54 protein-coding genes and 1 tRNA gene (1 of these 55 cut by a window edge) are annotated in these 56,995 nt (G+C 69.4%); 18 read left to right on the top strand and 37 right to left on the bottom strand.

What is annotated here, in order from left to right; all coding sequences use genetic code 11:
• The 12 genes from L6E12_RS19240 to L6E12_RS19185 form a co-directional block, all read right to left on the bottom strand.
• Nucleotides 1-152, bottom strand: partial view of an SRPBCC family protein gene (locus L6E12_RS19240; RefSeq protein ID WP_110080817.1) — the 5' portion only. 322 nt of this gene lie to the left of the window's left edge; the window shows 152 of its 474 coding nt (coding positions 1-152); the start codon lies at nt 150-152; its stop codon lies off the left edge, out of view.
• An 82-nt stretch (nt 153-234) separates the two neighbouring features.
• Complete coding sequence (locus tag L6E12_RS19235) at nt 235-408, bottom strand: hypothetical protein (protein WP_200873381.1); 174 nt, start codon at nt 406-408, stop codon at nt 235-237.
• 91 nt (nt 409-499) lie between these two features.
• The gene (locus L6E12_RS35470; RefSeq protein ID WP_308075025.1) at nt 500-727 is read right to left on the bottom strand and encodes an SDR family oxidoreductase; all 228 of its coding nucleotides are present in this window, start codon (nt 725-727) and stop codon (nt 500-502) included.
• Nucleotides 728-1,107: 380 nt separating this feature from the next.
• On the bottom strand, nt 1,108-2,220 hold the full coding sequence (locus L6E12_RS19225) for a glycoside hydrolase family 76 protein (RefSeq protein WP_236229309.1): 1,113 nt from the start codon (nt 2,218-2,220) through the stop codon (nt 1,108-1,110).
• A gap of 85 nt (nt 2,221-2,305) precedes the next feature.
• A complete protein-coding gene (locus L6E12_RS19220; protein WP_236229308.1) occupies nt 2,306-2,953 on the bottom strand; it encodes an RNA methyltransferase in 648 nt (215 codons plus the stop codon).
• Nucleotides 2,950-3,327, bottom strand: coding sequence for a DUF2784 domain-containing protein (locus tag L6E12_RS19215; protein WP_236229307.1), 378 nt, complete (start codon nt 3,325-3,327; stop codon nt 2,950-2,952). Before L6E12_RS19215 ends, L6E12_RS19220 begins: the two co-directional genes overlap by 4 nt.
• An 85-nt stretch (nt 3,328-3,412) precedes the next feature.
• Entirely contained in the window at nt 3,413-4,000 is a 588-nt protein-coding gene (pyrE, locus tag L6E12_RS19210) for an orotate phosphoribosyltransferase (protein WP_236229306.1), read from the bottom strand.
• Between the two features lie 14 nt (nt 4,001-4,014).
• Nucleotides 4,015-4,992 (bottom strand): phospholipid scramblase-related protein, encoded by a 978-nt coding sequence (locus L6E12_RS19205; protein WP_236229305.1) that lies wholly within the window; start codon nt 4,990-4,992, stop codon nt 4,015-4,017.
• A gap of 78 nt (nt 4,993-5,070) precedes the next feature.
• Complete coding sequence (locus L6E12_RS19200) at nt 5,071-5,850, bottom strand: SDR family oxidoreductase (protein WP_236229304.1); 780 nt, start codon at nt 5,848-5,850, stop codon at nt 5,071-5,073.
• A gap of 40 nt (nt 5,851-5,890) precedes the next feature.
• Entirely contained in the window at nt 5,891-6,667 is a 777-nt protein-coding gene (locus L6E12_RS19195; RefSeq protein WP_236229303.1) for a hypothetical protein, read from the bottom strand.
• Between the two features lie 153 nt (nt 6,668-6,820).
• A complete protein-coding gene (gene clpB / locus L6E12_RS19190; RefSeq protein WP_236229302.1) occupies nt 6,821-9,406 on the bottom strand; it encodes an ATP-dependent chaperone ClpB in 2,586 nt (861 codons plus the stop codon).
• A 273-nt stretch (nt 9,407-9,679) separates the two neighbouring features.
• Complete coding sequence (locus tag L6E12_RS19185) at nt 9,680-10,132, bottom strand: MarR family winged helix-turn-helix transcriptional regulator (RefSeq protein WP_236229301.1); 453 nt, start codon at nt 10,130-10,132, stop codon at nt 9,680-9,682.
• A gap of 179 nt (nt 10,133-10,311) precedes the next feature.
• Between L6E12_RS19185 and L6E12_RS19180 the strand changes: the two genes are divergently transcribed.
• Nucleotides 10,312-11,493 (top strand): FAD-binding oxidoreductase, encoded by a 1,182-nt coding sequence (locus L6E12_RS19180; protein WP_236229300.1) that lies wholly within the window; start codon nt 10,312-10,314, stop codon nt 11,491-11,493.
• A 142-nt stretch (nt 11,494-11,635) separates the two neighbouring features.
• On the opposite strand, the gene L6E12_RS19175 is transcribed toward L6E12_RS19180, so the two are convergent.
• The 6 genes from L6E12_RS19175 to L6E12_RS19150 form a co-directional block, all read right to left on the bottom strand.
• Nucleotides 11,636-12,061: a heat shock protein transcriptional repressor HspR gene (locus tag L6E12_RS19175; RefSeq protein ID WP_236229299.1), complete on the bottom strand. Its 426-nt coding sequence runs from the start codon at nt 12,059-12,061 to the stop codon at nt 11,636-11,638.
• Nucleotides 12,061-13,230, bottom strand: a complete 1,170-nt coding sequence (gene dnaJ, locus L6E12_RS19170; protein ID WP_236229298.1) for a molecular chaperone DnaJ — start codon at nt 13,228-13,230, stop codon at nt 12,061-12,063. Before dnaJ ends, L6E12_RS19175 begins: the two co-directional genes overlap by 1 nt.
• A 20-nt stretch (nt 13,231-13,250) precedes the next feature.
• Nucleotides 13,251-13,868 (bottom strand): nucleotide exchange factor GrpE, encoded by a 618-nt coding sequence (grpE, locus tag L6E12_RS19165; RefSeq protein ID WP_236229297.1) that lies wholly within the window; start codon nt 13,866-13,868, stop codon nt 13,251-13,253.
• Nucleotides 13,865-15,712, bottom strand: a complete 1,848-nt coding sequence (gene dnaK, locus L6E12_RS19160; protein ID WP_236229296.1) for a molecular chaperone DnaK — start codon at nt 15,710-15,712, stop codon at nt 13,865-13,867. The genes grpE and dnaK overlap by 4 nt, the downstream gene beginning before the upstream one ends.
• Nucleotides 15,713-15,868: 156 nt before the next feature.
• Nucleotides 15,869-16,594 (bottom strand): DUF4097 family beta strand repeat-containing protein, encoded by a 726-nt coding sequence (locus L6E12_RS19155; protein WP_236229295.1) that lies wholly within the window; start codon nt 16,592-16,594, stop codon nt 15,869-15,871.
• 184 nt (nt 16,595-16,778) lie between these two features.
• On the bottom strand, nt 16,779-17,351 hold the full coding sequence (locus L6E12_RS19150; protein ID WP_236229294.1) for a TetR/AcrR family transcriptional regulator: 573 nt from the start codon (nt 17,349-17,351) through the stop codon (nt 16,779-16,781).
• A gap of 276 nt (nt 17,352-17,627) precedes the next feature.
• On the opposite strand from L6E12_RS19150, the gene L6E12_RS19145 reads away from it, so the two are divergent.
• The 4 genes from L6E12_RS19145 to L6E12_RS19130 all read left to right on the top strand — a co-directional run bounded on the left by L6E12_RS19145 (nt 17,628) and on the right by L6E12_RS19130 (nt 22,428).
• Nucleotides 17,628-19,889: a (Fe-S)-binding protein gene (locus L6E12_RS19145; RefSeq protein WP_236229293.1), complete on the top strand. Its 2,262-nt coding sequence runs from the start codon at nt 17,628-17,630 to the stop codon at nt 19,887-19,889.
• Nucleotides 19,890-20,003: 114 nt separating this feature from the next.
• A complete protein-coding gene (locus tag L6E12_RS19140) occupies nt 20,004-21,182 on the top strand; it encodes an MFS transporter (protein WP_236229292.1) in 1,179 nt (392 codons plus the stop codon).
• 184 nt (nt 21,183-21,366) lie between these two features.
• The gene (locus L6E12_RS19135; RefSeq protein WP_236229291.1) at nt 21,367-22,290 is read left to right on the top strand and encodes an NADP-dependent oxidoreductase; all 924 of its coding nucleotides are present in this window, start codon (nt 21,367-21,369) and stop codon (nt 22,288-22,290) included.
• Between the two features lie 64 nt (nt 22,291-22,354).
• Nucleotides 22,355-22,428, top strand: a tRNA-Gly gene (locus L6E12_RS19130).
• A gap of 92 nt (nt 22,429-22,520) precedes the next feature.
• Here the strand turns inward: L6E12_RS19130 and L6E12_RS34815 are convergent.
• From L6E12_RS34815 to L6E12_RS19090, 9 genes are all read right to left on the bottom strand, one after another.
• The gene (locus L6E12_RS34815) at nt 22,521-22,649 is read right to left on the bottom strand and encodes a hypothetical protein (protein WP_255683273.1); all 129 of its coding nucleotides are present in this window, start codon (nt 22,647-22,649) and stop codon (nt 22,521-22,523) included.
• Between the two features lie 1,073 nt (nt 22,650-23,722).
• Nucleotides 23,723-24,859 carry a site-specific integrase gene (locus tag L6E12_RS19125; protein ID WP_236229290.1) on the bottom strand — a complete coding sequence of 379 codons (1,137 nt, stop codon included), beginning with the start codon at nt 24,857-24,859 and terminating at the stop codon, nt 23,723-23,725.
• Complete coding sequence (locus tag L6E12_RS19120; protein WP_236229289.1) at nt 24,859-25,077, bottom strand: excisionase family DNA-binding protein; 219 nt, start codon at nt 25,075-25,077, stop codon at nt 24,859-24,861. The genes L6E12_RS19125 and L6E12_RS19120 overlap by 1 nt, the downstream gene beginning before the upstream one ends.
• 12 nt (nt 25,078-25,089) lie before the next feature.
• Nucleotides 25,090-26,694 carry a replication initiator gene (locus L6E12_RS19115; protein WP_236229288.1) on the bottom strand — a complete coding sequence of 535 codons (1,605 nt, stop codon included), beginning with the start codon at nt 26,692-26,694 and terminating at the stop codon, nt 25,090-25,092.
• Nucleotides 26,691-28,118, bottom strand: coding sequence for an FtsK/SpoIIIE domain-containing protein (locus L6E12_RS19110; RefSeq protein WP_308075019.1), 1,428 nt, complete (start codon nt 28,116-28,118; stop codon nt 26,691-26,693). Before L6E12_RS19110 ends, L6E12_RS19115 begins: the two co-directional genes overlap by 4 nt.
• A gap of 382 nt (nt 28,119-28,500) precedes the next feature.
• Nucleotides 28,501-29,319, bottom strand: coding sequence for a Scr1 family TA system antitoxin-like transcriptional regulator (locus tag L6E12_RS19105; protein WP_236229286.1), 819 nt, complete (start codon nt 29,317-29,319; stop codon nt 28,501-28,503).
• Nucleotides 29,300-29,557: an AMED_5909 family protein gene (locus L6E12_RS19100; RefSeq protein ID WP_240013229.1), complete on the bottom strand. Its 258-nt coding sequence runs from the start codon at nt 29,555-29,557 to the stop codon at nt 29,300-29,302. The genes L6E12_RS19105 and L6E12_RS19100 overlap by 20 nt, the downstream gene beginning before the upstream one ends.
• A 328-nt stretch (nt 29,558-29,885) precedes the next feature.
• On the bottom strand, nt 29,886-30,086 hold the full coding sequence (locus L6E12_RS19095; RefSeq protein WP_236229284.1) for a hypothetical protein: 201 nt from the start codon (nt 30,084-30,086) through the stop codon (nt 29,886-29,888).
• Nucleotides 30,087-30,103: 17 nt separating this feature from the next.
• Entirely contained in the window at nt 30,104-30,517 is a 414-nt protein-coding gene (locus L6E12_RS19090; protein WP_236229283.1) for a plasmid replication, integration and excision activator, read from the bottom strand.
• A gap of 153 nt (nt 30,518-30,670) precedes the next feature.
• Here L6E12_RS19090 and L6E12_RS19085 point away from each other — a divergent pair, with 153 nt between their 5' ends.
• The 4 genes from L6E12_RS19085 to L6E12_RS19070 all read left to right on the top strand — a co-directional run bounded on the left by L6E12_RS19085 (nt 30,671) and on the right by L6E12_RS19070 (nt 35,075).
• The gene (locus tag L6E12_RS19085) at nt 30,671-31,414 is read left to right on the top strand and encodes an XRE family transcriptional regulator (RefSeq protein WP_236229282.1); all 744 of its coding nucleotides are present in this window, start codon (nt 30,671-30,673) and stop codon (nt 31,412-31,414) included.
• A gap of 9 nt (nt 31,415-31,423) precedes the next feature.
• Nucleotides 31,424-31,894 (top strand): NUDIX hydrolase, encoded by a 471-nt coding sequence (locus L6E12_RS19080; protein ID WP_236229281.1) that lies wholly within the window; start codon nt 31,424-31,426, stop codon nt 31,892-31,894.
• Between the two features lie 583 nt (nt 31,895-32,477).
• On the top strand, nt 32,478-33,692 hold the full coding sequence (locus L6E12_RS19075) for a DNA cytosine methyltransferase (RefSeq protein WP_236229280.1): 1,215 nt from the start codon (nt 32,478-32,480) through the stop codon (nt 33,690-33,692).
• Entirely contained in the window at nt 33,693-35,075 is a 1,383-nt protein-coding gene (locus L6E12_RS19070; RefSeq protein WP_236229279.1) for a hypothetical protein, read from the top strand.
• A gap of 804 nt (nt 35,076-35,879) precedes the next feature.
• Here L6E12_RS19070 and L6E12_RS19065 read toward each other — a convergent pair.
• Both L6E12_RS19065 and L6E12_RS19060 read right to left on the bottom strand, forming a co-directional pair.
• Nucleotides 35,880-36,602, bottom strand: a complete 723-nt coding sequence (locus L6E12_RS19065; protein ID WP_236229278.1) for a Crp/Fnr family transcriptional regulator — start codon at nt 36,600-36,602, stop codon at nt 35,880-35,882.
• Entirely contained in the window at nt 36,586-37,038 is a 453-nt protein-coding gene (locus L6E12_RS19060; RefSeq protein ID WP_236229277.1) for a DUF4304 domain-containing protein, read from the bottom strand. The genes L6E12_RS19065 and L6E12_RS19060 overlap by 17 nt, the downstream gene beginning before the upstream one ends.
• Before the next feature lie 443 nt (nt 37,039-37,481).
• Between L6E12_RS19060 and L6E12_RS19055 the strand changes: the two genes are divergently transcribed.
• A complete protein-coding gene (locus tag L6E12_RS19055; RefSeq protein ID WP_236229276.1) occupies nt 37,482-38,201 on the top strand; it encodes a response regulator transcription factor in 720 nt (239 codons plus the stop codon).
• Nucleotides 38,202-38,348: 147 nt separating this feature from the next.
• Nucleotides 38,349-40,181 (top strand): acyl-CoA dehydrogenase, encoded by a 1,833-nt coding sequence (locus L6E12_RS19050; protein WP_236229275.1) that lies wholly within the window; start codon nt 38,349-38,351, stop codon nt 40,179-40,181.
• Nucleotides 40,182-40,383: 202 nt separating this feature from the next.
• Here L6E12_RS19050 and L6E12_RS19045 read toward each other — a convergent pair whose 3' ends face one another.
• Nucleotides 40,384-40,635, bottom strand: coding sequence for a type II toxin-antitoxin system Phd/YefM family antitoxin (locus L6E12_RS19045; protein ID WP_236229274.1), 252 nt, complete (start codon nt 40,633-40,635; stop codon nt 40,384-40,386).
• A gap of 137 nt (nt 40,636-40,772) precedes the next feature.
• On the opposite strand from L6E12_RS19045, the gene L6E12_RS19040 reads away from it, so the two are divergent.
• From L6E12_RS19040 to L6E12_RS19025, 4 genes are all read left to right on the top strand, one after another.
• Complete coding sequence (locus tag L6E12_RS19040; protein WP_236229273.1) at nt 40,773-42,596, top strand: NHL domain-containing thioredoxin family protein; 1,824 nt, start codon at nt 40,773-40,775, stop codon at nt 42,594-42,596.
• A 71-nt stretch (nt 42,597-42,667) separates the two neighbouring features.
• Nucleotides 42,668-42,961, top strand: a complete 294-nt coding sequence (locus L6E12_RS19035; RefSeq protein WP_084176032.1) for a co-chaperone GroES — start codon at nt 42,668-42,670, stop codon at nt 42,959-42,961.
• Between the two features lie 14 nt (nt 42,962-42,975).
• A complete protein-coding gene (locus L6E12_RS19030) occupies nt 42,976-44,856 on the top strand; it encodes a VanW family protein (RefSeq protein ID WP_236229272.1) in 1,881 nt (626 codons plus the stop codon).
• A 96-nt stretch (nt 44,857-44,952) separates the two neighbouring features.
• Entirely contained in the window at nt 44,953-45,771 is an 819-nt protein-coding gene (locus L6E12_RS19025) for a DUF1206 domain-containing protein (protein WP_374201907.1), read from the top strand.
• Between the two features lie 55 nt (nt 45,772-45,826).
• Here L6E12_RS19025 and L6E12_RS19020 read toward each other — a convergent pair whose 3' ends face one another.
• The 7 genes from L6E12_RS19020 to L6E12_RS18990 all read right to left on the bottom strand — a co-directional run bounded on the left by L6E12_RS19020 (nt 45,827) and on the right by L6E12_RS18990 (nt 54,738).
• Nucleotides 45,827-46,285: an SRPBCC family protein gene (locus tag L6E12_RS19020; protein WP_236229271.1), complete on the bottom strand. Its 459-nt coding sequence runs from the start codon at nt 46,283-46,285 to the stop codon at nt 45,827-45,829.
• On the bottom strand, nt 46,286-47,017 hold the full coding sequence (locus L6E12_RS19015) for a class I SAM-dependent methyltransferase (RefSeq protein WP_236229270.1): 732 nt from the start codon (nt 47,015-47,017) through the stop codon (nt 46,286-46,288).
• A gap of 71 nt (nt 47,018-47,088) precedes the next feature.
• Complete coding sequence (locus L6E12_RS19010; RefSeq protein ID WP_236229269.1) at nt 47,089-49,311, bottom strand: hypothetical protein; 2,223 nt, start codon at nt 49,309-49,311, stop codon at nt 47,089-47,091.
• 100 nt (nt 49,312-49,411) lie between these two features.
• Nucleotides 49,412-50,173, bottom strand: a complete 762-nt coding sequence (locus tag L6E12_RS19005) for an amino acid ABC transporter ATP-binding protein (protein WP_308075014.1) — start codon at nt 50,171-50,173, stop codon at nt 49,412-49,414.
• On the bottom strand, nt 50,170-51,003 hold the full coding sequence (locus L6E12_RS19000; protein WP_236229268.1) for an amino acid ABC transporter permease: 834 nt from the start codon (nt 51,001-51,003) through the stop codon (nt 50,170-50,172). Before L6E12_RS19000 ends, L6E12_RS19005 begins: the two co-directional genes overlap by 4 nt.
• Nucleotides 51,004-51,078: 75 nt before the next feature.
• Nucleotides 51,079-51,894, bottom strand: a complete 816-nt coding sequence (locus L6E12_RS18995) for a basic amino acid ABC transporter substrate-binding protein (protein WP_236229267.1) — start codon at nt 51,892-51,894, stop codon at nt 51,079-51,081.
• Between the two features lie 177 nt (nt 51,895-52,071).
• The gene (locus L6E12_RS18990; protein ID WP_236229266.1) at nt 52,072-54,738 is read right to left on the bottom strand and encodes a glucosidase; all 2,667 of its coding nucleotides are present in this window, start codon (nt 54,736-54,738) and stop codon (nt 52,072-52,074) included.
• 140 nt (nt 54,739-54,878) lie between these two features.
• Here L6E12_RS18990 and L6E12_RS18985 point away from each other — a divergent pair, with 140 nt between their 5' ends.
• From L6E12_RS18985 to L6E12_RS18975, 3 genes are all read left to right on the top strand, one after another.
• Entirely contained in the window at nt 54,879-55,304 is a 426-nt protein-coding gene (locus tag L6E12_RS18985; RefSeq protein ID WP_236229265.1) for a hypothetical protein, read from the top strand.
• Between the two features lies 1 nt (nt 55,305).
• The gene (locus L6E12_RS18980; RefSeq protein WP_236229264.1) at nt 55,306-55,929 is read left to right on the top strand and encodes a DUF3558 domain-containing protein; all 624 of its coding nucleotides are present in this window, start codon (nt 55,306-55,308) and stop codon (nt 55,927-55,929) included.
• Between the two features lie 10 nt (nt 55,930-55,939).
• Nucleotides 55,940-56,995, top strand: a 1,056-nt coding sequence (locus L6E12_RS18975; protein ID WP_236229263.1) for a hypothetical protein, incomplete at its 3' end; no start/stop codon positions are given.

Genomic DNA, 56,995 nt, shown 5'->3' with positions numbered 1-56,995 from the left:
ATCTTGGTCACCCAGTGGGTGTGGCGGTCGTCGAGCTGGTCGATGCGCTCGACGCCCTCCATGAAGTGCGGGAAGGACTCGAACTGGGTCCACTGGTTGTACGCCGTGGTCACCGGAACGGTTACATCGACGGATTCGGTGATCGTGCTCAACGCGAACATCTCCTCGGTCTGCCGGTTCAAACGGTCTACTGGGACTTACCCGGTCATCCGGGACCTAACCATCCACGGCCACTCACGCCGCGCGCTCGGCCGCGCCCTCGTCCGGGGCGAGCCCGAGCATGGAGAGGAGTTCGGCGCACTCGCGCGCGTCGGTGGCCACCGACGCGACCGTCCGCGCCGCGCGCCTGCGCACCTCCGCCGACAGGTCCGTCTCGATCTCGCCCTGCAGCACCAGCCCGTCCGCCATGGCGTTTCTCCTCTCCGCTGGTCGTCCTCGACTCCGTTGTCCCGCGATGTACCCCGCCACCGCACCGGTCACACACCACCGATCGGGTCATTCAGAACCCACCGGACACCGGGACGACGGCCCCGGTCACGAAGGACGCCCCGGGTCCGAGCAACCACGACACCGCGTCGGCCACCTCCTCGGGCTGACCGGCACGACCGAGCGGCACCCTGCCCGCGAGCCGCTCCGGCCGGTCGGCCATGCCCGCCGCCGCGTGCAGTTCGGAGTGGACGATCCCGGGCGCGACGCAGTTGACCCGCACCCCTCGGGTCCGAGCCACCGTAGCGAGTGGACATCCGGAGCATGGCTTCCCTGAAACAGGGAATCTCGACCGCCACCGGCGCAGCCGCCGACCACCCCATCGACCGCCTGCCTGGCGGCGGGCCACGCCGAACCCCAGCGGCGCAGCGAAAGCCGACCACCCTGCCAACCGCCGGCCCGGCTAAGCAGAGGCCCGGGTGGGTGGATGTGCTTGGGTGGGGGTGCCGATCATGTGCGAGCCTGCCTGGGCTGTGGGGCATCTCTTCAGCCCCACTCGGTCACACTGGGCGCATGATCGGCGTAGGGGCCCCGCCCAAGCGGATCCACCCACCCGGGCACCAGCGACAAATCCCGGACTTGAAAGCACAGCCACCCGAAACCCCGGCTCGCGGACGGACCCTAGGCGGGCCTTTCCAGGCGGGCGGCGGCTTCCAGCACCATCCAGCCGGAGAGCTGGACCGACAGCGCACGCTCCGGCCGGTGCGGGTCGGGCTGGTCAGCGGGCCGCGCCCAGTCGGCCGGGAACACCGGGCCGCCGGGAGCAACGGTCCGATTGCGCCACGCGGCGTCGGCGGAGGCGAGCACGAGACCGCGGGCCACGTCCGCCGCGTCCGTGGGCAGGTGGGGGACGGCGAGGGCGAGGTAGCGGGTGAGGATGCCCGCGAACAGGCCGCCGTCGCCCCCCGCGGTGGCGGCGGCGACCCCGGCGGGGGCGAGGTGCCCCGCTGTGGCGTACACGACGTCGACGGCCCGTTCGAGCCAGCCGCCGCCCGGGTCGTTGGCGCCGAGTTCGACGCAGGCGCCCAGGTAGACGCCCTGGCAGTAGGTGTAGAAGATGCGGGTGACGTCGGTGATCGAGCCGTCGGGGGCCACGTGCAGGCCGTCGAAGAGCAGGCCGGTGCGGGGGTCGCGCAGGGCGCGGGTCATCCAGTTGGTCATCGAGCGGGCGCGCTGCCGGTCGGCGCGGTCGCCCACCCCGGGGACGTGCTGGGCGCGGGCGAGCAGGATCGCGGCCGGGCCGTTGGCCGGGACGTTCTTGAACGTGTCGCCGCGGCGCCACCAGATGCCGCCGCCTCCGTGGTCGGTCCAGCCCGCGCGCAGTTGCTCGGTGATCCGGGCGACGGCGGCCCCGGTGTCGAGGCCGAGGTGGTCGGAGGCGCGCAGCAGCGCCAGGCCGAGCCAGGCCACGTCGTCGTAGTAGGAGTTGGTCCAGCTCCCCAGGTTGCGCACCCGGATGCCGCGGACCAACTGCCGCACGACCCGGGCCCGGTCCGGCACCGGGTCCCTTAGCTGCGCGTCGACCAGGCAGTCCAGCAGGTGCGCCTGCCACCAGTAGTTCCACTCGGCGAACAGCCGCTGCCCCGGTCCGGGCGGCCAGGCGGCGCGGCCGAGGGCGGTGCCGGGCAGGCCCCAGACCCGGCGCAGGTGCCGCTCTCGGACGGCGCGCTCGGCGACCCCGGCGCGCGCGGCCCACAGGGTGGGCGCCACCGCGCCCCGGGCGTACCGGCTCATCCCCCGATGGTCGCCGCTGCGGCGGCGGGTCCGCCCGGCCGACCGGCCGGATTCACCCTGTCGGGGTCGACCGGCGGTCGTGGGGTCACCAGGCGGCGTCGAGGTCGGCGTGCTCGCGGACCCAGGAGTGCATGACGATGCCCGCCGCGACACCGGCGTTGATGGACCGGGTGGAGCCGAACTGGGCGATGGAGACCAGCACGTCGGCGCCCTTGCGGGCGTCCTCGCTGAGGCCGGGTCCCTCCTGGCCGAAGACCAGCACGCAGCGCCGGGGCAGCGGGGTGCGCTCGATCGGCGTGGACCCGGGGGTGTTGTCCACCCCGACCACGGCCAGGCCCTCGGCGTCGGCGAAGGCCAGCAGCGATTCCACCGTGGGGTGGTGTTCGACGTGCTGGTAGCGGTCGGTCACCATGGCGCCGCGCCGGTTCCACCGCCTGCGGCCGACGATGTGCACGGCCTTCGCGGTGAACGCGTTGGCGGTGCGCACGACGGTGCCGATGTTGTGGTCGTGCTGGAAGTTCTCGATGGCCACGTGGAAGTCGTGCCTGCGCCGGTCGAGGTCGGCGACCACGGCGTCGCGCCGCCAGTACCGGTAGGCGTCGACGACGTTGCGCCGGTCGCCCTCGGCCAGCAGCACCGGGTCGTAGCGGGGGTCGTCCGGGGGGTCACCCGGCCACGGCCCCACGCCGACCGGTTCGCCGAACACCCACTCGGTGGGGCCCTGCTCGCTCACTTCGCGGCGGGGACCAGCGGGCTCCGCCCGCTCCGCCAGCGCGTGAACGCGCCCGCGTAGGACACCACCAGCACCGCCACCGCCACGAAAGCCACGTACTGACCATAGCCGTCGGGGATGATCGGCCCGAAGACGTAGTACTCGTTGAACCCGCCGGGCAGGTCGCCCAGGCCCTGCCGGTGGCGGAGGTGGTTCTCCAGGGTCGTCAGCGGGCAGGGCAGCGGGGTCACGTTGACGATGACGCCCCAGGCCGCGAAGAACACGTGCACGAAGATCGCCTTGGGCCAGCGCCAGGCCAGGAAGCCGCCGAACCCGATGAAGACCAGGGCAGCGAAGTGCACGACCACGGTGACGTCGACGAGCAGCCCGACCATGCGGCACCTCCCCGGCCGCCGGGTGTCCGGCGGAGGTCTCCACCGTATCCCGGGGCCGGGGTCTTCTCACCGTGATTCGTACTGGTCAGTCACCTTTGACCAAACCGAGATCCGCCAGGTCCAGCAGGTACCGGTACGGCAGCCCGCGCGCCTCGACCGCCTCCTTGGCCCCGGTGCCCCGGTCGACGACCGTGACCACGCCGACGACCGTCGCCCCCGCCTCGGTCAGCGCGTCCACCGCGGTCAGCACGCTGTTGCCGGTGGTCGAGGTGTCCTCGACGGCGAGGACCCGCTGGCCCGCGACCTCGATGCCCTCGATCCGCCTGCGCATGCCGTGGGACTTGGCGTCCTTGCGCACCACGAACGCGTCGAGCACCTCACCGGCGGCTGCGGCGGCGTGCATCATCGCCACCGCCACCGGGTCGGCGCCGAGGGTCAGGCCGCCCGCGGCGACGTAGTCCCAGTCGGCGGTGAGGCCGCGCAGCAGCTTCCCGATGAGGGGGGCGGCGGCGTGGTGCAGGGTCGCCCGGCGCAGGTCGACGTAGTAGTCGGCCTCCTCGCCGGAGGACAGGGTCACCCGGCCGTGCACCACGGCCAGCTCACCCACGAGTCTCGCCAGCTCGGACCGGGCCGGGGCGTCAACAGGAGTTCGCACGGGTCCACACCCTCTCATGCCGCCCGGCCGGATCAGCCGAAGCCTCGGCTGTCCTGCTTGAGGGCGGTGTCGACGGTGAGCGCGGACGCCACGACCAGGCTGAGCAGCGGGTCGGGGAGCTGCCGGTGGATCTGCAGCACGTAGTTGTCCGCCGTGGTGAACATGGTCTTGGCGAAGCCCTCCCAGGTCTTGGTGATCCTGGCGACCTCCTGGCCGGTGTTGTCGGTGATGGAGAAGTTCCAGGCACGCCAGTTCTCGGCCTGGATGCCGCCGATCTTCTGCCCGTCGACGAGGAACCCGAACCGGATCTTGCCGATCGCGTTCTCCTGGGCGATCTCGCCCACCGGTGCGCCGTCCGGCCTGGTCACGATCATCTTCGACTTGATGAACTTCGCCGGGCGGGTCAGCAGGAGCTGGTTGTTCCCGTGCACGTCGCGGACCTCGAAGCGGTGGGTCAGGAACTGGTCGTAGCTGGAGAGGAACCGCACGGCCTTGCGGAACGCGCTCTGCCCCACCTGCGCCACCGAGCCGACCTGCGTCCCGTGCTGGTCGAACACGGAGTACTCGTTGGACATCTCGATCAGCTTGACCTTCTGGTTCACCACCAGCACCGGCTCGGTGAACAGCGTCCCGCCACCCTGCCCGGTCTGCCCGACCCCGGCCCGGCGCTGCTGGTCGCGGATCTTGTTCGGGTCGTGCGCGCCGTCGAGCGACAGCTCCCACGCGGAGGCGTCGCTGCGCGGCTGCTGCTGCCCGGGGGCGTACTGCTGACCCGGCTGCCCCGGCTGCCCCGCGTACTGCCTGCCGGGGTGCTGCTGGCCCGCGTACTGCTGGCCCGGTTGCTGCTGGTGCGGCTGCCCGCCGAACTGCTGACCCGGGTGCTGCTGCGGTTGGCCGGGGGCCTGCTGCGGGGCGGGCTGGGTGTGGCTGGTCCACTGGGCGCCGTCCCAGTAGCGGAGGGTCGGGCTGCCGGGGCGATCCGGGTACCACCCGGGCTGCGGGTTCGTCATGCGCGGCAGCCTAACCCCGCCGCGCCCGCTCGGACCTGGGAATCCACGCCTTCGCCGTGGGTGAGCGGGCCGCTACCGCTACCCCCGGTTGCGGCCCGCGGCGGCGCGCTTCTCGATCAGCCGGAGCAGGCCCGCGGGCAGGAGCTTGCCGATGGCGACGATGGCCTTGTACTGCCTGCCCGGGACCGACCGGCTGCGGCCGACGGCCAGGTCGGCGAGGCAGTCGGCGACCACCCGGTCGGCGTCGAGCCACAGGAAGTCCGGCAGGTCGGTCATGTCGTCGCCCGCGCGGTCGTGGAACTCGGTGTGGGTGAAGCCGGGGACCAGGGCGACGACGCGGACGCCGGTGCCCGCCAGGTTCGTGGCCAGGCCCTCCGACAGCGCCGTGACGTAGGCCTTGGTGGCCCCGTAGGAGGGGCCGGTGCCGGGGAAGAAGCCCGCGACGCTGGAGACGTTGATGATGCCGCCGTGGGCGCGGGCCAGCATCCCGGGCAGCGCGGCCCGGGTGAGGCGCATCACGGTGGTGACGTTGAGGTCGAGCTGGTTCTGCAACCAGTCCGGGTCTGCCTCGGCGAAGGCACCCCGGGTGCCGAACCCGGCGTTGTTGACCAGCAGGTCGACCGGCTTGTCCTGGTCGGCGAGCCGGGCCTCCACGCGCTTGCGGGCGCGGGTGGTGGTCAGGTCGGCGGTCATGGCCTGCACCCGCACGCCGTGGGCCTCGGCCAGCTCCTGCGCGACGGCCTTCAGCCGGTCGGCGGTGCGGGCGACGATGACCAGGTCGTAGCCGTCTGCGGCGAGCCTGCGGGCGAAGGCGGCACCGATGCCAGCGGTGGCACCGGTGATGAGCGCGGTGGGCATGGGGCCACGCTACTCACTGGTAACCGGGACCGGAAGAAGATCAGGCGTCCTTGGCGTCCGCGACGGGCTCCGGCGCGGCCTTCACCTGCTCACCCCTGACCTGCTCGCCCCGGCCCTGCTCGGCCTCGACCCGCTCGGCCCCGGCCTGCTCCGGCCGCGCCTCGCTCGCGGGCTCGGCCTCGGCGTCGAACGGGTCGACCACGTCGGCGATCTCGCCGATGCCGCGCAGCAGCCGCTCCAGCCGCGACGGGCTGGAGTTCGGCGGGGCGGCGGCGAGCACCCACCCGTCCTCGATCCAGGCCACGGCGATGTCGCGGCCGATCTCCTCGGTGGCGTCGACCAGGTCCGGGGTGATCAGCGCGCGGGCGCCGGAGATGTCGGAGACGAACGCGTAGCGCTGCCCGACCGGGCCCAGCAGCTCCGGCATGTGCTCGCGCTGGAACGGCGTGCTCGGCACCCACAGCTCGACCACCACCGGGTGCACCTTGCGGGTCTGCACGGCGGCGATCACCGTGTTGACCCGCCCACCGGCCTCCAGGTCGAAGACGAACACCTTGCGCCTGCCGTCCGCGGTGAACGTCGACCCGGCCACCACGTCGCGGGCCACGCCGTCGCCGTAGTAGGCGACCGCGCCACCGGACCACTTCTTCGGCAGCAGCGGGTCGGTCTCGGCGAACTGCCAGCCGCGCAGACCCGCCCACCTCCGGCGTTCCCGGTTTCTGGACGTCAGCAGCGCCCGGTCGCGCAGCAGGAAGCCGCCGCCTGCGATGAACGCGACGACCGCGATGACGAACCACACCCAAGCGGGGATACCCACAGGGGCAGAGTAGTCGCCACAGCGCCGGGTTCAAGATCACGGCCCCGCGCCGCGCCCCCCGATCTCACGAACTTCCCCTGCGACGGGCGCAGACGCGCCCGGGACACGCCCGGGACCGGGCGGAGTCCACCGCCCGGTCCCCGGTCGCCGCCACTACGCCCGGGACACCACCAGCCCGGACGAGTCGTCGTTGAGGTCCACCACGACCGTGTCGCCGTCGCGGACCTCGCCCGCGAGCAGTTGCTTGGCGAGCTGGTCGCCGATCGCCGAGGACACCAGCCGCCGCAGCGGGCGGGCGCCGTAGACGGGGTCGAACCCGTTCAGCGCGAGCCAGTCGCGGGCCGCCGGGGTCACCGACAGCGTCAGCCTGCGCTGGGCCAGCCTGCGGCCGAGCTTGGCCACCTGGATGTCGACGATCGAGGTCAGCTCCTCAGTCGTCAGCGCGTGGAACACCACCACGTCGTCGAGGCGGTTGAGGAACTCCGGCTTGAAGTGCCGCTGCACCACGGCCATCACCGCGTCGTGGCGGCCGCGGTCGTCCAGCGCCGGGTCGGTGATCGCCTGCGAGCCGAGGTTGGAGGTGAGCACCAGGATGGTGTTGCGGAAGTCCACCGTGCGGCCCTGCCCGTCGGTGAGCCTGCCGTCGTCGAGCACCTGGAGCAGCACGTCGAAGACGTCCGGGTGGGCCTTCTCCACCTCGTCGAGCAGCACCACGCTGTACGGGCGGCGGCGCACCGACTCGGTGAGCTGCCCGCCCTGGTCGTAGCCGACGTACCCGGGGGGCGCCCCGACGAGCCGGGCCACCGAGTGCTTCTCGGAGTACTCGCTCATGTCGATGCGGACCATCGCCCGCTCGTCGTCGAACAGGAACTCCGCCAGCGCCTTGGCCAGCTCGGTCTTGCCGACCCCGGTCGGGCCGAGGAACAGGAACGAGCCGGTGGGGCGGTCCGGGTCGGCCACCCCGGCGCGGGTGCGGCGGACGGCGTCGGAGACCACCCGCACGGCCTCGGCCTGCCCGACCACCCGGCCCGCCAGCGCCTCCTCCATCCGCAGCAGCTTCTGCGTCTCGCCCTCCAGCATCCGACCCGCCGGGATGCCGGTCCACGCCGCCACCACCTCGGCGACGTCGTCGGAGCCGACCTCCTCCTTGAGCATCACGCCCTCGGTGACCGAGGTGCTCGCGGTCGCGGCGTCGAGGTCCTTCTCCAGCGCCGGGATGCGGCCGTAGCGCAGCTCCGCGGCGCGGCCCAGGTCGCCGTCGCGCTCGGCCCGCTCGGACTCCCCGCGCAGCGACTCCAACTGCTCCTTGAGCTCGCGGACCTTGTCGATCGAGCCCTTCTCGTTCTGCCAGCGGGCGGTCAGCCCGGCCAGCGACTCGCGCTTCTCGGCCAGCTCGGCGCGCAGCGCGGCCAGCCGGTCCCTGGAGGCGGCGTCGGCCTCCTTGGCCAGCGCCATCTCCTCGATCTCCAGGCGGCGCACGGCGCGCTCCACCTCGTCGATCTCCACCGGCCGCGAGTCGATCTCCATCCGCAGCCGGGACGCGGCCTCGTCGACCAGGTCGATGGCCTTGTCCGGCAGGAACCGGGCGGTGATGTAGCGGTCGGACAGGGTGGCGGCGGCGACCAGGGCGCTGTCGGTGATGCGCACGCCGTGGTGCACCTCGTAGCGCTCCTTGAGCCCGCGCAGGATGCCGATGGTGTCCTCCACCGTGGGCTCGCCGACCAGCACCTGCTGGAAGCGGCGCTCCAGGGCGGCGTCCTTCTCGATGTGCCCGCGGTACTCGTCGAGCGTGGTCGCGCCGACCATCCGCAGCTCGCCGCGGGCCAGCATCGGCTTGATCATGTTGCCCGCGTCCATGGCGCCCTCGCCGGTGGCGCCCGCGCCGACGATGGTGTGCAGCTCGTCGATGAAGGTCACGACCTGGCCCGCGGAGTCGGTGATCTCCTTGAGCACGGCCTTGAGCCGCTCCTCGAACTCGCCGCGGAACTTCGCCCCGGCCACCATCGACCCCAGGTCGAGGGAGACGACGCGCTTGCCGCGCAGCGACTCGGGCACGTCCCCGGCGACGATCCGCTGGGCCAGGCCCTCGACGATGGCGGTCTTGCCGACGCCGGGCTCACCGATGAGCACCGGGTTGTTCTTGGTGCGCCGCGAGAGCACCTGCACCACCCGGCGGATCTCGGCGTCGCGGCCGATCACCGGGTCCAGCTCGCCCTTGCGGGCCCGCTCGGTGAGGTCGACGCCGTACTTCTCCAGCGCCTGGTAGGTGCCCTCGGGGTCCGGGCTGGTGACCCTGGCGGAGCCGCGGACCTTGGTGAACGCCTCGGTCAGCGCCTCCGCGGTGGCGCCGTGGCGGCGCAGCAGGTCGGCGACGTCCCCGCCCTCGGCGGCCAGGCCGACCAGCACGTGCTCGGTGGAGACGTACTCGTCGCCGCGGTCGGTCGCCAGCTTCTGCGCGTGCGTGATCGCGCGCAGCGCCTCCTGGGAGAGCTGCGGCTGCGACACGGTGGCGCCGGTGGCCGCGGGCAGCGCCCGGGCGATCGGCTCCAGTTCCTTGCCGACCACGTCCGGGTCCACGCCGACGGCGGTCAGCAGCGGTGCGGTCAGCCCGTCGGCCTGCGCGAGCAGGGCGCCGAGCAGGTGCACCGGCCGGATGTCGGGGTTGCCCGCGGTCGCGGCGGCCTGGGCGGCCGTCGAGATCGCCTGCTGGGTCTTGGTCGTCGGGTTGAACGCGTCCATCTCCACCTCGGTCTCACGTCGCGTTGTCGACCGGTACAACGTCAGAAAAGTTGAGCGTGTTCCGCTCAACTCCGAAAAAGTTGGGGAAGCGCTCTCCCGACACTCACACAGCGTGGCGCGACTGCGCTCCGAAACCACTCGTCCGAGTGGTCACCCACATGTCGTAAGGAGTTTGTCCACAGCGGTAATCCACTTGTCCACAATCCCCAGGTGGTTGTCCACAGGGCTGTGCGCAACTGTCCACAACCCGGCCGTGTGGGTGGTGACCAGCCGCTAGAGGTCGAGGTTGAGCTTGCCGAGCAGCCGGGAGAACTCGCGGATGTCCCCGGTCGACCACTGGCCCAACTGGGCGCGCAACTGCGCCCGCCGGTGCGAGCGGATCTCGTCGAGCCGGGACGCGCCGGTCACCGTGAGCTGCACCAGCCGGGCCCGCCCGTCGGACGGGTCGGCCACCCGCTCCACCAGGTCCAGCTCCTCCAGCCGGGCGATCTGCCTGCTGACGGTCGACTTGTCCAGCCCGGTGCGCTCCACCACGTCGGCCGCGCGGACCGGGCCGATGTCGCTCAGGTGCAGCAGCAGCGCGTACGAGGCGCCGTCGAGGCCGGGGTGCACCCGGGCGGCCAGGGACAGCGACACGCTGCGGGCGCGGCCGAACAGCTTCGACAGCTCCCGCTCAAGATCCTGGGCGGCGTCCTCGCGCCCGCCCGCAGGTCCCTCGGTCACCATGTCCCTTTCGTCGCGCTTGGGGGAAACCTAACCGCAGCGGCGGGCCGTCCCACCCGCCGGGCGGACCGGGCCGCCCCCGAGAGGCCCAACCAGTGGTTCACCGGCCTCCGGGGGGTGACACCTCCAGTAGCCTGGTGCCGCCCCAGGGACCGCCCGAGAGGTGGAGTGCGCCCCCGACCATGCCAGCCGACGGCGATCTGAGCCCCATCCCGACCTCCCGCCCGCGGGCGGAGTCCCCGACCGCGGTCAGCACCATGGTGCGCCTGGTCCGGGAGAGCTTCGCGCTGGTCGAGGCGCACCTGGACGAGGTCACCCGGTCCTTCCACGCCAACCTGTTCACCATCTCGCCCGGCGCCAGGGAGATGTTCCCGATCAACATGGAGGTGCACCGCTCCCCACTGCTGCTCGTCCTCGTGCGCACCATGCAGATGGTCGACCGCCCCGACGACCTGGTCCCGTACCTGCGCGACCTCGGTCGCGACCACCGCAAGTTCGGCGCGGGCAGCGACCACTACGAGGCTGTCGGCACGGCCCTCATCCACGCCGTCCGCGAGTACTCCGGCCCCGCCTGGACCGACGACGTGGAACGGGCCTGGGCCGAGGCGTACACCATCGTGGCCCGCGCCATGCTCGAAGCGGCGGCGGAGGACGCCGACGAACCCGGCTACCGCACCGCGGAGGTCGTCGAGCACGAGCGGATCGGCTGGGACCTGGCGGTGATCCGGGTCCTGCCGTCCTCACCGATGCCCTACCGCCCGGGCCAGTACGTCAGCGTGGAGGTCCCGCAGCGCCCCCGGCTCTGGCGCAACCTCTCCCCGGCCAACGCCCCCGACGACGAGGGCGTGCTGGAGTTCCACGTCCGCGCCGTCGACGGCGGCTGGGTCAGCCGCTCCCTGGTCGCCCACGCCCAACTCGGCGACGAGTGGAAGATCGGCGCCCCGATGGGCCACCTCGCGGTGGACCGCACGTCTGACCGCGACGTGCTCATGATCGCGGGCGGCACCGGCATCGCCCCACTGCGCGCGATCATCGAGGAACTGGCCCAGTGGGGCCAGAACCCGCACGTCCACCTGTTCACCGGCGGCCGCGTCCGCGAGGACCTCTACGACCTCGCCCACCTGCAGAACATCGCGGTCACCAACCCCTGGCTGACGGTCATCCCGGTCCTGGAGAACGAACCGGACGTCGAAGCCGCCGAACACGGCACCCTCGCCGACGTCGTCACCCACTACGGCACCTGGGACGACTGCGACATCCTGGTCTCCGGCAGCCCCGCGATGATCCGGGCCACGGTCTCCCGCCTCCTGATCAACGGCGCCCCCCAGGACCACATCACCTACGACCCCTTCGACTGGGACTGACCCCCGCCGCCACCGAGTTGTCAGCGTAGTCAACCACCTCCGCATGACCGATCGGGATACGCGGAGGGGGAGCGGGCCGGGTGGGGACAGCGGAACGGGCAGGTCCGGTGTGGACCTGCCCGTTCCGGGGTGCGTCGAGCGGTCAGCGGCGCGACTGGGGGCGCCAGACGACCAGGGCGGTTTCCTGGCGGACCGGGACGAGGTCGTGGCGGTAGGACTTGTGGATGGCGGCCGCGGCCTGCTCGGCGACCGCGTGCACGTGGGCCAGTTCCTCCGTCAGCTCGGCCACCCTGGTGCGCAGGGCGTCGACCTCGTTCTCCAGTTCGATGATGCGCTTGATGCCCGCGAGGTTGACCCCCGCCTCCTGGGAGAGGCGTTGGACCTCGCGGAGGAGGGCGATGTCGCGGACCGAGTACCGGCGGCCGCCCCCGGAGGTGCGGCCGGGGGAGACCAGGCCCATGCGGTCGTAGCTGCGCAGGGTTTGCGCGTGCAGGCCAGAGAGCTGGGCGGCGACCGAGATGACGAAGACGGGGGTGTCCTCGTCGGCTCCCGGTGGGAACGGGTTCACTACTGCCTCGCCTTCTCCACCATGGCGGTCAGCTCGGGACGGGGGTCGTGCTGCTTGGTGGCCTCCGCGTACGACTGCAGGGCCGCGGTGGCCGCGTCGTCCAGCTTGGCCGGGACGGAGACCTGGAGGGTGACCAGGAGGTCGCCGGTGTTGCCGTCGCGCTTGGCGACGCCCTTGCCGCGGACCCGTAACACCCGGCCCGAGGGGGTGCCCGGGGCGACGCGGGCGGTGACGACGCCCTCCAGGGTGGGCACCGTGAGGGTGGTGCCCAGGGCCAGTTCGGCGAAGGTCACCGGGACCTTGAGGGTGAGGTTGTTGCCGTCGCGGCCGAAGACCGGGTGCGGGGTGACGTGGACGCGGACGTACAGGTCGCCCGCCGCCGCCCCGTTGGAGCCGGGTTCGCCCTGGCCGGACAGGCGGATGCGCTGGTCGTCCTCGACGCCCGCGGGGATGCGGACGGTGAGGGTGCGGGTCTTGGTGCTGACGCCGTCGCCTGCGCACTCCGGGCAGGGGTCGTCGACGATGCGGCCGGTGCCCCGGCAGTCGCGGCAGGGCTCGCTGAAGGCGAAGGCGCCCTGGCTGCGGCTGAGCAGGCCCACGCCGCCGCAGGTGGCGCAGGTTCGCGGGGTGGTGCCCGGGCGGGCACCGGAACCGGCGCAGGTCTCGCAGGTCGTCGGGCTGGACAGGCGCAGCGGCACCGTCGCGCCCTTGACCGCCTCCAGGAAGTCGATGCGGACCTCGGTCTCCACGTCCGCGCCGCGGCGGGCGCGGGGTGTGGCGGCGGCACCGCGACCGCGGCCGAACAGGTTGCCCAGCATGTCGCCGAACCCGCCGCCCGCACCGGCGCCGCCCGCGGCCTGGCCGAAGATGTCGCTGAACGACCCCGGGCCACCGGGCGCACCGCCGCCGAAGCCGCCGCGGAAACCGCCCGCGCCGAACATGGAGCGGGCCTCGTCGTACTGCTTGCGCTTCTCCGCGTCGCCGAGCACGCCGTAGGCCTCGGACACGGCCTTGAACCGCGCCTCGGCCTTGTCGTTGCCCGGGTTGGCGTCGGGGTGCAGTTCGCGGGCGAGCTTGCGGTACGCCTTCTTGATCTCGGCGTCCCCGGCGTCGGAGGAGACGCCCAGCTCGCGATAGAAGTCCTTGTCGATCCAGTCCCTGGCACTCACCGGACGTCCCCTCCTTCCGTTCAGTCCGCCGAGGCGGTGGTCGGCTCGGCGTCGGTCACCGCGACGAGCGCGGCGCGCACGACCCGGTCGCCGAAGCGGTAACCCCGGCGGAGCACACCGGTGACCGTCGGCCCGTCGACGTCCGGGGAGGTGCTGTGCTGCACCGCCTCGTGCACGGACGGGTCGAACGGCTCGCCCTCGTGCCCGAATGCCTCCAGCCCGGTCTTGGTGAGGACCGCGCTGAACTTGTCGGCCACCGCCTTGAACGCGCCGGTCAGGTCGCCGTGCGCCTCGGCCCGCTCGACGTCGTCGAGCACCGAGAGGAACTCGACCACGACCTGGGCCTTGGCGCCCGCGACGACCGACTCCCGGTCGCGCTCGACGCGCTTGCGGTAGTTGGCGTACTCGGCCTGCAGGCGCTGCAGGTCGGCGGTGCGCTCGTCGAGCTGGGCCTTGACCTCGGCGGCCGGGTCGATCTCCGCCGCCGGTTCCTCGATGACGACCTCGCCCGAGATGACCTCGGCGCCGCCCTCGGGTTCGGACGGGGCGTGGGTGGTCGAGGACTCCTCGACCACCTCGCCCTCGCGCACAACCTGAGGCTCCTCGGCGGAGGTCTCGTCGCTGTGCTTGTCGGTCACTTCTTGTCCTTGTCCTCGTCGACGATCTCGGCGTCCACCACGTCGTCCTCGGGCTTGGCGCCTGCCTGGGCGCCCTCGGCACCCGCGGCGGCGTCGGCCCCGGTGTTGGCGTAGAGCGCGGAGCCCATGGCCTGCGACTCGGTGCTGAGCTTCTCCATCGCCGACTTGATCGCGGCGATGTCGGTGCCCTTGAGCGCCTCGGTGGCCTCGGCGATCGCGGCGTTGACCTTGTCCTTGGCCTCGGCCGGGAGCTTGTCGTCGTTGTCCTTGACGAACTTCTCCGTCTGGTAGACGAGGGTCTCGGCCTGGTTGCGGACGTCGGCTTCCTCGCGGCGCTTCTGGTCCTCCTCGGCGTGCGCCTCGGCGTCCTTGACCATCCGGTCGATGTCCTCCTTGGGCAGCGCCGAGCCGCCGGTGATGGTCATCGACTGCTCCTTGCCTGTGCCCAGGTCCTTCGCGTTGACGTGCACGATGCCGTTCGCGTCGATGTCGAAGGTGACCTCGATCTGCGGCACGCCCCGGGGGGCGGGCGGCAGGCCGGTCAGGTCGAAGGTGCCCAGCTTCTTGTTGTCCGCGGCGAAGTCGCGCTCGCCCTGGAACACCTGGATGCCCACGGTGGTCTGGTTGTCGTCGGCGGTGGAGAAGATCTCCGAGCGCTTGGTCGGGATGGTGGTGTTGCGCTCGATGAGCTTGGTGAACACCCCGCCCTTGGTCTCGATGCCCAGCGACAGCGGGGTCACGTCGAGCAGCAGGACGTCCTTGACCTCGCCCTTGAGCACACCGGCCTGGAGTGCGGCGCCGATGGCCACGACCTCGTCCGGGTTCACGCCCTTGTTGGCCTCGCGGCCGCCGGTCAGCTCCTTGACCAGCTCGGCGACGGCGGGCATGCGGGTGGAACCACCCACGAGCACCACGTGGTCGATCTCGCCGATGGACACGCCCGCGTCCTTCACCACGTTGTTGAACGGGGTGCGGGTGCGGTCGAGCAGGTCGGAGGTGATGCGCTGGAACTCGGCCCTGGTCAGGTTCTCGTCGAGGAACAGCGGGTTCTTGTCCGCGTCGACGGTGATGTAGGGCAGGTTGATGTTGGCGCTGTTCGAGCTGGACAGCTCGATCTTCGCCTTCTCGGCGGCCTCGCGGATGCGCTGCAGCGCCATCTTGTCCTTGGTGAGGTCGATGCCGCTGGAGGACTTGAACTTGTCCACCAGCCAGTCGACGATCCGCTGGTCCCAGTCGTCGCCGCCGAGGTGGTTGTCACCGGAGGTCGAGCGGACCTCCACGACGCCGTCGCCGATCTCCAGCAGCGACACGTCGAAGGTGCCGCCGCCGAGGTCGAAGACCAGGATGGTCTGCTCCTTGGCGCCGCCCTTGTCCAGCCCGTAGGCCAGCGCGGCCGCGGTCGGCTCGTTCACGATCCGCAGCACGTTGAGGCCCGCGATCTGCCCGGCCTCCTTGGTGGCCTGGCGCTGGGCGTCCTCGAAGTAGGCGGGGACGGTGATCACCGCGTCGGTGATGGTCTCGCCCAGGTACGCCTCGGCGTCGCGCTTGAGCTTCATGAGCACCCGCGCGGAGATCTCCTGCGCGGTGTAGTCCTTGCCGTCGAGCTCGGTCTTCCAGTCCGTGCCGATGTGCCGCTTGACCGAGCGGACCGTGCGGTCCACGTTGGTCACGGCCTGGTTCTTCGCGGGCTGTCCGACCAGCACCTCGCCGTTCTTGGCGAACGCCACGATGGACGGGGTCGTCCGCGAGCCCTCCGAGTTGGCGATGACCGTCGGTTCACCGCCCTCGAGGACGGCGACGACGGAGTTGGTCGTCCCCAGGTCGATGCCGACCGCACGCGCCATGATTTCCTCCTGCTTGACCCTGTGGTGTCCTGTCGGGTTGAGCTTACCGGACTCAAGTTCGAGACTTGAGTCGAACCCGCTCAACCTTCCTGACTCCCACAACGAGGCACCCCGGGAAGTTGTTCCCGGGGTGACCTGGCTCTCACCGCTGTTCCCTCAGGCGAAGCCGATGGTGATGTCCCCGGAGTTCGCGTCGAGGTCGAGGTGGTTCGCCGCCCCCGGGTCGTCACCGACCCGGTTGTCCACCTCGCCGCTGTCGCTCTTGGCCGACACCCGGTACGCCCCGCGCGGCACGGTGACCTGGATCGACCCGCTGGAGGCGTGCGCGGCGACCCCGGCCGCCCTGGCCGCCCGGATGGTGATGTCCCCCGAGTCGGCCTCGACCGCCACGGTGTCCCCGGTGTCGACCAGCTCGACCGAGCCGGAACTCGCGGCCACCCGGACCGGCCCCCCGACCTCCCGCACGGTCACCGACCCGGACGCGGACCGCACGTCGACCGCCGCGGCCCCCCGGACCTCGACGTCCCCCGACGACGACTCCCCGAGCACCCGCACCCCCTCGGGCACCACGACGGTGTAGTCGACCCAGCAGTTGCGCTCCCCGCACCCCGAGAGCACCAGCTCGTCCCCCTCGACCCGGAACGTCGCCCCCGGCCGGGAGCCGCCGTAGCCGATGTCGCGGTGCACGCTCGCGGTCTCCCCGACGCTGATCCGGACCGACCCGGAGTCGGTGTCCAGGCGGACCCCGCGCACCGCCTGCTCCACCTCCGCGTCGTCGGAGAACCGCTCCTGCTGCTGGAACGCCCCGCACCCGGTGAGCACCCCGCTGAGCACGCCACCCACCCCGACGGCCAAGAGCACCGCCACCACCCGCCGACCCATTTCGTCCCCCTCCTGCGGCAACCCGACAGCCGGAACGCTATTGACCACGGGCGGCGCGAACCATCAGGGAGACCCCCGACCCACCCCTGAGGTTGCCCCTACCTCCGGTTGGCGGCGAACCTCCATCCCACCTGCTCCGTTCGGGGTGGAGCGTCCCCTGTGGACCGGGACGGCCCGAACCCGGTCAGCGCAGCGGTTCCAGCAGGTGCTCGACCACCGGGAGCAGCTCGGCCGCGGTCGGCGGGTCGTCGTCGATCAGGCCCTGGAGCAGGATGCCGTCGACCCCGGCGAGGAAGGCCCGGAACCCGACCTCGTCGGGCTGGCGGCCGAGGCTGGTGAGCACGTCGAGCCACTGGCGGGCGGCCGGGCGCAGGGCCGGGCGGCGGGCGGCCAGCAGGTACAGCTCGTACTCGGCCATGGTGCGGCCGCGCTGCGGCCCGAGCGCTTCGGCGAGCGTCTCGGCGACCGCGCCCGCCTGGCTGCGGCCCTTGATCCGGCTGGACTCGATCCGGTCCCGGATCAGGGTGGCCAGCCGCTCGGCCGACCAGGTGAGGGTGCCGACGACCAGGTCGTCCAGGGAGGCGAAGTGGTAGGTGAGCGATGCGGGCGGCACCCCGGCCTCGGCGGCGACGGTGCGGTGGGTGACGCCCGCGACCCCGTCGCGCTCGATCACCCGGAGCGCGGCCTCGACGATCTCGGTCCGCCTGCGGTCGCCGCGGGCGCGGCGGCCGTCGACGCGGCGGTAGGCGGTGCTCACCCGCGGCCGGGTTCGACGCCGCTGACCAGTGCGGGGAGCACAATTGCGCCGCACCGGGGTGACAATTTCCGGCTTGATCCGCTCGCCGCCTCGCCGACCGGGGTGAGGACCAGCAAAATGAACGCCAACATGACCGCCAAGTTACCTGGACGATCGTCCAGGTAGTCCGGAGGTCTGCGCCACACTTGTCCGACTTAGGCTTCGCTTACCTGGTTACTGGCGAGTAAGAAGGCGTAGGGTCTCGCCCCAAACCGACTGACGGAAGGTCACCACAGCATGGGTGCCGTGCAGCTAATCCTCGGTCTGATCGCCGTCGCGGTCAGTCTCGTGGCCTGGAGCATGTTCGTTCGCACGATCCTGCGAATGGTGAAGGTCGTCCAGCTCGGGCAGCCCGACCCGACCCGCAACGGCCCGTTCGTGCCCAGGATGAAGACGCTGATCACCGAGTTCGCCGCGCACACGCGGATGAACAAGTTCCGGCACGTCGGCTGGGCGCACTGGCTGGTCATGTGGGGCTTCCTGGTCGGCTCCGCGGCGCTGTTCGAGGCCTACGGCGAGGTGTTCGTCCCCACCTGGGGCTGGCCGGTCCTCGACCACTGGAACCTGTGGCACCTGCTGATGGAGCTGCTCGGCGTGGCCACCATCATCGGCGGCGTCGCGCTGGTGATCATCCGCCAGCGCAACCACCCGCGCCGGGCCGACCGCCAGTCGCGCTTCCAGGGCTCGAACTTCTGGCAGGCGTACTTCGTCGAGGCCGTGGTGATCTTCGAGGGCATCGGCATCCTCGGCGTCCGCGCGGGCAAGGCCGCGCTCGGCGCGCACGAGCTGCCCACCTGGGCCGCGTTCGTGTCCAACCCGCTCGGCGAGATCCTGCCCGCCAGCCCGAACCTGGTCTCCGCACTGGCGTTCATCAAGCTCATGGGCGCGATGGTCTGGGTCTACGTCGTCGCCAAGTACATGACGATGGGCGTGGCCTGGCACCGGTTCAGCGCGTTCTTCAACATCTACTTCAAGCGCGAGGCCGACGGCGGGGTGGCGCTGGGCGCCCTCAAGCCGATGATGTCCGACGGCAAGCCGCTCGACTTCGAGGAGGCCGACCCCGAGAAGGACGTCTTCGGCGCGGGCAAGGTCGAGGACTTCACCTGGAAGGGCTGGCTGGACTTCACCACCTGCACCGAGTGCGGCCGCTGCCAGTCGCAGTGCCCCGCGTGGAACACCGGCAAGCCGCTGTCGCCGAAGCTGGTCATCACCCAGCTCCGCGACCACGCCTACGCCAAGGCGCCCTACCTCCTCGCCGGGGGCAAGAAGGACATGATGGGCGAGGAGATCGGCCTCACCGGCGACAACCCGCACGCGGGCATCGACGTGCTGGCACTGGCCGAGGCCGAGCGCCCGCTGATCGGCGGCGTGGACGAGCTGGGCGTCATCGACCCCGAGGTGCTGTGGTCGTGCACCACCTGCGGCGCCTGCGTCGAGCAGTGCCCGGTGGACATCGAGCACGTCGACCACATCGTCGACATGCGCCGCTACCAGGTGCTGATCGAGTCGAACTTCCCGTCCGAGCTGGGCGGCATGTTCAAGAACCTGGAGAACAAGGGCAACCCCTGGGGCCAGAACGCCAAGGACCGGCTCGCCTGGACCGAGGAACTGGACTTCGAGGTGCCGGTGTTCGACGGTGAACTGGCCGCCGACACCGAGTACCTGTTCTGGGTCGGCTGCGCGGGCGCGTTCGAGGACCGGGCGAAGAAGACCACCCGGGCCGTCGCCGAGCTGCTGCACACCGCGGACGTGAAGTACGTGGTCCTCGGCTCCGAGGAGACCTGCACCGGTGACCCGGCGCGGCGCGCGGGCAACGAGTTCCTGTTCCAGATGCTGGCGCAGCAGAACGTCGAGGTCATCAACAGCGTCTTCGAGGGTCGCGAGGCTGGCAAGCGCAAGGTCGTCGTGACCTGCGCGCACTGCTTCAACACGCTGGCGAACGAATACCCGCAGCTCGGCGGCAAGTACGAGGTCGTGCACCACACGCAGCTGCTGAACAAGCTGGTGCGCGAGCGGCGCCTGGTGCCGGTGGCCAAGGTCGCCGAGGACGTCACCTACCACGACCCGTGCTACCTGGGCCGCCACAACAAGATCTACGAGGCGCCGCGCGAGCTGGTCGGCGCGTCCGGGGCGAAGCTGCGGGAAATGCCGCGGCACGAGGAGCGCTCGATGTGCTGCGGCGCCGGTGGCGCCCGGATGTGGATGGAGGAGCGGATCGGCAAGCGGATCAACCTGGACCGGGTCGACGAGGCGCTGAGCACGGCGCCGTCGAAGATCGCCACGGGTTGCCCGTTCTGCCGCGTGATGCTGACCGACGGCGTCACCGCCCGCCAGGCCGACGGCGCGGCGGGCGAGCACGTCGAGGTGGTGGACGTGGCGCAACTGCTGCTCGCCGCGGTCAAGCGGGGCCAGACCGAGCCCGCCGACACCCCGACCGACGAGGTGGGCACCGGCACGCCGCTGCCGGACGAGGACAAGTCGCCCACCGCGGGCAACTGACCTGACCCGAGAAGGGGCCGCGACCTGCTGGTCGCGGCCCCTTCCGCATTTCCAGGTGTTCGCGATGTGGGATAGTGGTTCCGCAATGCAGGATCACTTAGCTACGTTAACGATATGACCGAGACCGCTGACCGCACCCGGAGGCGGTGGCTGATCCTCGCCGTCGCCGTCGCGGGCCAGGCCGCCACCAGCACCCTCGTCTACGGGCTGCCGTTCCTGATCCCCGCCCTGCGCGCGGCCGAGGACCTCGACCTCGCCCAAGCGGGCGGCATCACCGTCGCCCCGGTGCTGGGCGTGCTGGTGGCGCTGATCGCCTGGGGCGCGGCGGCCGACCGGTTCGGCGAGCGGGTCGTGATGACCATCGGCATGACCGGCACCGGCGTGGGCGCCCTGGCCGCGGCGCTGCTGCCCGGCATCCCGGCGCTGGCGGCGTCGCTGGTCGTCGCCGGGGTGTTCTCCGCGTCGATCAGCGCGGCCAGCGGGCGGGCGGTGCTGGGCTGGTTCGGCCCCACCGAGCGCGGGCTGGCCATGGGCATCCGCCAGACCTGCCAACCGATCGGCGTCGGCATCGCGGCGCTGGCGCTGCCCCCGGCGGCCGGGGCGTTCGGCTACCGGGCGGCGCTGCTGGTGCCCGCCGCGCTGTGCCTGGTGTGCGCGGTACTGGTGGCGCTGGCACTGCTGGACCCACCGCGCCAACCCGCGAAGTCCGTGGCGGCCACCCGCTCGCCCTACCGCGGCGGGCGGCTGGTGCGGGTGCACCTGGCCAGCGCGCTGCTGGTGGTGCCGCAGTTCGTGGCGGGCACGTTCGCGCTGACCTACCTGGTGTCCGAACAGGACTGGAACCCGGTGGCCGCAGGCGCGCTGCTGGCGGCGGTGCAGGCCCTCGGCGCAGCGGGCCGGATCGGCGCGGGCGTGTGGTCCGACCGCGTCGCCAGCCGGATGCGGCCGATGCGCGCCATCGCCGCCGGGGCGGCGCTGGCCCTGGTGCTGTGGGCGGTCGGCGACCAGGTGGCGCCCTGGCTGGCGGCGGTCGGCCTGGTCGCCACGATGGTCATCTCGGTCACCGACAACGGCCTCGGCTTCACCGCGACCGCGGAGCTGGCGGGCCCGTTCTGGGCGGGGCGGGCGCTGGGCATCCAGAACACCGGGCAGAACGCGGTGGCCCTCGCCGTCGCCCCGGTCTTCGGCGCGCTGGTGCCCGCCGCGGGGTGGGTGTGGGCACTGCTGATCGCGGCGGTCGCCCCGGTGGCGGCGATGGCGCTCACACCGGTGAAGGGTGAGGAGATCGGCTAGCGGCACCGGAGCGGGCCGACAGCCTGCACCGGGCGGAGCTGTCCACGGCCCCGGAACCGGGGGCACCCACGGGCGTGATGCCGTGACCCGCGCCACAGCCGATTGCCCCTGACACCGGTGTGAGCGGTGAGGATGACCGCGGAGCCCGGAACCACCGGGCCGATCACACCGGAGGCGGCAGAAGATGGGACAGGCGTGGGGTTTCAGCAGGCATGGCGGGCCCGAGGTGCAGGAGTTCTTCGACCGCCCCGACCCCGCCCCCGGTCGCGGTGAGGTGCTGATCCGGGTCGACGTCGCGGGCGTGAACCCCCTCGACCACCTCCTGCGCGCGGGTCTGGTCCCCGGGCTCGACGGCGGGCGCCCGTTCCCCCGCGTCCTGGGCGTGGAGGCAGCGGGAACCGTTCTCGCCCTGGGCGAGGGCGTCGACGGGCTCGAGGTGGGCGACGCGGTCTTCGGCTTGGCACTCACCGGTGGCGGCACCTACGCCGAGACGACGGTGCTGTCCGCGCAGAACACCGCTCGCACCCCGGTGGGCCTGTCCGCGACCGTGGCGGCAACGCTGCCGGTGGCCGGGACGACCGCGGTGGACGCGCTCGACCAGCTCGACCTCCCGGCAGGCGCCACGGTCCTGGTCAACGGGGTCGGGGGCGGGGTCGGACTCGCAGTCGCCCGGCTGGCCGCCGGGCGCGAGCTGCGCGTGATCGGCACCGGGAGCACCGCCAAGCGCGAGTCCGCCGAGGCCGTCGGGGTGCGGTTCATCGACTACACCGCCGAGGACGTCGTCGCCGCGGCACGCGAGCTGGTTCCGCACGGCGTCGACGGGATCGTCGACCTGGTCGGCGGCACCTCGCTGCGGGCGGTCGCCCCACTGGCGGGCGACCCCCGCAACGTCATCGCCGTGGGTGACGTGTCCGTGCCCGACCTCGGCGGGCGCCTGGTCGAGCGCCGCATCGACCGCGAGGACCTGGAGCGATCCGCCCGGCTGGCCCTCGACGGAGTCCTCACACCCGTGATCACCACGGTCCACCCGCTCTCCGACGCACCGGCCGCCCTCGCCACCGTCGAGAACGGCCACAGCTCGGGCAAAGTTGTCATCAAGGTGGCATGAGAACCGCCTCGACCCACCCCGGCCACCGACCGCGGGACAGGATCGTGTACCCTTTGATCGTCTTGCGGATGTAGTTCAATGGTAGAACATCAGCTTCCCAAGCTGAATACGCGGGTTCGATTCCCGTCATCCGCTCCAAGCTTGTTTTAGCAGCTCAGAGGCCCTGTAACCGGATCTTCGGTCACAGGGCCTCTGCTGTTGGGGCACCCCCTCGTGCAACGAGCGTGCAACTAGCTCTCGGTGGGTTTCTCCCGGTGCCGGTCGACCAGCGCGGACAGCCGGTCAGCGATCGTGAGGTCCGCCTCACTGGTCGCCCGCTGGTAGATCAGCGCGGCCCGCATGTCGTCGTGCCCCGGCATCGACCTTCACGTCATGAAGCGCTGGATCGCCCAAGCCTGCATCCCTAGCGCAGCCTCCGCCGCAGTGGTCCACGAAAGCCATCTCCGGCCCGGCACAGTCGCCCCGCCAGACGATCCGGGCCCGATACCTCCGAGGTCATCAAGGTCTATCCTGCCAACACTTTGTGTTCAGTGGTTTCTGAAACACCTCTCGGCCGGAGCCAGCCGCCAAATCAAATTTTCATCTACGCAGTACTATTTTATGACTCTCGAACAATTGCAACAAAAGAGACCCTTCCAGAGGACCGCTGCTCAGCAATCACCTTCCCCGCATCAAAGTCAGTCAGGGTGGTGGTGCAAGTTCCACGCGTGGGTGTCGTGGTGATCGTCAGAGTGCCGTCTCCATAGCCTGGCGCCGTTCCATAATTCTCCGAGAAACTGGATTGGCCACCTACTCCGGCCGTCGTGGGGTTTCGACCTACCAAAGCTTTCCGAGGTTCCCCGGATCCATACTGCGCGGTGACATTCGCAACCCCGTCGTCGCCGCAGTCAACCGTCGCAGCAATAGAACTAGGGTGCGTGACACTCGGTACCGTAGCCGTAGCCGTAGCCGGCGGCGCTGGCGCTGGGGAGTTCGAGCAACCCGCAGTAATTACAACCAACGAAGACAGTGTCACCAATGACATAAATCGTCGGGTCGATCGAGAAAAGCGATTACGACAGCCTTCAATAATTCTCATTCGTCCCACTCGTTTCAATGCAAGAACGGCGACCGGTCCGGTCGATGCTCACAGGCCAAAGGTCTACCTGACAGGTCGACATGCGCCATAGGGATGTTACTCTCCAGCGCCGACCGCAAGGCAAGCGTCGGGACACTGCCAGCCAACTTCAGGTTTGTGACGAGGATGTCCACGGTGACCACATGAGAACGTGACAGCCGCTACGTCGCGGGGTGCAGCTCCAAGCTGAACACGCGGGTTCGATTCTCGTCATCCCACTCCAGAGCTGTTCCACCAACCAAAGGCTTTGTAAGCGGATTTCCGACTACAGGGCCTCTGCTGTTACGGCTACCCCCTCATGCAACGAACGTGCGACTAGCTCTCGGTGGGCTTCTCCCGGTGCCGGTCGACCAGCGCGGACAGCCGGTCAGCGATCGTGAGGTCCGCCTCACTGGTCGCCCGCTGGTAGATCAGCGCGGCCCGCATGTCGTCGTGCCCCATGCGCGCCATGAGGTCCTTGGTGCTGACCCCGGCCTGAGCCGCCCAGATGTTGCCCGCGTGCCGCAGGTCGTGAAAGTGCAGGCCCTTGAGCCCCATCTCCGCCACCAGCTCGGTCCACTTCACCCGCTGACTGAAGTTGGACCGCCGAAGCGCACGCTTCTTCTCCCCGGTGAAGACCAGGGCGTCCGCCGCAGGCCCGGTGAACTCGGCCAGGTGCGCGACCAGGTCAGCCCGGATCGCCACGGGCACCGCGAGCGTCCGCACACCGGCCCGCGACTTCGGCGGCCCGATGACGAGCCCCTGCCCAACCACCTCCGTGAACGCCTGACTGACCCGGACCCAACTGCCGTCCTCCGCCACGTCGCATCGACGCAGCGCCGAGACCTCACCCCACCGAAGCGTGCAGAACGCGGTCAGCAGGATCATCACGCGGTACCGCCGCACCGGCATCCGGTCAGCCAACTCGAACACCTGCGCCACCGACAACACCGGCCGCTCAGCGGCGGACTCCTGATCAGCACCACGAATCCGGCAGGGGTTCCGAACCAAGATCCGGTCATCATCGACAGCGGTGTTGAAGACCGCCCGCAGCAACCGGTACGCCTTTGCGATCATGGTTTCAGAAACGCCACCGGTGATGAGATCAACCCGCCATTGTCGAACAACTGCGGTCGTGACCTTTCCCATTGCCATATCACCGAGCCGGTCTTGCAGGTACTTCGAGTGAAGCCACCGGTACAGCTCGACTGTCCGAGGGCTCAGTTTCGGCCGCTGAGTGATCCACTGCTCGATGTAGTCGCCGAGCTTGACCTTCGACTTCTCCGGGTCCGCCCACTCACCGGCCATCATCAGGCTTTCAACCTTGACGAGGAACTTCTCTGCGGCCGTCTTGCTCTCGAACGTCTCCGGTGCCCACCGCCGCTGCCCATCCGGCCCGAGGTAACCGGCTTGGAACCGCCCAGACGGCAGCTTGCGCACGGACCCGAACCGACGCCGCCTCTTGCCTGCCATCAGGCCACCTCCCGCAGGTGCGCCCACACCGACGCCGAGGTGACCGGCTCAACCCGACCATCAGCAAGGAACGAGTCCAGGTCTTCAAGCCCCAAGCGCACGTGCGCACCGACCTTGTGGAACGCGATTCGCCGCTCAGCCACTATGCGCCGCACGAACCGCACCGAAGTGTTCAGGTAGTGAGCCGCTTCCTGCACTGTCAGGTATCTCTTTTCCATGTCTCCCCCTGGTCAAGCCGCGAGCGCTTGGGTTGCTGAAAGATTCGGCTGTTGCGCCGCGAGTAGCGCGGCGTCATATTCGGCTCTCCACCGGATGCGTTCGGATATGGCGTGCATCAGCAGGTGAGCCCGTGGTGGCACGTTCGGATCACCGGGTTGGACCTTGTGCCAGACCTGCCGGGATCGGTCGGGTTCGGCCTTGACGATCCCGACCTCAGCGAGGGCCTGGGCGACGAATGCCTTCCGGTCCGCCCGGTGGTCGGCGAGGGTCTTTCCCGACCACTTCCGCGAGACCAGCACCCGCCGCCCGGGGAGCCCGAGCGTGGTCCGGCGGTGTGCCCGGCCCTTGCAGTGCCCCGGGATGGTCTTGCTGGTGGTCCCCAGCGGTTGGACCCCGTAGAGCAGCCACACCGCGCAGCGAGGGGAGCAGGGCGTCACCGAGAGCTGTTCGTGCAGCCGGTCGTGGTGGTCGTGTTGCCGGTCGGTGTCGGCGGTGATGACTTCACCGGTGGACTTCGTCAGGTACTTGGTGAGGTAGCCGATGTGCCGCCCGGCCTGCTCGCTGCCGCCCAGGATGCCCTTGGAGTGCACTTGCGCCCCGAAGGTGACCACGTGCGCCGGGTGCTCCACGGCCTCCACCGCATCAGCCCACTGCGTCAGCGGCTCCCGGGTGTCCGGGTCGACAAAGCGACCGTCAGCCCACACCGGCACCCGGTCCCCGGGGTAGACCAGCTCGTCATGCGCAGGCCACCAGACCTGGAGGTAGGTGGCCGCCGTGACCTGCCGGATGACCTCGTGCGGGATGGACCCCCGGATAGCGGCGTGCAGGTGCGGTGCGGCCCGCTTCTGCGGCTCCACGGTGGCGAAGTACTGCACATCCCAGCCCACGACCCGGCGGAGGTTCTGCCACCACCGGTCGATCAGGGAGGCGAAGTGCACCGCGTCCCGGGCCGCCCGCCGGTAGTCGTACCTGCCCGGGTTCACTGGCGACCCGTCACTGCGGACCGGTCCGTAGGAATCGCAGGTCAGGGTGATGAACATCGACGGGCGATAGCCCCCGGCGTACTCCCGGCCCAGGGTGCGCTTTTCGACCTTCCGCCGAGGCAGATTCGGCGCGTCCTGCCGCCGCCTGGTCGACCGCTTCGGAGCCTTCTTGCCCGCGCCGTCGGGATTGGGCATCCGCCCACGCACCCCCAGCGCGTGCAGCTCGTCATCAACGGTGCGGATCTCTTCGCGGAGTTCGTCCGCGTCCCCGGCCTGACCCGCTTCGACCGCCTCCCGGTAAGCCGCCACGAGATCGGCCCGGTACTCCACGACCGCCCGTTGATCGGCGGTGGGCTCGCCGCGCTGGTCGACTGGTTCAGTGGTCATGTGCCAGCCCTCTCGGCACTGGACCATCCGCAACGCCCGCGCCTTCTTCGCACACGGCGCACACACAGACTCCACTGTGGACCCGCAGGGAACGCCGATGTACCGCACGGCACCGGTTTCGGATTCGGTGACCTCCATCGTGAACGGACGCACGCACACCCCATGCCGCTCAGCGGTAGCTGTGATCACGTCCGCTGACAGCGGTTCCCGAACCCGAACCACCGCGTCCTGTTCAGTGGCGCTCATGCCGCCTCACTCCCGTCCACAGCCCGGCCCGGGAACGGCATGATCGCCGCCGACGTTCCGGCCACGAAGTGCCGCAGCTCCACGAGGTCGGTGTCTGTCGGGTAGAACGCCCGAGCCCGGACCGGTTCCCGACGCCCGTCTTCCTTGACCCAGGCCACCCCGGGTGTGTGTTCGCTGATCTCATGCGCGTTCGCACCCCGAGCCCGGACACCGTCACCAAGAACCATGTCCACCTGGGTGGCCTCATCCAGGCGCAGCGCGGCCCGGGTGGTGAACAGGTTGCGGAAGGGCACGATTTCCTTGCGCGGGTCCTGCACCAACGCCAGCACCCCGAACCCCGGTGCCCGCCCCTGTGAGGTGATTGTCTGCAACGCTGTCTGCGCCCGTTCCCGCAGCTTGCGGTCGGGTTGGTAGGCGATCAGGTCGGCCAGCTCATCGACCACCAGCAGCGTGAACGGCTCCCCGGTGGCGTGGGACCACCAGCGGCGTACACCCCGGTACCGCCCGGCCCGCTCCCGTACCTCCACCGCGACCTGTTCCAGCAGCTCCACAGCGGCCGGGCCGTTGTCATAGGCGAGCCGGTGGAACAGCTCCGGTGCCTGCCCCAGCTCCATCCCGCCCTTGGGGTCGATGCCCACCAGGCGCACGGCCCCGGACCGGATCAGCGGTGCGAGAGCCCACAGCACCGCCCACAGGATTGAGCTCTTGCCTGCCCCTTGGACCCCGACGACCAGGTGTTGCCCGCCGAGGAGTCGCAGCCGCCAGGGCTTGCCGGTCTCGGTGCGGCCGATGGTCACCCGGCGGAGATCCACCGCGGCTTCCTCCGCCAACTTCGGCACCGGCAACACCCGGGCCAGCGGATCAGCGTGCACCAAGTCCAACGCCAACGACCCAGGCCGCAGCACCCGCACTCGACACGACAGCGCCCCGAAGGCGTGGGCCAGCCCCGAGGCCCGCGCCTCCCACTGCTCCGGCGCCTGCCCCTTGACCATGCGCACCCGCACGACGTCGCGCCACCAGTCCGACCGGGTTCGCCGCAGCTTCGGCAGGTACTCCCGTCCCCGTGCCTTCCCATCCAAGGAGGTCAGCCGCATCACTGTTCGCCACTGCGGCGCGTAGACGAACGCCCGCCGAACCTCGGTGCGCCCCCACCGCGTCCACCTGCGGAACCCGTCCACATCGCGCCAGCACCACGCCGCGAGACCCGCAGCGACGACGAGGGCCAGGCCGCCGAGCCACCACGGCCCGAGCCGATAGACCCCCACACCCATCAGCCCCGCAATGACCGAGGTCGGGTAGTACCAGGCCAGCCGCACGACCTTGGCGAGCAGCCACACCACCACCACGACCGCCGCCACCGGGGCCAGCACGAGCTTCGCCTTCCCGGGCAGCAACGTCCACCACGGCAGCCGAGGCCGCGACACCTCCAACGGGGCCGGGTCAACCCACCGACTGTTCCCGCGCCCCATCACCAACCACCCCGAACCGTGGTGTCCGAGGGCCGGGTGATCGTGCCGAACCGCAACGCCAGCACCCCGGCACATGCCGCGCATTCCCGATCACCCGGGAGCAACCGGGCGAAGCGCCTGCACGTGTCACATCGCGTCCGGGTGACCCCACTTGACCGGGCACCGGGAGGTTCTTCTACTGTTGCCATCGTCTGCTCCTGCGAGTGGACAGGCACAGAAGCGGAGGCCGCCAAACCAACCCGCTTCTGTGCCCATGCTTGACATGCACCCCAATGGGGGCGTGCTTCACCGCCACACGACCAGCGTGTGTTTGATTATCCACAATGGACTTGTCAGATCAGGTTGTGAACACTTTCCGGGTCAACAGCTCGTAGGACTTGTGCGCGTCGTAAGCGTCTCGGGTCAGGTCAGCCACGACCCCTTCGTAGAAGCCGACATCGTCCGGGTGGTCCAGGACGAACGAGACCGTCCGGTGATCAAGGCAGACCACCGTCTGCCCCTTGACCAGAGTCACCAGCCGAAACGCCTCATCCTCGCCGAAGCCCCGATCCCGCTCCGGGACGATCCGCACCACCAGGTCCCGCTGGTCGACCAGAAGCGCCAGGTGCCGCCGCTGCTCGGCCAACACGGTCTCCGGGAACCGGGCGGACGCCAGCACCCGCTGATGCACGAACAGCGTTCCCGGAGAACGCCACCGCACCGGAAGCCACTCCTCAGACGAGGCCGCCGGGACCTTCCCGCTCATCCGCGCCTGATACGCGGTGGTCCGGAACGCCTCGGGGAGCCACCACGGAGCGACATACACCGTCCGCGCCGTGATCGTCTCCATGATCTTCACAACCTCGTCACGACGAGTACTCTCCGGCAGCTCCCGCCCCTGGACCTGGACCATCTCCTCCATCCAGTCACGACGGGACCTGTCCCACCCGAAGATCACCCCACACCCGGCGACCTCCGCGACCGAGACCGGGCGCTTGCCGTTCTCCAACCGGTTGAACGTCGCCGCCGAGATCCCCAACCGGGCGGCCATGTCCCGCACCGTGTACCCGAACCGATCCGCCTCAGCATCCACGACAGCCGCGACGATCCGCTGCTGCACCGGAGGCCACGACTCCACCATGCCCGCGTACACCGGCTCATCCCGCAGAATCAACACGCCCCGACACCTCCCGCTGCTGCCTGATACGACCCTCGATCTCTTCGGCCTTCGCCCGCTCGCGGCTCACCCAGTACAGGGCCTCATGGTGGTGCGCCCGGTCAATCTCGGCGATCCGCTCGTACACCTGCGCAGAGCGGCGGTAGAACGCCAACCGCTCAGCCAGCGGCCGACTCGGGTCAGGACAGAGCGGGCTCAACAACGCGTGCGCCTCCGCCAACGTGCGCGGCTCCTTCATCTTCTTCACCGGCGACCACCCACCCGTCCGCGCTGACCCGCTCGCATCGCCCATTCGTTGGCCTGGACCTCGAACGCCTCAGCCGCCGTACTCGCCGCCGCCGATGACCACCACGGCAGTACGGGAACCTGGGCGATCTTCCGCCACAGTCCCGCCACCGACCACGATGCTTCCGCTATCGCCCGAGCCACCCCCGGAGCCTCAGGCGGCATCTCCACGGCCTGCACGTACGCGTGGTACGCAGCCGTCCACTGCTCGGCCAACTCTTCCGGGACCGCCAGCCCCGACGCGGGGAACGACAGGATCGTCCTGCCCTGCTGTGCGGGTTTCACTGCTGCCTCCCCGCCGCGTCGAGCTGCTGCCTGCCGTCCTCGATCGCCGCCGCCAGCCGATCCAGCGCGAGCCGGTCAACGACCAGCACGACCGGGAACGCCTTCCCAAACCGGATCTCCACTCGGTCGGCGTAAGGCAGGGCCGCCGCCTGTATGGGCAGGTCGGCGTCAATGTTGATCTGCACCATGTCACGCATCCCGAGAACCCCGGGTCTCACGCGGCCGGCTTCTGCTCAACCGTGGGCTTCGCTCCCCGAACCGGAGCCCGCATCCCCGACGCCCGGAAGCTGTGCGCGATCCGCCCCTTGTTGTTGGCGTACGGGGTGATGGTCAGCCCCTCGAACTCCACCGCCGCGAACGGGAACCCGCTGGCCTTCGCCGGGGGAACCGGCTGGTGGTCAGCGGTCACCTTGACCTTGAACTCGGCCCCGAACCGCGCCGCCTCCTCGTTCGCGTCCAAGGCCCGCACGGTCCACACGAGCTGACCGGTCTCCTTGTCCCGCTCCTGCACCTTCGGCGCCGCCGGGTTGTCCGAGAACGCCATGGACGGCTCCACCCCGAGCACGAACGCGCCGAGCGGGAACACGTCCCCGAAGTCCACCGCAAACCGGGTAGGGATGACAGGCATGTCGCTGTTCCTCCTGGTCAACCACCCCGGCCTGTTCCGGGGCATGACACCAATGTCGACCAAAACGAAGGACGAGCACACCACACAGCAGGACATCTAAGGACGTCTCGCGTACCCTGAAGACGTCCCAAGACGTGATCAACCGGGGAGACCATGCCGAACGAACGACTACGAGACGCACTCCTACGCAACGGCCTGGACCTCGACCACGTCGCCAAGGCAACCAGCGTCGACCCCAAGACCGTCGAACGCTGGATCACCCAGTCCCGCACCCCCTACCCCCGCCACCGCCACACCATCGCCGCCATGGTCCGCGAGACCGAGAACTACCTCTGGCCCGACGCCGTCGCCCCTGCCAGACGATCCGAGATCGGCACATCCGAGATCATCAAGGTCTACCCCCACCGCCACTCCGTCCCTAACGACCTCTGGGAACACCTTCTGGCCGGAGCTGGCCGCTACATCGAAGTCCTCATCTACGCAGGCATGTTCCTAGCCGACAACCCCCGCCTCATCCGCACCCTCAAAGCCAAAGGCGAAAGCGGCACCAAGATCCGCATCCTCATCGGCGATCCCGCAGCCCGCGAACTCGCCCGCCGAGGCGAAGAAGAAGGCATCGGCCGCGAAGCCATCCCCGCCAAGGCCCGCAACGCCCTAGCCTTCTTCAAACCCCTGACCGACGCCCCCCACACCACCATCCGCGTCCACGGCACCACCCTCTACAACAGCATCTACCGCTTCGACGACGAAATGCTCGTCAACACCCACGTCTACGGCTTCGCCGGAGGCCACGCCCCACTCCTACACCTCCGCCGCCTCTCCGGAGGCGACCTCTTCGAGACCTACTCCGAAAGCTTCGACAGCGTCTGGGGTTCAGCCAAAACCCCCAAGTGGTAGGAGACTCACATGGCTCGTATTGACTATTACAACGACCCCAAAGCTCCAAAGCCAAATAGCATCGTCGTTGCTGTCACAGCTTATGTGGTCGACGACCAAGACAAATTGCTTTTGATACGCCGCACCGACAACGATCTTTACGCTATCCCAGGCGGAGCCTTGGAGTTGGGCGAAACCCTGACAACCACGGTAATTAGGGAAGTCAAGGAGGAAACCGGCATCGATGTCGAGGTCACGGGCTTGATCGGTGTTTACAGCAACCCGGCACACATTATTAAGTTTACAAACGGTGAAGTGCGTCAAGAATTCTCACTCTGTTTTCGCGCCACTCCCATCGGCGGCCAAGTGCAAACCAGCGACGAAAGTAAAGAAGTACTATGGATCAACCAGGCAGAGTTGGACACTCTGAATATCCACCCGTCCATTCGACTCCGCATCGAACACGGCCAGCAGAAGCGAGTGAAGCCCTATTACACGTGACCCAGTGAGTCACCGATAATCTTTCATCAACACTTTCCGCCACCGCCCTTAACTACATTTTCGCCTGTCAGGCGAACCATGTTATCGACTTGTGGAAGAAAATACGAATAAAGTCGACCGCCGAATCAATGCAGAGATTATCGAGTTAAGCTACTTTAAGTTCATCCTTAGGCTACCGGACGATTTCCCGGGATTGGACATACCCGTAACATTAAAAGGCTAAATCGACCTCTTGTGATAAAATTTCGCAAGACGTTTCTATCTTTTTATTTTTGTAATTATGGACATATCCCTTATCAAACGATCGCAATTTGCGACTCGATAAGCGATACTAATGCCTTTAGGCGCGCGGGTATCGAGGATCGGATATGCGAATAAACCAGGCAAGATCCCCAGATGGTGTCGCCTAGCGCTGATACTGTCATCACCAGGATGACAGTACTCGCTGACGTGTTGGGAACCAGATTCCCGGGCGAGACCTGCGAGGCTGGCGCTCCGGCCTGGACGAGCAGGCGCTCGCAAGGGTCCGTCCTACGCATGTCGATAGCTCTAGCGAGCCGCAAGGCCTAGTACCATCCAGCGCGTGGACACACAGACCAGCCTTGAAACGGGGCATACCGATGGACCCTTTGCAGATCGAAGCTTCATCGAGTTCTTCGCTGGGATCGGTCTGATCCACGAGTCAATTGCTTCTTTTGGATGGAAATGCTTGTACGCTAATGACAACGATCCGAAAAAGGCGCAAGCTTATAAGAACAACTTTCCGTCTGTAGAGATCGATGAACGTGACATTCAGAAAGTGCCAGTAGAAGATCTACCTGCTGCACAGCTGGCTACCGCATCGTTTCCCTGCATTGACCTAAGCCAAGCAGGTGGACGTAAAGGGATCCATGCTGCGCACAGTGGGGTAGTTTGGTCCTTTCTGGAGCACATTGAGTCTCTAACGAAACTCGGAAAAGCTCCAAAATTTCTTCTTCTTGAAAATGTCGCTGGCCTGCTGACGTTGCATGAAGGGGCTAGCATTGATATTTTGCTTCATGAGATCAGCCGCCTTGGATACGCGATCGATCTAGTTCAGGTTGATGCAAAGCATTTCATACCACAGGCTCGCAACCGCGTGTTCGTCATTGGCGTGAAGGATCCAGAACTCGGCGGTAGTGCCGAGATGCCGGACACGCACATTAGACGGTATAAGGTTCGCCAGGTTTACGATCGGAACCGCTCACTGCCCTGGCATTTCTTTGATTTCCCCGATCTGCCCATCCGGCAGCTGCAACTTAGTGACGTACTTTTGGAATTGCCAGACGATGATCCCCGATGGTGGGATGCCGAGAGAATGGCTTACTTTTGGGATCACCTTGAAGTCGATCACCGCACGCGTCTGAACAATCTGGTCAAAGCCAAAGCCACTATGCGGATCACCGCTGTTCGACGTGGGCGACGGCGAGGCCTTCGGGAACAGATTTTCAACCTGCGCGCGGACGACCTTGCTAGCTGTTTGCGAACTCCAAAAGGTGGCTCTTCGATCCAGTTTGTGGTCCAGCTTACACGTGGCGATGTTAAAGTTCGTCGGATACTTGGGATTGAAAGTGGCCGACTCCAAGGGGTCGGTCTTCCCTCTCTATCTCCCGACTTCGTATTTCCACAGTCAGAACAGGATGCATTGTTTGGCTTCGGTGACGCGGTATGCGTCCCCGCCGTCCGTTGGGTTTTTAAGCACTCAATTGAATCGTATCTAACAGAGGTGAAAATTGGGGCCCCAGAACAAACTCGGATGGACTTTGAGGTTGCGGTCTGAGTGATTACGTTCCCAGAGTACTCGGACTCATCCGCAGCCGGAAAGATTTCGGATCTTGTCAGGCTTATGGATAGAAGCTTGACGAACACGCAGTACATAGACGGGCGGCGCGCGAGTAGGCTCCTCGGCGTCATGTTTCAGGCGTATCGAGATGCTGCCCAGTCAGGAAATTTCGGCGATCAGCGCCTCCAACAAGCCTTCTCTGACGGCACCTTGTTCAATCTGACACTCTCGGCTGCGTTTGATCTTGTAACCAATGCCGAATATCTTCACGGTAGAGTTGTAAACTCGCGGTGGATATATTGTCATAGGAGTGGAGAAGCGCCTAGAGCGTATTATTCATTCCTGAAACAATGCCCAGCTTGTTGTCTGGACCACGGCCTCGAAAAGCGGCTCCAAGGCGCGCAACATAAACCAACCAGCCATCATATCGGCGAAATAACTACAGTTGTTACGGCACTGATTCTGGAGCTACTCGCCACCGCAAATGAAGAACCTCTAGCCATAGCTACGATTACGAAGCAGTCGCATGATGTCGATGTGATTGGATTCAGAGAAGGCCTACTCCTCCTATTTGAGATCAAAGCATCTCCCATGGTGACTTTTCCATTGATCGTCGACCTCAAAGAGTCGCTCCAAACCGACATCGATGGCGAACTAACCGAGTATGCTCAGCATTCGCTCGTTGACATGCCGATTCGAGATGTTCCAATTTCGCTGGCTATACCCCATCGGTCATGGAGCATACCGCTGGGGCCGATAAATGACAAAGGTTGGCCATACGACCAGCTAACCCAATTTATGAGGGAGCCCGGCAATTTTCTGCGGTACCTGTCCGCCTGGCAGGACCTGTACGAGGCTTATCGAATACCTAAGACCAGGCGGACGCCTAAGCAAATGGCGCTTACGTATCTCGTCAATGGCTGGGGAGATGAGATTGATTCAAATAAAACAAAGCCTGGCTTGGGTAGAACAGACGACATCAAGAAGGGGACGTACCAACTTCTCAAGTTTGGAGCATACTACCGCGACGATTCATCTTCCTTGAAGGTTCGTGGCGCTCTGGTAGCCAACTTAGACCCCCTATTCCTTAGGGAAGGCTATCTGGATAGTCTGCTTGACGTGCGTTGGGGGCGGCGCGATGACTTCCGCCTAGTGGAGGGAGAGTATCGAATCAGGCCGGAGGTTTTGAAGTACCTCTACGACGGGATCGTCGCATTTAATCGTCCGACGATAAATGACGAGACGATGAAATCGGTGTTCGATCTACCCGCAGTTAATGACTCACTAGTCGCAGGCAAGTTGGATCCCCTACTTACGGTATGGACGACCGAAGGGCCAGATGCTGCGGTAGATGATGCCGTTGAGGGTGTCTTGTTCTAGGTGCTGGTGACTGCGTTGCCGAATTTGGCTCTATGGGATCAAGGCCGCGCCGCCTGCGCGGCGCGGCGCTGTGGGCCTGTCCGGTGGCGCTGGGGGCCGGGTCCATCGCGCCACGGCGCGGCCTGCCGCTTCGCTCACGGCCGCGCGGGCGCGCGGCGCGGCCTGGCGTACGGGTCGGGAGCGCCGCACCGCGCAGGCGGCACGGTGGGGAGCAGAGCGGCATGAACTTAGTGGCGGTGGTCTGTGCCGTGATCGAAGAGTGCTCTGCGGAGCTGACCTGAGAGGTACCAGGGCGCCCCGCCCCTGGACCCCTGGTGCCCACAGCACGATCCGCGCCCTGCTCGGCGAGGCGGTGCCAGAGGCGTAGGCGCGGATCATGCTGTGGGTTCGTGGGAGTGGGAGCACAGGCAGGGCGTGCCACTGCCGTGCAATGAGCGTGCGATAAGCACGGGTCACGAGGGGTCAACAGCGGTCAACCAGGGCAGGGCTCAGCCGCAGGTCGTGGGCACTGCGGCGGCAGATCGGTCAGATTCCCAAGCTGAATACGCGGGTTCGATTCCCGTCATCCGCTCCACGCGCTGAAGAGGGCGGGCCACCCACACCGGGTGGCCCGCCCTCTTCGCGTGCGCGTCAGACCGCGTTGCCGACGATGAAGCCGAGGAACCAGCCGGTCAGGCAGAGCCAGGTCGCGGCGCGGGTGGCGGTTGCGGCGGTGAGCAGAAGCTTCATGTGTCCTCCTTGGGGCCCGGTACGGATGAGGGTGCTCCGTTTTCCGGGAGGGGGCGCTGACAGCGTGCAGGTCGGCTATGTGCCATTTGGCGTGTCGCCCAGGAATGCGGTGAGGACCTCGGGGCGGGTGACGAGGATGCGGCCTCGGGCCGGTGGTTCGACGATGCCCCGGTCGCGGAGGAGGGAGATGGCTCGGGCGACCGCGCGCAGGGAGGCGCCGATGGAGTGGGCGATGTCCTGCTGGGTCAGGGGGAGGGTGAGGACGACGCCCTCGGGGGTGCGCACGCCGTGGGCGGGCAGGAGGCGGGCCAGGTAGACCGCCACGCGGTGGTTGACGTCGAGGGTGGCGGCGTCGGTGCGGGCGGTTTCGGCCTGGACGAGGCGGGAGGCCATCTGGCGGGCCAGGCCGAGGGTGATGCTCGGCCGGGTCTCCAGAAGTTCGACGAAGCGCTCGCGGCGCAACTGCACGGTGGTGATCGCGGTCAGCGTGCGGACGGTGGCCGTGCGGACGGTGGGCGCCTCGGTGCTGTCGTGCAGGGCGGCGAGGTCGCCGAGGACGTCGCCGGGGCCGCGGAAGGCGACCAGGAGTTCGCCGCCGTCCCGGGTGACCGCGTCGACCCGGACCCAGCCGGAGGCCAGGACGAGGACGTGGTCGGTGGGGTCGCCCTGGCGCAGGACGACCTCGTCGGCGGGGAAGGTGCGCGGGGTGCCGTGGTCGAGCAGCAGCCGCCGGTCGGCGGGCTCCAGGTGGGCCAGCAGCGAACCGGCGACGGGCTCGGGGTCAGCTGGCCCTGGCACGCATCTGGGCGCGCATCGCGGGCAGGCCGAACTCCCGGACCGCGGTGAGCACTTCCCTGGACACCCTGGTGAACGGCTTGCCCGCGTCGACCTGCCACCACAGGTCGCCGATCGGCACGCCGCTGCCGACGAGCATCACGTCGCCGATGCGCTCCTGCCAGGCGCCCGCGGTGTGTCCCGCGGCGCGCAGGTACGGCCGGATGCGTAGCTGCGAACTCCACTCGTCGGTGGAGCTGACGCTGAGCGTCAGCGTGAACCTGGTGCTGCGCGGGGTGCTGGTCTGCAGGATGGCGACCTGGCCGACCTGCCCGTCCGCGAGCACCCGGAAGCGCTTGCCCATGCCGGACAGGCCCAGGGCCCGCAGGCCCGGCGCCAGCCCGGTCTCCACCATCAGCCGGAACCACTCGTCCGCGTTGCGGACCGCTCCTGCTTCCAACGTCGCCCCCCTTGCTCGTCGGATCCCCGGTCCGGGCACAGCCCCCACGGCACGCCCCCGACCGACCCGCTCGCGCGGAGGCCCACGGACTCCACGCGTTCCACTGGGCGCACCCAGGCAGAGCACTCACGCAGCACGCTCACCCACTGCGCGCTCACCTACTGCGCTCACCCACTGCGACGGGTCGGTCACCGGGTTTCGGTACGAGCCTAACCCGGTGCACCGACAGTTCCCGCACCCCGCCGGTTGCGGATGAATCACTCTCGTGGATCTGGACAAGCACGGACGGCGACCACCACCATGTCTGTGGTGCGAGTCACAATGGGCGCCTCCTTTAGAGGTGACTTTGCGACCGGGTGGTCCGAGACAGAAAACTGCACGTCACGGTATGCCGATGGCGGCGTCACGTAGCACGGTCGAGTGACACCCAGGAGGACACACTGATGCCACGCAGCACCACCCCCAGACCCGTCGGCACCGAGGCCGCGGGACTGTCCCTGGCCCTGGTCGACGGCGTCCCGATGTTCCGCGAGGGGTTGTCGGCCCTGGTCCTGCGGACGAAGGGCCTGCGCTGGCTCGGCGCCACCGACACCCCGCAGGGCGCGCTGCAGTTCGCCGAGCGGTACCGGCCGGACGTCGTGCTGATCGACTCCGGCCTCGACCCGCGCCAGCACCTGAGCCACACGCTGAGCGGGGCGAACCCCGACCTGGTGATCCTCATCCTGGTCCGCGACGGCCACCGCACCACCCAGTACGTGGCGACGGCGATCGCCGCGGGGGTGCACGGTGTGATCCTCCGCTCGGCCGAACCGCCGCAGCTACTGGAGGCGATCAGCGCCACCCACCGGGACCGCCGCTACGTCGACCCGGCGCTCGCGGCCACCGTCGCCGCGCCGCGCGCCCGGCTGGCGCAGATCGGGGAGACCGAGCAGCAGCCGCTGTCCCGGCGCGAGTTCCAGGTCCTGCAGCTCATCGCGGACGGCCTGGAGAACCAGGCGATCGCCAAGATCCTCTACGTCTCGGTGGAGACCGTGCGGACCCACGTGAAGAGCATCCTGAGGAAGCTCTCCGCACGGGACCGGACACACGCCGTGGCGGTCGCGTTCAAGATCGGCGTGCTGATCGCGCCACCGCCCCGGCGCTCGCCGGACGACGGGACGTGATCGGAAGCACAGCTCCGCAACCGCCATCCGAGCGACTTTCCTTGCCGTGGTTACCCGCAAGTAATACCCTGTTGTTACCGGTGAGTAGCACGCTTCTGCTCGCGGCTTGACTTACCCGCACGAGCGTGAGGGACACGGAGCAACCAGATGGGTCACTACAAGAGCAACGTCCGCGACCTCGAGTTCAACCTCTTCGAGGTCTTCGGCGTGCAGGAGCGCCTGGGCAAGGGTGTGCTGGCCGACTCGGACGAGGACACCGCGCGCGGTGCGCTGGCCGAGCTGAACAAGCTGGCCACCGGCCCCCTCGCGGACTCGTTCGCCGACGCCGACCGAAACCCGCCGGTCTACGACCCCAAGACGTTCAGCGCGACGCTGCCCGAGTCGTTCAAGAAGTCCTTCCAGGCCCTCTGGGACGGCGAGTGGTGGCGGCTCAGCCTCAACAACGACATGGGCGGCCTGGGCATCCCGCCGTCGGTGCAGTGGGCCGCGGCCGAGCTGATCCTGGGCGCGAACCCGCCGCTGTTCATGTACCTGGCGGGCCCCAGCTTCGCCACGGTGATCGACGACAACGGCACCGAGGAGCAGAAGCGCTGGGCCCGGATGATGATCGACGACGCCTGGGGCGCCACCATGGTGCTGACCGAGCCGGACGCCGGTTCGGACGTGGGCGCCGGTCGCACCAAGGCCGTCAAGCAGGACGACGGCTCCTGGCACATCGACGGCGTGAAGCGGTTCATCACCTCGGCCGACCAGGACCTGACCGAGAACATCATGCACCTGGTGCTCGCCCGCCCCGAGGGCCACGGCCCTGGCACCAAGGGCCTGAGCCTGTTCCTGGTGCCGAAGTTCCTGTTCGACCCGAAGACCGGCGCCAAGGGCGAGCGCAACGGCGCCTTCGTCACCAACGTCGAGCACAAGATGGGCATCAAGGCGTCCACCACCTGCGAGCTGACCTTCGGCCAGCACGGCGTCCCGGCCAAGGGCTGGCTGCTGGGTGAGGTGCACAACGGCATCGCGCAGATGTTCCAGGTCATCGAGTACGCCCGGATGATGGTCGGCACCAAGGCGATCGCCACGCTGTCCACCGGCTACCTCAATGCGCTGGAGTACGCCAAGGAGCGCGTGCAGGGCGCCGACCTGCCGAACATGCTGGACAAGACCGCCCCGCGGGTGACGATCACCCACCACCCGGACGTGCGCCGCTCGCTGATGCTGCAGAAGGCGTACGCCGAGGGCCTGCGCTCGGTGTACCTGTACACGGCGACCTTCCAGGACCAGATCTGGACCAAGGACGGCGACGAGGACGCGCTCAAGCTCGCCGAGCGGGTCAACGACCTGCTGCTGCCGATCGTCAAGGGCGTCGGCTCCGAGCGGGCCACCGAGCAGCTGGTGCAGTCGCTGCAGACGCTGGGCGGCTCCGGCTTCCTGCAGGACTACCCGATCGAGCAGTACATCCGCGACGCCAAGATCGACTCGCTGTACGAGGGCACCACCGCCATCCAGTCGCTGGACTTCTTCTTCCGCAAGATCGTCCGCGACAAGGGCCAGGCGCTGGCGTACCTGGCGGGCGAGATCGGCAAGTTCATCGAGGCCGAGGGCGGCAACGGGCGGCTCAAGAACGAGCGCGCGCTGCTCAAGCAGGCCCTTGAGGACGTCCAGGGCATGCTGGGCTCGCTGATCCAGTACCTGACCGCCTCGCAGGAAGACCCGCAGAGCATCAACAAGGTGGGCCAGCACAGCGTCCGCCTGCTGATGGCCACCGGCGACCTGCTGGTCGGCTGGCTCCTGCAGCGGCAGGCCGAGGTCGCGATCGCCAAGCTCGACGGCGGCGCGGCGGGCAAGGACAAGGCCTTCTACGAGGGCAAGGTCGCGGTGGCGTCGTTCTTCGCCAAGAACGTGCTGCCCGAGCTGTCGGCCGGTCGCAAGATCGTCGAGGGCGCGGACAACGACCTGATGGAGCTGGACGAGTCGGCGTTCTGAGGACGCTGATCCCACAGCACTGACGCGCGACGGCCCCCGGGTTCCACCCGGGGGCCGTTCCATGTACGAGCCCCAGGCACCTGCCCGCAGGTCAGAGATCGCGGTACACCTCACGACAACGGTCGACCCGGACGACAGCCACCACCTCGGTGTCCTTGACTTGGTGGACGACGCGGTGCCGCCGCTGCCCACCCGGCAACGGTCAGGCGATACCGAACGCAGCAAGGACATCCTGGTGGGATGCGCGCGCTTCGGCGGACGCCAGCGCCTCCCGGGCTGCGACCAGATCGGCTTCGTCCTCAGCCACTTCCAGCTGTCGAAGGTCATCGATGGAGACGACAGCGGCCACCGGACGACCGTGCCGGGTCAGGATGGTGCACTCGTGGGCGTGCTCGACCTTGGCCACGACCTCACCAAGATGATCGCGCACTTCGCTGATCGGCAGCTCAGCCATACCGCAAAGTGTACAAACGGGGGATTCGTCCGCCAGTGCTGCGAGCAGCGCTGGGATCGTCGACCGGTGGTCGGGACCACCGGTCCTGCCATGTGGGCGGTGAAACACCCTCGTCAGACTTTGTGTTGACTCTGCCTGTGACATCAACGCGACGGCTGCCCCGTGTTCGGGCGGCCGAGTTGGTCGGTCGGGGCTGGCTCAACACCGGTGGGCGGGACCTGCGCCTGGGGGACTTCCGCGGCAAGGTGCTGCTGCTCGACTTCTGGACCTTCTGCTGCATCAACTGCCTGCACGTCCTCGACGAGCTGCGCCCGCTGGAGGAGGAGTTCGCCGACGTCCTGGTGACAGTGGGCGTGCACTCGCCGAAGTTCGCGCACGAGGCGGACCCGGTGGCGCTGGCGGCGGCCGTGGAGCGGTACGGGGTGCACCACCCGGTGCTCGACGACCCGGAGCTGACGACGTGGCAGGCGTTCGCGGTGAAGGCGTGGCCGACGCTGGTGGTGGTCGACCCCGAGGGGTACGTCGTGCACGTCGCCGCGGGGGAGGGGCACGTGGAGGCGCTGCGGCGGGTGGTCGGCGAGGTGGTGGCCGCCCACGGGGCGAAGGGGACGCTGCACCGGGGGGACGGGCCGTACGCGCCGCCCGTGCCGGAGGTGACCGAGCTGCGGTTCCCGGCGAAGGCGGTGGACTCCGGGAACGGCACGATCCTCGTCGCCGACACCGCGCACCACCGGGTGGTGGAGGTGGACCGGGACGGGGAGACGGTCCTGCGTGCTTTCGGCACCGGGGAGCGGGGGCGGGAGGACGGCGCGGACGCGACGTTCTCCGAACCCTCCGGGGTGGCTGTGCTGCCGGACGCGGTCGCCGAGGTGGTGGGGTACCGGTTCGTCGTGGCGGACACGGTGAACCACCTGCTGCGCGGGATCGATCCGGTGACCGGCGCGGTGTCGACGGTGGCGGGGACCGGGGCGCAGTGGCGCAACGGGCCGACCGACGGGCCCGCGACCGCGATCGACCTGACCAGCCCGTGGGACCTGGTGTGGTGGGAACCCGCGGGTGGCGTGGTGGTCGCCATGGCGGGCAACCACACGCTGGGGTTGTTCGACCCGGTGGCGGGGACCGTGCGCAGGTTCGCCGGGACGACGGTGGAGGGGCTCAACGACGGGCCGGCCGCCGAGGCGTTCTTCGCGCAGACCTCCGGCCTCGCCGCCGCCGGGGACCGGTTGTGGCTGGTCGACGCGGAGACCTCCGCGCTGCGCTGGGTGGACACCGCGTTCACCGTGCACACCGCCGTCGGCAAGGGGTTGTTCGACTTCGGGCACCGCGACGGCGACGCGGAGCAGGCCCTGCTGCAACACCCGCTCGGCGTGACCGCGCTGCCCGACGGGAGCGTGGTCGTCGCCGACACCTACAACGGGGCGCTGCGCCGGTTCGACCCCGCGACCGGGCTGGTGAGCACGCTGGCGACCGGGCTGGCGGAGCCGTCCGGGGCGGTGCTGGTCGACGGGGAACTGGTGGTCGTGGCCTCCGCCGCGCACCGGTTGGAGCGGCCGGTGGCCGCCGCGCAGCTCGTCGACGGGCAGGCGCACCAGGTCAAGCGACCGCCGACCGACATCGCCGCGGGGGAGCTGGAGCTGGCCGTGGTGTTCGAGCCGCCGCCCGGGCAGAAGCTCGACCAGCGGTGGGGGCCGTCGACGCGGCTGGAGGTCACCTCCTCGCCGCCCGGGCTGCTGGCCGACGGGGCGGGCGCGGGGACGGACCTGAGCAGGCGGCTGGTGGTGGCCGAGGGGTTCACCGAGGGGGTGCTGCACGTGGTCGCGCAGGCGGCGAGCTGCGACGACGACGGCGCCGAGCACGGGGCGTGCCACCTGACCAGGCAGGACTGGGGGGTGCCGGTGCGCGTGGGGCCGGGTGGCCCGGGCCGGTTGGCCCTGGTGCTCGGCGGGCTCGACCGGAACTGATACCACGGCTGCGGGTCGCCTGCGAGTGGACGGTTACCATTCCGGTGGTGGAACACAAGCTCGAGATCCAGATGCTCCAGGACCGCCTGCTCGTGCGCCTCTCCACCGAGGACGGCGAGCGGCGCAGCACCGGCGGCATCGTGATCCCGGCCACCGCGCAGATGGCCCGACGACTGGCCTGGGGGGACGTGCAGGGCGTTGGCACCAGCGTCCGCAACATCCAGGTGGGGGACCGGGTGCTGTTCAACGCCGAGGACCAGCACGAGGTCGAGGTCCACGGCCAGACCTACCTGGTGATGCGCGAGCGCGACGTCCACGCGATCGCCAGCGAGCGCACCGAACACGGAACCGGGTTGTACCTGTGAGGGAAGGGTGAGCCGTGCCCGACGAGCACAACTGGCCTGGGTCTGACGGCCCGCACTGGCCGGAATCGCACGCCGAGCAGACCGATCTGCTGCCGAGGGTCCCCGCGCAGGGTGGCGGCTGGGACGCCGCCACCGAGCGGTTCGGCCCCTCCGGCGCGCCGGTGTCCGGGTCGCTCCCCGAGGAGCCCCCGGCCAAGGCGCGCAGCAGGCGCAAGCCCGCGATCATCGCGGGTGCGGTGTTCGGCGCGCTCGTGGTGCTCTACGGGCTCGACCTGGCGCTGTCCTCCGGCAACGTGCCGCGCGGGGTCAGCGTGGCGGGCGTCGAGGTCGGCGGCCTGTCGCACGAGGAGGCCGAGAAGGTCCTGCGCGAGCAGATCGGTCCCCGGCTGCTGCGGCCGGTGTCGGTGCGCGCGGGTGACGTCGAGCAGCAGCTCGACCCGGCAGCCACCGGGCTCACCCTGGACTGGTCGGCGACCCTGGAGCAGGCGGGCGACCAGCCGCTCAACCCGATCACCCGGGTCGGCTCGTTCTTCAGCAGCTCCGAGGTCGGCGTGGTCACCGGCACCGACGAGCAGAAGCTGGCCGTGGCGATGGAGAAGCTGCGCGCGGAGACCGCCAGGGAACCGGCGGAGGGCGGCATCCGCTTCGACGGCGCCACCGCGGTCGCGGTCGAGCCGGTGCCCGGTCAGCGGCTGCGGGTCGACCCCGCGCGCGAGGCCCTGGTGTCGAGCTGGGCCGACGGCCAGACCGTCGAGCTGCCGGTGGACACCTCCCCGGTGAAGACGACGAAGGAATCCGTGCAGGCGGCGTTCGAGCAGGTCGCCAAGCCCGCGGTGTCCGGCCCGGTGATCGTCAAGGGCGAGGGCAAGGACGCCACCATCGAGCCCGCCGTCATCGCCACCGCGCTCACCTTCGAGGTGGCCGAGGACGGCGCGCTCAACCCGAAGATCGACAACAGCAAGGTCGTCGCCGCGGTCCAGCCGCAGCTCGCCTCCACCGAGAAGGAGGGCAAGGACGCGCAGGTCGTCTTCGAGGGCGGCGCCCCGACGGTCACGCCCTCGGTGGACGGCCTGGGCGTCAAGTACGACACCGCGTTCAACACCCTGCTCGACGTGCTGAAGAAGACCGACGGCCGCGAGATCAAGGTGGAGTACACCAAGAAGCCCGCCGCCGTGACCACCGAGCAGGCCAACCAGTTCGGGGTCAAGGAGGTCATCGGCGAGTTCTCCACCAAGGGCTTCGCCGCCGACTCCGGCGTCAACATCCGCGTCGTGGCCGAGAAGGTCAACGGCGCCATCGTCAAGCCCGGGGAGACGTTCAGCCTCAACGGTTTCACCGGTCCGCGCACCGCCGCGCAGGGCTACGTCGAGGCTGGCGTCATCAAGGACGGCGCCCCCGGCCGCGAGGTCGGCGGCGGCATCTCCCAGTTCGCCACGACGCTCTACAACGCCTCGTACTTCGCGGGGCTCAAGGACGCGGGCCACAAGGAGCACAGCTACTACATCAGCCGCTACCCGGCCGCCCGCGAGGCCACGGTCTTCCAGAACCACGACGGCAGCAGCGTCATCGACCTCAAGTTCACCAACGACGCCCCGACCGGGGTCGCCATCCAGACCATCTGGACGTCGAACTCGATCACGGTGAAGATCTGGGGCACCAAGCGCTACACCGTCGAATCGATCCCCGGGGCCCGCAGCGCCGAGACCCCGCCGCAGGAGAAGCCCGGCCCCACCACGGGCAAGTGCTCCCCGAGCAACGGCGCCCCCGGCTTCACCACCTCCGACACCCGGGTGCTCAAGGACGCGGCCACCGGCCGGGAGGTCCGCCGCGACACCCGCACGGTGAAGTACAACCCGCAGCCCAAAATCGTCTGCCCGCCCGCCCCGCCGCAGTGATCCACCGGCGCTGAGCCGAACGGCCCAACGTCGTTTGAGGCCGCCCACCAGGTGAAACCTCCTCGTCGTCCTGATGGACCCGAGGAGGATTTCCCGATGGCGAACATGTCCGGCACGGCCCGCCGCGCCCAGGAGAACACCGGGGTCAAGGTGTTGGGCCGGGTGGGCATGGCCTGCTTCGGCCTGGTGTACCTGATCGTCGCCTACCTGGCGGTGCGCATCGCCGTCGGCGGTGGTGGCCAGGAGGCGGACCAGACGGGTGCGCTGAGCGAGATCTCCAGCACCACCTTCGGTGCGGCGGTCCTGTGGGTCCTCGCGGTGGGGCTGTTCGCCTTCGGCGTCTGGCAGCTCCTGATGGCCGCCGTCAGCTACCACTGGGTGGAAGAGGGCCGCAAGCGCACCTTCAAGCGCATCGGCGCCGCGGTCCGCGGCGTCGTGGGCATCTCCCTGGGCGTCGCCTCGATCCGCTACGCCACCGGTGGTGGCAGCCAGGGCGGCGACGACAAGCAGCAGGAGTGGACGGCCAAGGTGCTGGAGCTGCCCGCGGGCCGGTTCCTGGTCGGCGCGGTGGCGCTGGTCGTGATCGGCGTCGGCGTGGCGAGCATCGTTTCCGGTGTGCGCAGGTCGTTCATGAAGGACCTGGACACGAGCGAACTGCCCGCCGGGTCGCGCACCTGGGTCGAGCGCCTGGGCATGGTCGGCAACATCGCCAAGGGCGTGGGCATCGCCATCGTGGGGGTCCTGCTGGGTTTCGCGGCCGTGGACTCCAACGCGGGCGAGGCGGGCGGGTTGGACAAGGCGCTGCGGACGCTGGCGGAGCAGCCCTTCGGCACGGCCCTGCTGATCGCGGTCGCCCTGGGCTTCGCCGCCTTCGGCGCCTACTGCCTGGCCGCCGCGAAGGCGCACCGCACGTAGGACTCGACCGGCGAGAGCCCCGACCCCGTCGCGCGGGTCGGGGCTCTCGCCGTCCTCAGGACTCCGCGGCGGCCTTCAACCGCTGCAACGTGGTCTCGATGTTCCGCTGGTTCTGCGCGACGCGGTCCCGGACCCCGGTCCCCAGCACCGTGATCGGCAGGTACCACGACGGCCGCCGGTCCCAGGTGCTCTCCGTCAGCGTGCACCCACCGGCACTCGGCTCGATGTCGTACTGCCACCGCGACACCGGCACCCCGAACGACTTCACCTCGAAGGCGAACCGGTTCGGCGCCGCGTCGGTCACCGTCGACGTGGTGGACCACCGCCGCCACCCCCGCCGGTTCGACCCGCGGAACCGGGCCCCCACCGCGGCTCCCGACGCCCCGCCCAGCCACCGGCCGCCGGTGAACTCCTCGGCGGCGGACGCCATCCCCGGCAGGTCGCTCACCAGCGCGTACACCCGCTCGGCCGGAGCGGAAACCTCCACGCAAGCCCGTGCGGTCGGCTCGGTCACCTAGTCCTCCTCGATCGGCGGGCGCCTGGTGACGAACACCAGCGGCGCCGTTTCCACCAGTCGGTGCCCGGCGCGCGCCTCCTCGACCATCTGCGCCGCGGCGGCGTCGCCCAACTCGGCGCGCAGTTCCCGCTCGTGCCGCAGCCACAGGTCGAACAGGCGCAGCCACCGCGCGTTCGCCCCCTCGTGCACCAGGCGGTCCTCCAGCACCAGCCCGGCCTTCTCCACCATCGCCGTCCAGCTCGAAGCGCCCTCGCGGCCGGTGAACACGAACCGCGCCCCCGGCCGCAGCACCCGGCAGACCTCCGTCAGCGCCGCCAGCCGGTCCTGGGCGAACGGCAGCGCGTCGACGCTGACCGCGCCGTCCACGCTGGCGTCCTCCAGGGTGGTGGCGTCGAACGAGCCGCGCTGGAAGTGCGCCCGGCCGAGCAGGCCGAAGCTGTCCGCCCTGGCCGCCGCCGCGCGCAGGGCGGCGGGGGAGAAGTCGATGCCGACCAGGCGGGTGGCGGTGGCCCTGGCGAGCCACAGGCCGGGACCGCCGCGACCGCAGCCGATGTCGGCGAGGAGCTGGCCTGGCGAGAGCTTGAGCGCACCGACCACCGTGCCCAGCAGCCACCAGGAGCAGGAGCTGAACGTCTCCAGCTCCGCCGGGCGGTCGTCGCCGAATGCCTCGGCGTAGAGGCGGTGGGTGAGCGGGGTGGTGGTCTCGGTCTCCGCTTCGACCGCTGTCATCGGGCGGCTCTCGCGGCAGTCACAGCTATCACATCGTCGGACGTTACCCTCAGCGGTCGGGCGGTCACACCTCAGGTGGTGCGGCGCAGCATCCGCGTCAGACCGGCGGCGACCGTGGTGGCCAGGACCCAGCCCAGCGCCACCAGCACCAGCGAGATCCACTGCGAGGCCCCGGAGACCGCCCACCGGTTCTTCTGCCCGAAGTCGACGATGGGCACCAGCAGGTCGAGGGTGTAGACGACCGGGTTCCAGAAGATCTGGTCGTCGCGGTTCCCCTTGATCGGATCGGGTTGCAGGCCGAACCAGGCGGTCCCGAGGACCAGGAACGCGATCAGCCACACCAGGGCGCGGGCGGGCCGGTAGCCGTAGCCGACCATCAGCCGCTGCAACCAGCTCCACAGCAGCACACCGGGCCCGAGGAAGCGGGAACCCGCGGCGAGCGCCTGGTAGCGCAGGCGCTGCTTCTCCACCAGCACGTTCGCGGCGTGCTCCTCGTTGCCCGCGGCGCGCAGCATGGTCGCCAGCTGGTCGTACGGACCAGGCCGGTAACTGCGCATCCCCGCGCGCAGCCAGGCCAACCGCTGCGCCACCCGGTCGTCGTCCTGCAGGCCGACCGGGTCGGCGAGGGAGTCGTAGCGGAAGTCCTCCAGGTCCATCCGCCCCTCGGCGCGCCAGAACTTCTCGTCGTCGGCGAGGGTGGCGCACTGCAAGTGCCGCAGGTCGACCCGACCGCGCGGGGGTTTGGCCACCAGCAGGTGCAGCTCCTGGGTGCGCACGCCGAACGCGTTGAGCGCGACCCTGGTGCTGCCGGACCCGATCTCGGCGCCGTTGAAGGTGGTGGTGCGACCGATCTCGGCGCGGCGCATCCGGATCTCGCCCGCCGCGGCGAACGGGCGGTCCGAGCGGCCGCAGTTGAGGTCGCGGCCGACCTGGGCGACGCGCAGGTCCAGCAGCGGCTTGGTGGTGCCGTCGGGGTGGTGGCCGGGGCGCAGCAGCCTGCTGCCGCGCAGGTCGAGGTTGGCGCCGACCTTGACCCCGGGCAGCAGGACGGAGCCGAACACCAGCAGCGCGCGGCCGTTGAGGTTGCCGCCGCAACTGAACCGCCTGCCCTCGATGGCGTCGCCGTCGCGGTTGCTGAACACGGAGTTGTCGAACAGCGCGGTGCCCTGCACGGCCACGTCGACGATGCGGACCTGCCCGGCGAACCGCGCGTCGCGGGCGTCGAGGCCACCGCGGATGTCGGTGCCGTCGAGGTGCACGGCGCGGTCGGGGTACGGCCCGGCCTGGATGCGGCCGTCGAACCGCTCCTCGAACAGGTCGCGGTGGTCGGCACCCGCGGACAGGTCGATCGTGGCGTGGTTGAACCGCAGCGCACCGCCGATGGAGGCGTTGACGATGCGGACGGTGCCGGTGCTGGCGAAACCCCGGTCGAGGTTGACGTTCCCCTCCACTGTGGACCGATCGGCGATCAGCGCGGCGTTGGCGTCGAAGAACGGGTCGTCCAGCGCGAGCTGCCCCGCGGGCTCGGTGCGCGGCTGGATGGTGGCCCCGCGCATGGAGAAGTCGCCCTCCACCTTGACGCCGGGCAGGAAGACCTGCCCGAGGGCGCGGAACGGGGTGCCGGTCGGGTCGGTGTCCAGGCGCAGGTTGCCGCCGGTGTGCAGACCGTTGCCGTTGAGCGCGAAGCCCGTGGGGTTGCGCAGCAGCGCACCGGCGAAGTCGACGTTGCCACCGCAGCGCAGGCCCGGGATGCGGACCGCGCCGGTGGCCTCCAGCCGGGCGGCGAGCAGGGCGCCCACGAGCTGGAGCCGGTCGGCGTGCAGGGCGGGCCGGTCGTCGGTGGCGGCGATGCGGGTGTCGCTGAGCACCAGCGACCCGCGGACCTGCGCATCGGTCAGGTCGATCATCCCGACGACGACGGTACCGGCGCCGAACCGCACGTCGTTGTCGCTGGACAGGTTGCGCCCCAGCAGACCGGGCAGCCTGCAGTTGGTGAACTCCACCCCGGCCAGCCGCGCCTGCCGCACGTCCGGCGGCTCGGCGAACCGGCAGCGCACGAACTCCAGCAGGTACGGCGATTCCACCCCGCGCAGGTCCAGCACCCCGACCAGGTACCGATCGGCGATGCGCACCACCGGCGCGGCGTTCGGCCTGCGCCTGCGCAGCACCCCACCCCGGTCGTCCTGCTCGACGACCCGCTTCACCACCTCGGAGGCGGCCAACCTGGCCGACTCCGGCGGGTGCGGGTCGTGCGGGTCGAACCCGATCCGCAACGGCTCCCCGTTGTCCGCCACCGCGCCCCCTTCGACAGCCCCCGGGGGTACGACGTACGCGGGTGACGCCCCGTTCCCGGCCGGTCGCCCGGAGTGTGCCAGGCGACCGGCGGGACCGGTCCTAGTCCACCTGGGTGGGGTTGAGCACCCGGCGCAGGAACGACTGGGTCCGCTCGTGCCGGGGATCGCCGATGACCTGCGCCGCAGGTCCCTCCTCGACCACGTACCCCCCGTCCATGAACAGCACCTTGTCGGCGACTTCGCGGGCGAACTGCATCTCGTGCGTGACCACCAGCATGGTCATGCCCTCGTCGGCGAGCTGCCGCATCACCCCGAGGACCTCGCCCACCAGTTCCGGGTCCAGCGCCGAGGTGGGCTCGTCGAACAGCATCACCTCGGGGTTCATCGACAGCGCGCGGGCGATGGCCACCCGCTGCTGCTGCCCGCCGGAGAGCTGCGACGGCAGGGCGTTGAGCCGGTCGGCGAGCCCGACCCTGGCCAGGTTCTCCACCGCGACCGCCTGGGCCTCCGCCTTGGACCGGCCGAGGACCTTGCGCTGGGCGATGGTGAGGTTGTTCAGCACCGTGAGGTGGCCGAACAGGTTGAACGACTGGAACACCATGCCGATCCGGCGGCGGGCCGCGTCGAGGTCGACGTCGGGGTGGGTCAGCTCGACGCCGTTGACCACCACCGTGCCCTCGTTGGGCTCCTCCAGCAGGTTCACGCAGCGCAGCAGGGTCGACTTGCCCGACCCGGACGGGCCGATGATGCAGACGACCTCGCCTGCGCCCACCCGCACGTCGATGCCGCGCAGCACCTCCAGGTCGCCGAAGCGCTTGGTCAGCCCGGTGATGACCACCGCGGGCCCGGTCGTCGTGGTCACTTGACCGCCTCCGTGTCCACCTCGGTCGCCGTGGGTGAGGCGATCTTCTTGCCGCCGGTGCGCCGCTCCAGGTACCGGGAGAGGTACGACAGCGGGATGGTGATGATCAGGTAGCAGATGCCCGCGACCAGCACCGGGGTGAGGCTGCGGGACTGGTTCAGCTCGGTGCGGCCGAACTGGGTCAGCTCGTACTGCAACTGGCTGGAGCCCAGGAACAGCACCAGCGAGGAGTCCTTGGTGAGCAGGATCAGCTCGTTGGTCAGCGGCGGCAGGATGATCTTGAAAGCCTGCGGCACCACGATCCACAGCATCGCCCTGGTCTGCGACATGCCCAGCGAGCGGGCCGCCTCGACCTGTCCCTTCGGCACCGCCTGGATGCCAGCGCGGATCGTCTCGGCCATGTAGGCGGAGCCGACGATGCCCAGCGCCAGCATGATCGAGACGTACCGGTCGATCTGGGTGCCGGGGAAGGCGAGCGGGATGCCGCTGCCGATGGCCAGGATGACCAGCAGCGCGGGCAGGCCGCGGAAGAACTCCACGTACAGCCCGGACAGCCACCGGTACACCGGCACCGACGACAGCCGCATCAGCGCGACGACCAGGCCGAGCACCAGGCCGAAGCCGAAGCCCAGCGCCGTGTAGACCAGGGTGTTCACCAGGCCGACGGTGATGACCTCGGGGAACATCCCCGCGGCGACCTCGCCGTCGAGGAAGGCCGCGCGGATCCGGCCCCAGTCGGCGGTGACCGCGAAGGCGGCGGCGACCACCACCAGGACGCCGTACTGCACCCCGCGGATGACCTGCCCCCGCCTGCGCTTGCTCAGTGCCATGTTGTCGCTCCTCGGAAAGTGGTCGGTACGACCGTGGGGCCGGCGCCTCTCGGCACCGGCCCCACGGGAAGCCCCTTACTTGCTCTCCGGCTTCTTGCCGAACCACTTCTCGTAGATCTTGTCGTACTCGCCGCTGGCCTTGACCTCGGCGATGGTCTCGTTGACGATCTTCAGCAGCGCGGTGTTGCCCTTCTTGGCCCCGATGCCGTACTGCTCGCCGGTGTCGAACTCGGTGCCCACCTCGTAGTCGGTGTTCTTCTTCACCCAGTCGTAGAGCACGCCGTTGTCGTTGATGGCGGCATCGACCGCGCCGGTCTCCACACCGTTGAGCAGCAGGCCCAGGTCCTCGAAGGTGACCAGTTCGACGTCCTGGGCGTTCTTCTCCGCGTACTGGGCGCCGGTGGTGCCGTTCTGCACGCCGAGCTTCTTGCCCTTGAGCTTGTCGAGGCCGGTGAACCCGGCGCCCTTCTTACCGACCAGGGCCTGGGTGGCCTCGAAGTACGGGTCGGAGAAGTCGAAGTTCTGCTTGCGCGTGTCGTTGATCGTCATGCCTGCGGCGGCCAGGTCGCACTTGCCGGAGTCGAGGTCGACACCGGACTGGATGCCGTCGAACGGGGTGTCCTTGATCTCCTGGGTGACGTTGAGCTTCTTCGCCACCAGGTCAACCAGGTCCACGTCGAAACCGATGACCTTGCCGTCCTTCTCGAACTGGAACGGCTCGTAGGGCAGGCCGGTGCAGGTCACCAGCTTGCCCGGCTGGACGAGGGTGACCCCGCCGGGGGTGGCGCCGCCGGTCCCGCCGCTGGAGTCGGAGGACCCGCACCCCGCGGCGGCGAGCGCGAGCACCGCGGCCGGGATCAGGGCCAACACCCGGGACTTGGATCGAAGCACGGTGTCACTCCTCGAAGCTGATGGGCGAATCGGTGCTCGCATCCTGCCACCGTCTTCATCGATTACGAGGATTCCGCCGGTTTGTCACAAGTACGCAGCTTGTTCGTTGTGCACTGGTGATGCGGCATGACGCTCCGTGACCGGTCACCAGCGCCCGGCGAGTGCCCCGCCACGGGATCAGCGCTGCGCGGGCCAGCCGGCGAGCAGCACCGCGACCAGCGCCGTCCACCCGGTCTGGTGGGTCGCGCCGAGGCCCTCGCCGGTGTCGCCGTCGAAGTACTCGTTGAAGGTGACGTGGCGTGACCACAGCGGCGAGTCCGTGGCCTCCACGCGGTCGCCGTCGGCGGGGCGGCGGCCATCGGGACCGGGGAGGAACAGGGCGGCCAGCCTGCGGGACAGCTCGTCGGCCGCCTCGCCCGCGCTGACCACGTTGCCGGACCCGGTGGGCAGCTCCACCGTGACCGCGCCCCGGTGGAAAGCCTCCAGCGCGTGCAGGACCTGGACGAGCAGGGCATTGGTGGGGAACCACACCGGGCCGCGCCAGTTGGAGTTGCCGCCGAACATCGCGGTGCGCGACTCGCCCGGCTCGTACTCGATGGGGTGGTGCCAGCCCGCGATCTCCACCTGCAACCCGCCGCGGTGCGCCGCCGACAGGGAGCGGATGCCGTGCGGGGAGAGGAACTCCCCCTCGTCGAACATCCGGCTCAGGACCCGGCGCATCTTCCGCTCGTCCAGCAGCGACAGCAGCGCGCTGCGCTCGCCGTCGGCGTCGGTGTGCCAGGTGAGGAACTGGCCGAACGCGGGCTGGCGGCGCAGCAGGTAGTTCAACCGGCCCGCGAAGCCCGGCAGCTCCTCGAACACCCACGGGTCCAGCGGCGCACCCGCCAGCAGCGGCAGCAACCCCACCATCGACCGCACCCGCACCGGCTGCGACTCCACCGCCCCGCCGGGGAGGGTGCGGGAGACCAGGTCGTAGCAGAACCCGTCCTCCTCGTCCCAGATCGGGCGGCCAGCGGAACCGAAGTGGGTGCTGGCCTGGGCGATGCTGAGGAAGTGCTCGACGAACTTGGTCGCCACGTCCTCGTATGCCTCGTCGTGCCGGGCCAGCTCCAGGGCCATCTGCATCATGTGCAGCGCGTAGGCGGCCATCCACGACGTCGCGTCGGACTGCTCGAAGCGCCACCCGTCGCCCAGCGGGGCCGAGCGGTTGACCGGACCGATGTTGTCCATGCCGAGGAAGCCGCCCTCGAACAGGTAGTTGCCGTAGGGGTCCTTGCGGTTGACCCACCAGGAGAAGTTCAGCAGCAGCTTGTGGAACACCCTGGCGAGGAAGACCCGGTCCCTGTTCTCCTCCGCGTAGTAGACCTGCAGCGCCGCCCACGCGTGCACGGGCGGGTTGACGTCACCGAACTCCCACTCGTAGGCGGGCAGCTGACCGTCCGGGTGCATCAGCCACTCCCGGCACAGCAGCAGCAACTGCTCCTTGGCGAATGCCGGGTCGACCAGCGCGAACGGCACCATGTGGAAGGCCAGGTCCCAGGCGGCGAACCACGGGTACTCCCACTCGTCCGGCATGGACAGCACGTCGGCCACGTCCATGTGCTTCCAGTGCACGTTGCGGGCGTGCGGGGCGTGCCGCTCGGCCGGGCCCGGCGGGTGCGCGGGATCGCCCTCCAACCACTCGCGCACCCGGAACCGGTAGTGCTGCTTGGTCCAGAGCAGCCCGGCGAAGGCCAACCGCGCCACCCGCCGCTCCTCGTCGGTGCCGCGGCGGACCACCCCGGCGTAGAAGTCGTCGGCCTCCCGCTCGCGCAGGCGCACGGTCTCGTCGAAGGTGGGGCCGAAGGCGCTGCCGTGCCCGTCCCCGGCGATCAACCGCAGCCGGACGGTGACCCGCTCACCTGGTTCCACCGAGTCGAACCGGTACCAGGCGGCGGCCTTGGTGCCCGGGTGCGATGCCCCACCCATCGGCACCACCTGGCACGCGTCCACCGCCCCCGCGACGATGTGGTCACCGATCCCCGCCTTGGTGTAGCGGCTGGGGTTGACCGCCCGGCCGAACAGCGCGGCCTCGTCGGTCTCGTTGTCGGTCACCAGCAACCGGGGCCTGCCGTCGAAGTGCACGGTGTAGCGCCCCAACTGCTGGTGCTCCGCGACCACCCGGGTCCACCCGTCGGCGGTGGAGGCGATCAGCGCGGGCCTGCGCGCGTCGCGGCCCCAGGTCCAGGTGTTGCGGAACCACACCTGCGGCACCAGGTGCAGCGGCGCCGCGTCCGGCCCGTGGTTGGTGGCGGTGATGGTCACGCAGACGTCGTCCGGCCCCGCCTTCGCCCAGGTCGTCTCCACGTCGAAGAACCGGTCCTCGGCCAACACCCCGGTGTCGGACAACTCCGGCTCCCGCTCGTCCCGACTGGCCCGCGCCGCCCGCTCCCGCAACTCCGAGTAGGGGAAAGCCCGCTGCGGGTAGCGGTACACCATCCGCATCCACGAGTGCGTGGGCGTGCCGTCGGTGATCCACCAGTGCTCCTTGACGTCCTCACCGTGGTTGCCCTCGGAGTTGGTGAGCCCGAAGTACCGCTCCTTCAGGATCTCGTCCGCCCCGTTCCACATCGCCACCGCCAGGTTCAGGAACCCGTGCCGGTCGCAGATCCCGGCGATCCCGTCCTCCCCCCACCGGTAGGCCCGCGACCGCGCCTGGTCGAACGACAGGTACCCCCACGCGTCCCCGTTGCCCGAGTAGTCCTCCCGCACCGTGCCCCACTGCCGGGCAGCCAGGTACGGCCCCCACAACCGCCACGGCGAGTCCGGATCGGGGGACGCCGCCAGCCGCTCCTGTTCGCTCACTGAACCGAGTGTGTCACCCCCCGACCCTGGCGGGCAGTGACCTGTCGTACGGCGGATCGGTCAATTCCGGACCACCCGTCCGGCCGATTGGCGTATCCTGCGGTCACGCAGAGGTAGGTACGGGGCACGGGGGGAATGCAATGACGTCTGCCTTCCAGAGCATCGGCAACTCGCTGGGCGACATCGTCGCCAGCCGCGCCGGTTCGGTCAGCGCGCCGGGGGGCGGCACCGCGGGCGGGGGCAAGTTCGCCTTCGATCCGGACGAACTCGAAGCCATCACGAAGGACTGGCTCGCGCTGGCCATGGAATACCGCGAATCAGCCGCGGATGGGCGACGTCTGATCATCCGCGGACCGGGGCGTGAGGATGCCAGTGACGGCCAAGCGCTGGCGGCGATGCAGTCCTGGGGCACCTACGTCGAATCATTGCAGCAGAAGCGGGACTACAGCATGGAGCAGGCCAGGAAGTGCGCGTCCGCTCTCGCCGCCTACCGCGGCACTGACCAGGACAGCATCCTCCGCCTCCTCTCACCAGCGGGCGCAGCTCCCACCGCAGGGGGGATCTGAGGTGCGCGGGCGACTGGTCGCGTTCGCCACGATGGGCACCGTGCTGCTCGCCGGGTGCACAGTCAAGGAGGGTGGCAGCGCCACGACCACACCCGGGGCGTCCGACTCATCGAAGCCCTCGACGACTCCGAGCAGCTCGACCACCTCGGGGCAGGGCGACGATGTCCCCAAGGTGAGCAACCCGCTGGACGTGAGCAAGTTCGTCGACAAGCCGTGCACCGGGTTGACCCAGACCCAGCTCGACCGGCTCGGTGTCGGCAACGCGGAGCAGGACACCCAGCCCACAGGCGAGTACTGCGTGTGGACCAACGGCCGCGGCGGATCCGTCAACCTGGCCTTCGTCGTGGGACAGGGCGGATTGGGCGGGGTGTACTACGGAAAGAAGACCGGGCAGTTCAAGTTCTTCCAGGAACTGCCGGACATCTCGGGCTACCCGGCCGTCATCGCGGACCTGTCCGACGGGCGCAAGAACGGTGCCTGCGCTGTAGCCGTCGGGATGACCGACGACATCATCCTGGACGTCGACACAACGCAGTCGTTGGACAAGGTGGGAGACGGCGACCCCTGCCAGGTCACGGTCGACGTCGTCGAGCAGATCTTGGAAACCGTGAAGGCTGGGGGCTGACATGGCTGGCATGACCGGGCACGACATCTACGTCGCCATGACCACCGGACCGGGCACGGGTTCGCTGGAGGACGGCTACCGGATCGCCGACACCGAGGCCAAGCGGGAAGCCGAGCGCGCCGATCTGATCAAGCGGCTCGCCGAGAAGATGCAGGCGGGCTGGGAGGGCGAGGCCGGGGCCGCGGCCTACGGCGGCGCCAAGCCGATCGCGGACGCCACGCTGCTCGGGATGGAGAACCTGGAACGCACGCACATGCTGCTGCGGATGCAGGCCGAGACGTTCGGCGACCTGTCGAGCAAGCTGGAGCCGATGGAGGCCAGCCCCCCGGACACCGGCATGTGGGACGACATGACCCCGTGGGACACCGACACCGAGGACCAGCTCAACGAGTACAACCAGAAGTCGCAGAAGAACATCGACGTCTACCGGGCCTACGACGCCAACAGCCAGGCGAACGCGCAGGACTTGCCCATGGACTACTCCTCGCTGACCGATCCTGGTGGCGAGATCACGGTCAACAAGCCGGACAAGCCGGGTGACCCGCCGCCGGTCGGCCCGCCGCGGACAGTGGACCCGCCGCAGGTGAACGGGCCCGGGGACACCACCACCGCGCAGCAGTGGCAGCAACAGCCGGGGCAGCCGGGTCCGGTGCGCTCGCTGGACCCACCGCCCCCCGGGCCGGGGAACCCGGGGCAGACCGGCAACGAGCACCAGAACGGCAACATCGGGACCAAGCCCGCCCAGTACGTCCCGACGCCGCCCCGACAGCAGTACCCGCCGGACGCGGCGCGGCCGGGGCAGTACGGGCAGCGGCCCATCACCTGGCCCGGCGGGGAACCCGTGGGGGGCTTCGGCGGACAGGGGGGTGCGGGCGGTCAGGGCTATGGCGGTGGAGCCGGGAGCCGGGGTGGCGCGGGCGGGTTCGGTGCCCGGGGCGGCTTCGGTGGCGGTGGGGCCGGGGTGGGCGCCGGTGGCGCAGGCGCGGCTGAGCACGGGCCGGGCGCGCGGGCCGGGGCGGGCGCAGGCGCCGGTGCCGGTGAGCACGGGCCGGGGTCGCGCGGGTTC

The organism is Actinokineospora sp. PR83 (assembly GCF_021056305.1).
GTDB lineage: Bacteria > Actinomycetota > Actinomycetes > Mycobacteriales > Pseudonocardiaceae > Actinokineospora > Actinokineospora spheciospongiae.
This window is presented reverse-complemented; position numbering and strand designations above follow the sequence as displayed.

Excerpts from the sequence above, each read along its gene's own strand:
- L6E12_RS19235 (WP_200873381.1), bottom strand. The coding sequence starts at position 408 with ATGGCGGACGGGCTGGTGCTGCAGGGCGAGATCGAGACGGACCTGTCG.
- L6E12_RS19225 (WP_236229309.1), bottom strand. The coding sequence starts at position 2,220 with ATGAGCCGGTACGCCCGGGGCGCGGTGGCGCCCACCCTGTGGGCCGCG.
- L6E12_RS19215 (WP_236229307.1), bottom strand. The coding sequence starts at position 3,327 with ATGGTCGGGCTGCTCGTCGACGTCACCGTGGTCGTGCACTTCGCTGCC.
- pyrE (WP_236229306.1), bottom strand. The coding sequence starts at position 4,000 with ATGAGAGGGTGTGGACCCGTGCGAACTCCTGTTGACGCCCCGGCCCGG.
- L6E12_RS19205 (WP_236229305.1), bottom strand. The coding sequence starts at position 4,992 with ATGACGAACCCGCAGCCCGGGTGGTACCCGGATCGCCCCGGCAGCCCG.
- L6E12_RS19200 (WP_236229304.1), bottom strand. The coding sequence starts at position 5,850 with ATGCCCACCGCGCTCATCACCGGTGCCACCGCTGGCATCGGTGCCGCC.
- clpB (WP_236229302.1), bottom strand. The coding sequence starts at position 9,406 with ATGGACGCGTTCAACCCGACGACCAAGACCCAGCAGGCGATCTCGACG.
- L6E12_RS19185 (WP_236229301.1), bottom strand. The coding sequence starts at position 10,132 with ATGGTGACCGAGGGACCTGCGGGCGGGCGCGAGGACGCCGCCCAGGAT.
- L6E12_RS19180 (WP_236229300.1), top strand. The coding sequence starts at position 10,312 with ATGCCAGCCGACGGCGATCTGAGCCCCATCCCGACCTCCCGCCCGCGG.
- dnaK (WP_236229296.1), bottom strand. The coding sequence starts at position 15,712 with ATGGCGCGTGCGGTCGGCATCGACCTGGGGACGACCAACTCCGTCGTC.
- L6E12_RS19155 (WP_236229295.1), bottom strand. The coding sequence starts at position 16,594 with ATGGGTCGGCGGGTGGTGGCGGTGCTCTTGGCCGTCGGGGTGGGTGGC.
- L6E12_RS19145 (WP_236229293.1), top strand. The coding sequence starts at position 17,628 with ATGGGTGCCGTGCAGCTAATCCTCGGTCTGATCGCCGTCGCGGTCAGT.
- L6E12_RS19140 (WP_236229292.1), top strand. The coding sequence starts at position 20,004 with ATGACCGAGACCGCTGACCGCACCCGGAGGCGGTGGCTGATCCTCGCC.
- L6E12_RS19135 (WP_236229291.1), top strand. The coding sequence starts at position 21,367 with ATGGGACAGGCGTGGGGTTTCAGCAGGCATGGCGGGCCCGAGGTGCAG.
- L6E12_RS34815 (WP_255683273.1), bottom strand. The coding sequence starts at position 22,649 with ATGCCGGGGCACGACGACATGCGGGCCGCGCTGATCTACCAGCGGGCG.
- L6E12_RS19125 (WP_236229290.1), bottom strand. The coding sequence starts at position 24,859 with ATGGCAGGCAAGAGGCGGCGTCGGTTCGGGTCCGTGCGCAAGCTGCCG.
- L6E12_RS19120 (WP_236229289.1), bottom strand. The coding sequence starts at position 25,077 with ATGGAAAAGAGATACCTGACAGTGCAGGAAGCGGCTCACTACCTGAAC.
- L6E12_RS19115 (WP_236229288.1), bottom strand. The coding sequence starts at position 26,694 with ATGAGCGCCACTGAACAGGACGCGGTGGTTCGGGTTCGGGAACCGCTG.
- L6E12_RS19100 (WP_240013229.1), bottom strand. The coding sequence starts at position 29,557 with ATGAAGGAGCCGCGCACGTTGGCGGAGGCGCACGCGTTGTTGAGCCCG.
- L6E12_RS19095 (WP_236229284.1), bottom strand. The coding sequence starts at position 30,086 with ATGCGTGACATGGTGCAGATCAACATTGACGCCGACCTGCCCATACAG.
- L6E12_RS19090 (WP_236229283.1), bottom strand. The coding sequence starts at position 30,517 with ATGCCTGTCATCCCTACCCGGTTTGCGGTGGACTTCGGGGACGTGTTC.
- L6E12_RS19085 (WP_236229282.1), top strand. The coding sequence starts at position 30,671 with ATGCCGAACGAACGACTACGAGACGCACTCCTACGCAACGGCCTGGAC.
- L6E12_RS19080 (WP_236229281.1), top strand. The coding sequence starts at position 31,424 with ATGGCTCGTATTGACTATTACAACGACCCCAAAGCTCCAAAGCCAAAT.
- L6E12_RS19055 (WP_236229276.1), top strand. The coding sequence starts at position 37,482 with ATGCCACGCAGCACCACCCCCAGACCCGTCGGCACCGAGGCCGCGGGA.
- L6E12_RS19050 (WP_236229275.1), top strand. The coding sequence starts at position 38,349 with ATGGGTCACTACAAGAGCAACGTCCGCGACCTCGAGTTCAACCTCTTC.
- L6E12_RS19045 (WP_236229274.1), bottom strand. The coding sequence starts at position 40,635 with ATGGCTGAGCTGCCGATCAGCGAAGTGCGCGATCATCTTGGTGAGGTC.
- L6E12_RS19035 (WP_084176032.1), top strand. The coding sequence starts at position 42,668 with ATGCTCCAGGACCGCCTGCTCGTGCGCCTCTCCACCGAGGACGGCGAG.
- L6E12_RS19025 (WP_374201907.1), top strand. The coding sequence starts at position 44,953 with ATGGCGAACATGTCCGGCACGGCCCGCCGCGCCCAGGAGAACACCGGG.
- L6E12_RS19015 (WP_236229270.1), bottom strand. The coding sequence starts at position 47,017 with ATGACAGCGGTCGAAGCGGAGACCGAGACCACCACCCCGCTCACCCAC.
- L6E12_RS19000 (WP_236229268.1), bottom strand. The coding sequence starts at position 51,003 with ATGGCACTGAGCAAGCGCAGGCGGGGGCAGGTCATCCGCGGGGTGCAG.
- L6E12_RS18985 (WP_236229265.1), top strand. The coding sequence starts at position 54,879 with ATGACGTCTGCCTTCCAGAGCATCGGCAACTCGCTGGGCGACATCGTC.